Annotated in this window: 45 protein-coding genes and 1 tRNA gene (2 of these 46 cut by a window edge); 28 read left to right on the top strand and 18 right to left on the bottom strand. The window is 66.9% G+C overall.

The window, feature by feature from the left end:
• Positions 1–1,228, top strand: the 3' portion of a protein-coding gene (locus EV666_RS09110) for an acyltransferase family protein (RefSeq protein ID WP_132006388.1). It extends 38 nt beyond the left edge of the window; the window shows 1,228 of its 1,266 coding nt (coding positions 39–1,266); its start codon lies beyond the left edge, outside the window; the stop codon is at positions 1,226–1,228.
• A 15-nt stretch (positions 1,229–1,243) separates the two neighbouring features.
• Here the strand turns inward: EV666_RS09110 and EV666_RS09105 are convergent, their stop codons facing one another.
• The gene (locus EV666_RS09105; RefSeq protein ID WP_132006385.1) at positions 1,244–2,164 is read right to left on the bottom strand and encodes a metallophosphoesterase family protein; all 921 of its coding nucleotides are present in this window, start codon (positions 2,162–2,164) and stop codon (positions 1,244–1,246) included.
• Between the two features lie 328 nt (positions 2,165–2,492).
• Here EV666_RS09105 and EV666_RS09100 point away from each other — a divergent pair, with 328 nt between their 5' ends.
• From EV666_RS09100 to EV666_RS09085, 4 genes are all read left to right on the top strand, one after another.
• Positions 2,493–2,957 (top strand): NUDIX domain-containing protein, encoded by a 465-nt coding sequence (locus tag EV666_RS09100; RefSeq protein WP_245514317.1) that lies wholly within the window; start codon positions 2,493–2,495, stop codon positions 2,955–2,957.
• A gap of 175 nt (positions 2,958–3,132) precedes the next feature.
• Complete coding sequence (locus EV666_RS09095) at positions 3,133–3,630, top strand: GNAT family N-acetyltransferase (protein ID WP_132006382.1); 498 nt, start codon at positions 3,133–3,135, stop codon at positions 3,628–3,630.
• 260 nt (positions 3,631–3,890) lie between these two features.
• Complete coding sequence (locus EV666_RS09090; RefSeq protein WP_132006379.1) at positions 3,891–4,142, top strand: hypothetical protein; 252 nt, start codon at positions 3,891–3,893, stop codon at positions 4,140–4,142.
• Between the two features lie 225 nt (positions 4,143–4,367).
• The gene (locus EV666_RS09085; protein WP_132006376.1) at positions 4,368–5,954 is read left to right on the top strand and encodes a fatty acid--CoA ligase; all 1,587 of its coding nucleotides are present in this window, start codon (positions 4,368–4,370) and stop codon (positions 5,952–5,954) included.
• 156 nt (positions 5,955–6,110) lie between these two features.
• Here the strand turns inward: EV666_RS09085 and EV666_RS09080 are convergent, their stop codons facing one another.
• Positions 6,111–6,908 (bottom strand): enoyl-CoA hydratase/isomerase family protein, encoded by a 798-nt coding sequence (locus EV666_RS09080; protein WP_132006373.1) that lies wholly within the window; start codon positions 6,906–6,908, stop codon positions 6,111–6,113.
• A gap of 405 nt (positions 6,909–7,313) precedes the next feature.
• Between EV666_RS09080 and EV666_RS09075 the strand changes: the two genes are divergently transcribed.
• The 6 genes from EV666_RS09075 (at position 7,314) to EV666_RS09050 (ending at position 14,240) form a co-directional block, all read left to right on the top strand.
• Positions 7,314–8,435: an acyl-CoA dehydrogenase family protein gene (locus tag EV666_RS09075; RefSeq protein ID WP_132006370.1), complete on the top strand. Its 1,122-nt coding sequence runs from the start codon at positions 7,314–7,316 to the stop codon at positions 8,433–8,435.
• A 61-nt stretch (positions 8,436–8,496) separates the two neighbouring features.
• The gene (locus EV666_RS09070) at positions 8,497–9,741 is read left to right on the top strand and encodes an acyl-CoA dehydrogenase (protein ID WP_132006367.1); all 1,245 of its coding nucleotides are present in this window, start codon (positions 8,497–8,499) and stop codon (positions 9,739–9,741) included.
• A gap of 109 nt (positions 9,742–9,850) precedes the next feature.
• The gene (locus EV666_RS09065) at positions 9,851–11,092 is read left to right on the top strand and encodes an acyl-CoA dehydrogenase family protein (protein ID WP_132006364.1); all 1,242 of its coding nucleotides are present in this window, start codon (positions 9,851–9,853) and stop codon (positions 11,090–11,092) included.
• Positions 11,093–11,226: 134 nt separating this feature from the next.
• The gene (locus tag EV666_RS09060) at positions 11,227–12,198 is read left to right on the top strand and encodes an NAD(P)H-dependent flavin oxidoreductase (RefSeq protein WP_132006362.1); all 972 of its coding nucleotides are present in this window, start codon (positions 11,227–11,229) and stop codon (positions 12,196–12,198) included.
• 195 nt (positions 12,199–12,393) lie between these two features.
• Positions 12,394–13,149 (top strand): enoyl-CoA hydratase/isomerase family protein, encoded by a 756-nt coding sequence (locus EV666_RS09055; RefSeq protein ID WP_132006359.1) that lies wholly within the window; start codon positions 12,394–12,396, stop codon positions 13,147–13,149.
• A 344-nt stretch (positions 13,150–13,493) separates the two neighbouring features.
• On the top strand, positions 13,494–14,240 hold the full coding sequence (locus tag EV666_RS09050) for an outer membrane protein (protein ID WP_132006356.1): 747 nt from the start codon (positions 13,494–13,496) through the stop codon (positions 14,238–14,240).
• Between the two features lie 457 nt (positions 14,241–14,697).
• On the opposite strand, the gene uvrB is transcribed toward EV666_RS09050, so the two are convergent.
• Both uvrB and EV666_RS09040 read right to left on the bottom strand, forming a co-directional pair.
• Entirely contained in the window at positions 14,698–17,514 is a 2,817-nt protein-coding gene (gene uvrB, locus EV666_RS09045) for an excinuclease ABC subunit UvrB (protein WP_132006353.1), read from the bottom strand.
• 203 nt (positions 17,515–17,717) lie between these two features.
• On the bottom strand, positions 17,718–18,335 hold the full coding sequence (locus tag EV666_RS09040) for a type ISP restriction/modification enzyme C-terminal domain-containing protein (protein WP_132006350.1): 618 nt from the start codon (positions 18,333–18,335) through the stop codon (positions 17,718–17,720).
• Positions 18,336–18,553: 218 nt separating this feature from the next.
• Here EV666_RS09040 and EV666_RS09035 point away from each other — a divergent pair, with 218 nt between their 5' ends.
• Complete coding sequence (locus EV666_RS09035) at positions 18,554–19,267, top strand: class I SAM-dependent methyltransferase (protein ID WP_132006347.1); 714 nt, start codon at positions 18,554–18,556, stop codon at positions 19,265–19,267.
• Between the two features lie 24 nt (positions 19,268–19,291).
• On the opposite strand, the gene EV666_RS09030 is transcribed toward EV666_RS09035, so the two are convergent.
• Complete coding sequence (locus EV666_RS09030) at positions 19,292–19,543, bottom strand: hypothetical protein (protein ID WP_132006344.1); 252 nt, start codon at positions 19,541–19,543, stop codon at positions 19,292–19,294.
• Positions 19,544–19,556: 13 nt separating this feature from the next.
• The gene (locus EV666_RS18785) at positions 19,557–19,679 is read right to left on the bottom strand and encodes a hypothetical protein (RefSeq protein WP_280990831.1); all 123 of its coding nucleotides are present in this window, start codon (positions 19,677–19,679) and stop codon (positions 19,557–19,559) included.
• Between the two features lie 381 nt (positions 19,680–20,060).
• On the opposite strand from EV666_RS18785, the gene EV666_RS09025 reads away from it, so the two are divergent.
• On the top strand, positions 20,061–21,263 hold the full coding sequence (locus EV666_RS09025) for a pyridoxal phosphate-dependent aminotransferase (protein ID WP_132006341.1): 1,203 nt from the start codon (positions 20,061–20,063) through the stop codon (positions 21,261–21,263).
• Between the two features lie 246 nt (positions 21,264–21,509).
• The gene (locus EV666_RS09020) at positions 21,510–23,207 is read left to right on the top strand and encodes an AMP-binding protein (protein ID WP_376885097.1); all 1,698 of its coding nucleotides are present in this window, start codon (positions 21,510–21,512) and stop codon (positions 23,205–23,207) included.
• Between the two features lie 594 nt (positions 23,208–23,801).
• On the opposite strand, the gene EV666_RS09015 is transcribed toward EV666_RS09020, so the two are convergent.
• The 6 genes from EV666_RS09015 to carB form a co-directional block, all read right to left on the bottom strand.
• Positions 23,802–24,692, bottom strand: a complete 891-nt coding sequence (locus EV666_RS09015; protein WP_132006338.1) for a LysR family transcriptional regulator — start codon at positions 24,690–24,692, stop codon at positions 23,802–23,804.
• Positions 24,693–24,831: 139 nt separating this feature from the next.
• Positions 24,832–25,797 (bottom strand): thioredoxin-disulfide reductase, encoded by a 966-nt coding sequence (gene trxB, locus EV666_RS09010; protein WP_132006335.1) that lies wholly within the window; start codon positions 25,795–25,797, stop codon positions 24,832–24,834.
• Between the two features lie 115 nt (positions 25,798–25,912).
• On the bottom strand, positions 25,913–26,959 hold the full coding sequence (locus EV666_RS09005; RefSeq protein WP_132006332.1) for a mitochondrial fission ELM1 family protein: 1,047 nt from the start codon (positions 26,957–26,959) through the stop codon (positions 25,913–25,915).
• Between the two features lie 182 nt (positions 26,960–27,141).
• Positions 27,142–27,684: a hypothetical protein gene (locus EV666_RS09000; protein ID WP_132006329.1), complete on the bottom strand. Its 543-nt coding sequence runs from the start codon at positions 27,682–27,684 to the stop codon at positions 27,142–27,144.
• A 341-nt stretch (positions 27,685–28,025) separates the two neighbouring features.
• Positions 28,026–28,499: a transcription elongation factor GreA gene (gene greA, locus EV666_RS08995; RefSeq protein WP_132006326.1), complete on the bottom strand. Its 474-nt coding sequence runs from the start codon at positions 28,497–28,499 to the stop codon at positions 28,026–28,028.
• A gap of 476 nt (positions 28,500–28,975) precedes the next feature.
• Positions 28,976–32,299, bottom strand: coding sequence for a carbamoyl-phosphate synthase large subunit (gene carB / locus EV666_RS08990; protein ID WP_132006323.1), 3,324 nt, complete (start codon positions 32,297–32,299; stop codon positions 28,976–28,978).
• Positions 32,300–32,859: 560 nt separating this feature from the next.
• On the opposite strand from carB, the gene EV666_RS08985 reads away from it, so the two are divergent.
• Positions 32,860–33,465: an HdeD family acid-resistance protein gene (locus EV666_RS08985; protein ID WP_132006320.1), complete on the top strand. Its 606-nt coding sequence runs from the start codon at positions 32,860–32,862 to the stop codon at positions 33,463–33,465.
• A 118-nt stretch (positions 33,466–33,583) separates the two neighbouring features.
• Here the strand turns inward: EV666_RS08985 and carA are convergent, their stop codons facing one another.
• Positions 33,584–34,777: a glutamine-hydrolyzing carbamoyl-phosphate synthase small subunit gene (gene carA / locus EV666_RS08980; protein ID WP_132006317.1), complete on the bottom strand. Its 1,194-nt coding sequence runs from the start codon at positions 34,775–34,777 to the stop codon at positions 33,584–33,586.
• Positions 34,778–34,968: 191 nt separating this feature from the next.
• Between carA and EV666_RS08975 the strand changes: the two genes are divergently transcribed.
• The 4 genes from EV666_RS08975 (at position 34,969) to EV666_RS08960 (ending at position 41,670) form a co-directional block, all read left to right on the top strand.
• Positions 34,969–35,424 carry a GatB/YqeY domain-containing protein gene (locus EV666_RS08975; RefSeq protein WP_132006314.1) on the top strand — a complete coding sequence of 152 codons (456 nt, stop codon included), beginning with the start codon at positions 34,969–34,971 and terminating at the stop codon, positions 35,422–35,424.
• A gap of 224 nt (positions 35,425–35,648) precedes the next feature.
• Positions 35,649–37,589 (top strand): DNA primase, encoded by a 1,941-nt coding sequence (gene dnaG, locus EV666_RS08970; protein ID WP_132006311.1) that lies wholly within the window; start codon positions 35,649–35,651, stop codon positions 37,587–37,589.
• Between the two features lie 850 nt (positions 37,590–38,439).
• Positions 38,440–40,413 (top strand): RNA polymerase sigma factor RpoD, encoded by a 1,974-nt coding sequence (gene rpoD / locus EV666_RS08965; protein WP_132006308.1) that lies wholly within the window; start codon positions 38,440–38,442, stop codon positions 40,411–40,413.
• Positions 40,414–40,755: 342 nt separating this feature from the next.
• Positions 40,756–41,670: an aldose 1-epimerase family protein gene (locus tag EV666_RS08960; RefSeq protein WP_165909945.1), complete on the top strand. Its 915-nt coding sequence runs from the start codon at positions 40,756–40,758 to the stop codon at positions 41,668–41,670.
• Positions 41,671–41,752: 82 nt separating this feature from the next.
• On the opposite strand, the gene EV666_RS08955 is transcribed toward EV666_RS08960, so the two are convergent.
• Together EV666_RS08955 and EV666_RS08950 are read right to left on the bottom strand one after the other, a co-directional pair.
• The gene (locus EV666_RS08955) at positions 41,753–42,373 is read right to left on the bottom strand and encodes a TIGR02466 family protein (protein ID WP_132006302.1); all 621 of its coding nucleotides are present in this window, start codon (positions 42,371–42,373) and stop codon (positions 41,753–41,755) included.
• 99 nt (positions 42,374–42,472) lie between these two features.
• On the bottom strand, positions 42,473–43,573 hold the full coding sequence (locus EV666_RS08950; protein ID WP_376885106.1) for a linear amide C-N hydrolase: 1,101 nt from the start codon (positions 43,571–43,573) through the stop codon (positions 42,473–42,475).
• 277 nt (positions 43,574–43,850) lie between these two features.
• On the opposite strand from EV666_RS08950, the gene EV666_RS08945 reads away from it, so the two are divergent.
• The 3 genes from EV666_RS08945 (at position 43,851) to EV666_RS08935 (ending at position 46,248) form a co-directional block, all read left to right on the top strand.
• A complete protein-coding gene (locus EV666_RS08945; RefSeq protein ID WP_132006296.1) occupies positions 43,851–44,048 on the top strand; it encodes a hypothetical protein in 198 nt (65 codons plus the stop codon).
• A gap of 250 nt (positions 44,049–44,298) precedes the next feature.
• Positions 44,299–44,616 (top strand): hypothetical protein, encoded by a 318-nt coding sequence (locus EV666_RS08940; RefSeq protein ID WP_132006293.1) that lies wholly within the window; start codon positions 44,299–44,301, stop codon positions 44,614–44,616.
• Positions 44,617–45,105: 489 nt separating this feature from the next.
• Positions 45,106–46,248: an ABC transporter substrate-binding protein gene (locus EV666_RS08935; protein WP_245514316.1), complete on the top strand. Its 1,143-nt coding sequence runs from the start codon at positions 45,106–45,108 to the stop codon at positions 46,246–46,248.
• Between the two features lie 96 nt (positions 46,249–46,344).
• Here the strand turns inward: EV666_RS08935 and EV666_RS08930 are convergent, their stop codons facing one another.
• Positions 46,345–49,377, bottom strand: a complete 3,033-nt coding sequence (locus EV666_RS08930) for an autotransporter family protein (protein ID WP_165909944.1) — start codon at positions 49,375–49,377, stop codon at positions 46,345–46,347.
• A 1,012-nt stretch (positions 49,378–50,389) separates the two neighbouring features.
• On the opposite strand from EV666_RS08930, the gene EV666_RS08925 reads away from it, so the two are divergent.
• A tRNA-Ile gene (locus EV666_RS08925) sits at positions 50,390–50,465 on the top strand.
• 37 nt (positions 50,466–50,502) lie between these two features.
• On the opposite strand, the gene EV666_RS08920 is transcribed toward EV666_RS08925, so the two are convergent.
• Complete coding sequence (locus EV666_RS08920; RefSeq protein ID WP_245514315.1) at positions 50,503–51,729, bottom strand: adenylate/guanylate cyclase domain-containing protein; 1,227 nt, start codon at positions 51,727–51,729, stop codon at positions 50,503–50,505.
• A 183-nt stretch (positions 51,730–51,912) separates the two neighbouring features.
• Complete coding sequence (locus tag EV666_RS08915; protein WP_132006284.1) at positions 51,913–53,142, bottom strand: MFS transporter; 1,230 nt, start codon at positions 53,140–53,142, stop codon at positions 51,913–51,915.
• A 255-nt stretch (positions 53,143–53,397) separates the two neighbouring features.
• On the opposite strand from EV666_RS08915, the gene EV666_RS08910 reads away from it, so the two are divergent.
• From EV666_RS08910 to EV666_RS08890, 5 genes are all read left to right on the top strand, one after another.
• On the top strand, positions 53,398–53,652 hold the full coding sequence (locus EV666_RS08910) for a hypothetical protein (protein WP_132006281.1): 255 nt from the start codon (positions 53,398–53,400) through the stop codon (positions 53,650–53,652).
• 87 nt (positions 53,653–53,739) lie between these two features.
• Positions 53,740–54,543 carry a meso-2,3-butanediol dehydrogenase gene (gene budC / locus EV666_RS08905; RefSeq protein ID WP_132006278.1) on the top strand — a complete coding sequence of 268 codons (804 nt, stop codon included), beginning with the start codon at positions 53,740–53,742 and terminating at the stop codon, positions 54,541–54,543.
• Between the two features lie 129 nt (positions 54,544–54,672).
• On the top strand, positions 54,673–54,984 hold the full coding sequence (locus EV666_RS08900; RefSeq protein ID WP_132006275.1) for a helix-turn-helix domain-containing protein: 312 nt from the start codon (positions 54,673–54,675) through the stop codon (positions 54,982–54,984).
• A gap of 547 nt (positions 54,985–55,531) precedes the next feature.
• Positions 55,532–56,263: a hypothetical protein gene (locus tag EV666_RS08895; protein WP_132006271.1), complete on the top strand. Its 732-nt coding sequence runs from the start codon at positions 55,532–55,534 to the stop codon at positions 56,261–56,263.
• A 569-nt stretch (positions 56,264–56,832) separates the two neighbouring features.
• A protein-coding gene (locus tag EV666_RS08890; RefSeq protein ID WP_132006268.1) for a DUF6662 family protein crosses the window boundary here: on the top strand, positions 56,833–57,671 show its 5' portion. The gene runs 67 nt beyond the window's last position; only the first 839 of its 906 coding nucleotides appear in the window; its start codon is at positions 56,833–56,835; the stop codon falls past the right edge of the window.

Below are 57,671 nucleotides of genomic sequence, written 5' to 3'. Positions count from 1 at the left end.
CGTTCAGGGGCAGGGCTCGCATCTGGGGCACGACGCGCATCCGGGGCAGGCTGCGCGTGCGGAGAAGGACCCCCATGGCGCCCATGACGGGGGAGCGGCTGTTCCTGCGACCCACCCCAGGGCTGACGGTCGCACCCTGGCGCTGTTGCAGGCGCTGCGCGCCTTCGCCGCCATCGCCGTTATCATCTATCACTGCCACAGCGAGGCGCTGAACTGGTTGTATCCCGGCCAGCCGCGTCCCCCGGAAATCTTTCCGTGGATGGCGGGCGTCGACGTCTTCTTCGTCATCTCCGGCTTCATCATCGTCCTCAGCTCCCGCAAGCTGTTCGGCGCCCCTGGCGGTTTCCGCCTGTTCGTCATGCGCCGGCTTATTCGCGTGCTGCCGCTCTACTGGGCGATGACCTCGCTGTTCCTGCTGGTTGTCCTGCTGGCGCCGGGCGTGCTCAATAGCGGCGTCCCGGACTGGCGGCAGATCCTGGCGTCATACCTGTTTTTTCCGTGGCCCCGGGCTGATGGCCTCGCCCTGCCGGTGTATTCGCTGGGCTGGACGCTCAACTATGAAATGATGTTCTACACCCTGTGCGCCGGGGCCGTGTTGCTGCCGCGTCGCCTGGCGGTGATGGCCGTGGCGCTCGTGCTGGGGCTGGGCGTGCTGATCGGCGCTTTGGCGGGGCCGTTGCCGGAGCCGTTCCAGTTCTGGACGCGGCCGCTGGTGCTGGATTTCATTTTTGGCCTGTTCCTCGGGCTGCTGTACGGCCGCGGCGTCGCCATTTCCCCCCTGCTGGCGTGGCCTGGGGCGCTCGTCGCCGTGGCGTTGCTGGCGATGGATCTGCCCACCCGCCCGCCGTTGAGCGACTGGCCGACCCTGGGCCCCATCGCCGGATATGGTCTGCCGGCGACGCTGCTGGTGGCGATGGCGGCGTTTGGCGAAACCCAGAAACTCTCGGCCCGCGTCGTTGGCCGGATCGATTTTTTCCGCCGGCCCTTCGCCAGCGTGGTGCGGGTTTTCGCGGAGCTGGGCGATGCGTCCTACGCGCTCTACCTGCTGCACCCGTTCATCATCCGCGCCATGCGTCAGGTCTTCGTCATGTTGGGTTTCGGGACGTGGATGACCTCCACCCTGTTTGCCCTCGCGGGGGTGATCGCCTCGTCGATTGGCGGCTGGTTGCTATACCGCCTGGTTGAAGCGCCGGTGCTGCGCTGGTTGCGCCGGCGGGCCGGGGTCTGAACCGTCGCGGCGCTTTCAGGGCAGGGGGTCGAGCCGCCCGCCATCGGCGACCGGCGGCAGATTCTGGACCATCTCCCGCTGCCCATCCCGGAAACCCCGCGTTTCCGCCGTCAGGCGCGAGCGCACGCCGTCGGGCGTGACGCGGATCAGGTGATAACCAGCCAGGTGATTGTGCATGCCGGCCATGGCCGACGCCGATGGCGCGCCAAGGATGGGGACCGCGCCATCCGGCCCGGGGATCCGCGCCAGCGAAATGACATGATTGTGGCCGTGCAACACCAGCTCGGCGCCGACGCGGGCAATCATACGCGCGAAGGCTCCGGCGTCGGTAAGTCCCCGCCCGGGCCCCGCCCCCCCTACATGGGGCGGGTGGTGAATGAGCACCACCCGGCAGAGGCGCTCCGCCCGCAACTGCGCCAGCATGGCCTCCGCCGCCGCCAGTTGCCGCGCGCCCAGCCGCCCGCTGGCGAGAAAGGGCAGGGTCGGCACGCCGGAGCACAGACCAACAAACGCCACGCCCGCGCGCCGGCGCAGAAACGGGAAGCCATCGACCGGGCCTGGCGCCTCGCCGGCGTCGCTGCTCATCCAGGGGCCGAGGTACTGGCGCAGCGGCGCCAGCGCGCTGCGCACATAGGCGTCATGATTGCCCGGCGTGAAGCTGACCTGATCTGGCGGTCCGAGGGTTTCGACGAAGGCGCGCGCCGCGGGAAACTCCGCCGTCAGCCCGATATTGACCACGTCCCCGGTCAGGGCGATGTGATCCGGCGCATGGGCGTGGATGTCGGCGCGAATACGCGCCAGCGCCTCCATGTCATGGGTCTGCGCCCGGCCGCGCCGCCAGTTCATCCAGCCGGTGACCCGCTTGCCGGCAAGCTCGCGCAGGCGCGGCGCCGGCAGGGGGCCAATGTGCGCGTCGGACAGGTGGGCTATCAGCATGGAGACGGTCTGATCCTGGAAAAATGGCCTGAAGCCCTGGCGGAAGCGGCTTGCCGCGGCGTTGCGCCATCTGACCGGATCAGGCGCGCCCGATCAACAGTGTTCGGCCGCCGCCCCGGCGCGGTATGGGGATGACGCGGCAAGACGCCAGTCCGGGAAGACCGGCCGCGCAGGCGCCCGGGGAGGAACCGGCCGCCGGCCTGACGCCCCGCGCCCATCTGGCGTATGCTGCGCCCGCCCGCGTGCGTCATGCAAGATGGGCGGCGGCCTGTTTCATCGGCGCCATGGCGCAGGCGACGAAAAATGCGGTGACCAATGGATGCACGCCATGACCTTTGCCGCCAGGCTGACGCAGAAAGCCCTGCACCAGTATTTCCGTTTCGCGCGCGGCATGACCATGGGCGTTCGGGCGGCGGTTTTTGATGCGGAAGGCCGGGTTTTCCTGGTGCGTCACACCTATGTGCCGGGCTGGTATCTGCCCGGCGGCGGCGTCGAGGTTGGCGAGGACGCCGTGACCTCCCTGCGTCGCGAACTGGAGGAAGAGGGCAACATCGTGCTGGAGGAGCCGCCGCGCCTGCACGGCCTGTATTTCAACCGGCGCGCCTCGCGCCGTGACCACGTGGCGCTGTATGTGGCGCGCCGCCACCGGCAGACCGCGCCGCGCGCGCCGGATCGGGAGATCGCCGGAACCGGTTATTTCGCGCCCGACGCCTTGCCGGAGGACGCCACCGCCGCCACCAGGGCGCGTCTTGCCGAAATTTTGCACGGCGCCCCGGTTTTGCCCTTCTGGTAAGGGCGCAAGACGCGGCCTCGCCGCGTTTCTTTCATGGAACGGCGCGGCGGCGCCGCGTTTCCCTCAGGGTGGCCACGCGGTTTCGCCGCGCGCCTGTCATGGACGGCGGCGCGAGGCGGTGATAAGGCGCGGAGAGCGGGCGCCGGACGCGGCGCCTGTTTTTCCGGAGTCGCCCATGGCCGAGCTTGCACTGACAACGCGTCCCGAAAGCCCTGATGACGCCGTGCAGATCGAGCGCCTGCACGACCGCGCCTTTGGTCCGGGCCGCTACGCCCGCACCGCCTACCGGCTGCGCGAGGGGCGGCCGCACCGGCCGGATCTGTCCTTCACCACGCTGGTGGGCACGTTGCTGGTGGGCTCGGTGCGGTTGTCCGCCGTGCGCTCCGGCTCCATCAACGCGGTGATGCTGGGTCCGCTGGCCGTCGAGCCGGCGTTCGAGGGCCGGGGCATTGCCGGGGCGCTGATCCGCGAAGCCCTTGACGCCTGCCGCGCCGCGGGCGAGGAACTGGTGATGCTGGTGGGGGATCCGCCCTATTACAACCGGTTTGGTTTCCAGGTCGCGCCGCCGGGGTCGCTGGTGTTGCCGGGCCCCGTTGACCCGGCGCGCATCCTTTATGTCGAACTGGCCGCCGGCGCGTTTGAACGGGCGAAAGGCGCCGTGTCGCCCCTGTAGGGGGCCGTTCCGGCTCCCGCGGGCGGGATGGCGCCGATTGTGACATGACGCGCAGATGACGTATTTTGTCTTGACGTATTTTGTCTTGCGGCCATCGCGCCGCATGATGGCGGCGGGGCGATGACGCCGGACTGGAGGCGCCATTGGCTCAGTCTGCTTCCGGGCATGATCTGCTGTAGGCAACGGACGCTTTCAGCGGCGCGTGCTTCCACATCGCCAGGCGCCGGGCGACCACGCGCCGGCCAGAACAGGACAGCACAATGACAGGTGTTTCCCAAACGCGGGTTTTCCGGACTGCGGCGCTGATCGCCCTGGCGGCGGCGTCAACGCTCACCCTGGCGGCTTGCAACGGCAAGGTCCGGCCCACGGGCGTCCTGCCGCGGGAATACGTGCCGCCGCCGCCGTCCGAGCGCAACGCCGGCATTACGCCCAAGCAGGGCGAACTGACCGCGCCGCCGGTTCAGGAGCAGGCGCCGCCGTTGAAGCATGGCCTGTCTGTCCCGTCCCGCTGACCGGGCGGGCGCGCCGGGGTCGCGCCGGCGCCGGTTCTCGTGAGGAAGCGGCGGGCCTGGCCTCTGTCCCGGACTGTTGTTTCCGGCGGTCGGCGCGCTTGACAATCGTCGTTCGTCCGCTGTTAGGGTCTGCCGGATCACGGGCGCGGGGATTTATCCTGGCGCCCTGACAAAAGCGGGCCGGCAAGGCGATACGCCGCCGGCGACCCAGGGGGACATACGTCCATGAAGTTGAGCCTTGACGCCAACCTGAAAACGCTTGCGGACGTGCCGCGCGCGCACGCCGCCAGCAAGGGTGACCAGATCGCGACCTCGTTCGAGGGGCGCCTGACCACCCACGCGGAATTTAACCGGCACGCCAGCCAGATCGCCAACGCCCTGATCGCGGCGGGTCTGAAGCCGGGCGACCGCGTCGCCCATGTGGGCAAGAACACCGATTCCTATTTTGAGCTGATTTTCGGCTGCATGAAGGCTGGCGTCATCATCGTGCCGGTGGTCTGGCGCCTTGCTCCGCCGGAGGTGTCCTACATCGTGCAGGACTCCGGCGCGAAGCTGCTGTTCATTGGCCCCGAGTTCATCGACCTTGGCCGCCAGGTCGCCGCTGAATGCCCCGGCCTGCAGGGCGTCATCGCCATGGAAGGCGGCGCGCCGGAATGGCCGGATTTCGTGAAGTGGCGCGACGCCCAGCCGGATATCGATCCGCGCCTGGAATGCGGGTCCGACGAGCCCTTCCTCCAGCTCTATACCTCCGGCACCACCGGACGCCCGAAGGGCGCCATGCTGACCCACAACAATTTCCTCGCCATGCGCCGGCTTCAGGACGCGGCGGACGAGGACTGGCTGCACTGGTACGCGGATGATATCGGCCTCGTCGCCATGCCCAACGGCCACATTGGCGGCACCGGCTTCGGCATCTGGGTGATGTATTACGGCGTGAAGGCCATCATCACCCGCGAGTTCGATCCCATGCAGGTGCTCGACATGATCGAGCACGAGGGCGTCAACAAGTTCTTCATGGTGCCGGCGGCGTTGCAGTTCGTCGTGCGCCAGCCGCGCGCCCGCCAGATCGACTACTCCCGCTTGCGCTCCATCTCCTACGGCGCCAGCCCGATTCCGCACGCCCTGCTCGTTGAATGCATGGACGTCTTCAAATGCGGCTTCGTGCAGATGTACGGCCTCACCGAAACCACCGGCACGGTGGTGGCGCTGCCGCCGGAAGACCACGCCATGGAGGAGACGCCGCGCATGCGCTCCGCCGGCAGGGCCCTGCCGGGCGTCGAAATCGCCATCCTCGACGACAATGGCAAGCCGTTGCCGCCAGGTGAAATCGGCGAGATCGCCATCAGGTCGCCGTCCAACATGATCGGCTATTACAACCTGCCGGAGGCGACCGCCGCCGCCATGCCCGGCGACGGCTGGTTCAAGTCCGGCGACGCCGGTTATATGGACGAGGACGGCTATCTCTACGTCCACGACCGGATGAAGGACATGATCATCTCCGGCGGCGAGAACATCTACCCCGCCGAGGTCGAGAACGCCCTGTGCAGCCACCCGGCGGTGGCCGAGGCGGCGGTGATCGGCATTCCGTCGCAGAAGTGGGGCGAGGAGGTGAAGGCCATCGTCGCCCTGCGGCCGGACAAGGAGGTGACGGAGGAGGATCTGATCGGCTTCGTGCGCACCCGCATCGCCGCGTTCAAGGCGCCGAAGTCCGTCGATTTCATCGAGCTGCTGCCGCGCAACGCCTCGGGCAAGATCCTGCGCCGCACCCTGCGCGAGCCCTATTGGGCCGGCTATACCCGCCAGATCAACTGAGCCGCGGCGGAACAATGGTTATGCGACGGGCGGGTGGAAACATCGCCCGTTGTCGTTTGCGCGCGCCATCCGGGCTCGGGACCCATGGACGACAAAGCCTCCGGCGCGGCGCCGGAGGCTTTGTCGTCCATGGCGGTCGCGTCACACCGCGCCGGATCAGGAATCCGTGTACGACGGCTTGCGCTTCTCCAGGAACGCCGCGATGCCCTCCCGGAAATCGTTGGAGCGCGACGACAGGATCTGGTTGCGGTCTTCCATGGCGATGACCGCTTCCAGGCCGCCAGCGTCGATGGCGTGGTTCAGCGCTTCCTTGGTCAGGCGCAGGCCGAGCGGCGTGGCGTGCAGCAGATCGTCCACATAGCTCTGGCCGGCGGCCTGCAGACCGGCTTCCTCAACCACCTCCGCCACCAGGCCCAGTTGCAGCGCCTTCGGCGCGTCGATGAAGCGGCCGGTCAGCATGTACTGCGAGGCGATCGACGCATTGGTGAGGCGCGGCAGGAAATAGCTGACGCCGATGTCGCAGGCAGACAGGCCGATGCGGATGAAGGCGGCGTTCATCTTCAGGTTGGGCGTGGCGATGCGGATGTCGGACGCCAGCGCCAGGGCGAAGCCGCCGCCGGAAGCGGCGCCGTTGACCAGCGAAACAATCGGCTGCGGGCAGCGGCGCATGGCGACGACGATCTCGGCGATGCGGCGCTGGAAGCGCATCGACGACCAGGTGGTCGGCTGGTCGTTTTCGCCGCCGCGATCCTTCAGGTCGAGGCCGGCGCAGAAGCCGCGGCCGGCGCCGGTCAGCACCACCACACGCACGTCGTCACGCCAGTACAGATCGGTGAAGAAGTGGCGCAACTCTTCCACAAGCCGGCGGTTGAGCGCGTTCAGGCGGTCTGGCCGGTTCATGGTGACGCGAGCCACCGGGCCATCCTGTTCAACGAGAAGATGCTGGTATTCCATGGCGTTTTCCTTGAACCTTTCCGTGGCGATTTTTTTGGGGGGCGATGCGCGCGCCGCCGCTGGTTCCCCGCTGTGCGGGCTTGAGTCAGGCGGCGCCCGCTTCTATTTTGTTGACCAAACGATCGTTAGGTGCTGCAACAGCATCATGCAAGCCGTCATGATCAAAATCCGCCGGGCGCCGCCAAACGCCGCCAGGTGGGGTCTGGTCAGGCCCCGATAATGCGGCGGCGTCCCTGGAGTGTTCCCATGCGCATGGAGACGGCTCCGGGGAATGTCCCGCGATAAATTGGGCGGGGCGTGGATGCGTCCGCATCCTGGCCCTGGCGCCATGGCGGCGGCGAGAGCCGTCGGGCAGACGGTCGCAATCAGTCGCATGGGAACGCGCGGGCGTTCCGGGGAGGACACATGAACTTCGATTTCTCTGACGAGCAGAAGCAGCTGCGCGATTCGGCGCGCCGGTTCCTGGAGAAGCAGAGCTCCGTGGCGGTGGTGCGCCGCGTGCTTGAGGGCGACGAAGGCTACGACAGGGAGCTGTGGCAGGGCCTCGCGGAGATGGGCTTCACCGGCGCGGCGATTCCCGAAGAGTTCGGCGGCGCCGGCCTCGGTTATCTGGAGCTGTGCGTGATCGCCGAGGAACTCGGCCGCGCTGTGGCTCCGGTTCCGTTCTCCTCCACCGTCTACCTTGCGGCTGAATTCCTGCTCGCCGCCGGCAACGACGCCCAGAAGAAGAACTACCTGCCGAAGATCGCCGCTGGCGAAGTCATCGGAACCTTCGCATACGCCGAGACCGCGGGCGAAGTGACGGCGGAGCGCATCAAGGCGACCGTTTCGGGCGGAAAGCTGTCGGGAACCAAGATTCCGGTCGCCGACGGCGCCATCGCCGATTTCGCCGTTGTCGCGGCCCAGGGTGGTTCGGGTCTTGGCCTGTATCTGGTCGACCTGACCGGCCCCGGCGTCACCCGCACGGTGGTCGACACCATTGACCCCAGCCGCAAGCACGCCCGCATCGTCTTCGACGGCGCCCCGGTCGAGCAGCTCGGCGCCGGAAACGCCGAAGCCGTCATCGAGGCGGTGTATGACCGCGCCGCCGTGCTCACCGCCTTCGAGCAGGTCGGCGGCTCCGACCGCGCCCTGGAAATGGCCCGCGATTACGCCCTGGAGCGCATCGCTTTCGGCCGCCAGATCGGCTCGTTCCAGGCCATCAAGCACATCCTCGCCGACATGTATGTCTCGGCGACCCTGGCCCGCTCCAACTGCTATTGGGGCGCCTACGCCCTGTCCACCGGCTCGGCGGAGCTGCCGGAAGCCGCCGCGTCCTGCCGCGTCAGCGCCACCAGGGCGTTCCAGCACTGCTCCACCAACAACATCCAGGTGCACGGCGGCATGGGCTTCACCTGGCAGTTCGATTGCCACCTCTACTACAAGCGCTCCAACCTTCTGGCGCTCAATCTCGGCAGCCTCTCCGTGTGGGAGAACCGGCTGATCGCCCGCATGCGCGCCCGCAATTCCGCCCGCGACGCGGCCTGACGTTTTCGCCGGCCGCGCCGGAGCGTGCGGCCCGTCCCTTGCCTGAGGAAGGAACAGGGCGATGAATTTTGATGATACGCCAGAAGAAGCGAAGTTCCGGGCTGAAGTTCGTGAATGGATCAGCGCCAATGCGCCGCACGACCTGGACGAGGACCTGAAAAAATCCGGCCTCGCCGGCCTGCGTTTGCCAGGTCGCGACATCATGGCCGAATCCAAGGCCTGGCAGAAGAAGAAAGCCGACGCCGGCTGGGCCGTGCCCCACTGGCCGAAGGAGTACGGCGGTCGCGGCGCCACGCCGATCGAGCGCGTGATCTGGCAGCAGGAGGAGGGGCTCTACAACCAGCTGGCCCAGCCTTTCGCCATTGGCCAGGGCATGTGCGGCCCGACCGTGATGGCCTACGCCTCCGAGGATCTGAAGCGGAAGTATCTGCCGAAGCTGGCCTCGGGCGAGGAGATCTGGTGCCAGCTGTTCTCCGAGCCGGCGGGCGGCTCCGACGTCGCCGCCCTGCGCACCCGCGCGGAGAAAGCGGATGGTTCGGACGAGTGGGTCATCAACGGCCAGAAAATCTGGACCAGCGGCGCCCAGTATTCCGACTACGGCATCCTGCTCACCCGCACCGATCCGAACGTGCCCAAGCACGCTGGCCTCACCATGTTCATCGTTGACATGAAGGCGCCGGGCGTTGAGGTGCGGCCAATTCATCAGATGAACGGCGGCCGTGGCTTCAACGAAGTGTTCTTCGAGAATGTCCGCATCCACGACAGCCACCGCCTCGGCGCGGTCAACGACGGCTGGAACGTGGCGCTGACCACGCTGATGAACGAGCGCATGTCGATCGGCTCACGCCTCGCCACCGGCTTCCCGGAAATCTTCGGCTTCGTGGCGGACTTCCAGCTTCCCGACGGCCCGGCCATCGACAACGCCGCGGTGCGCGCGAAGCTGGCCGACTGGGCGGTGAAGTCCAGCGGTCTGCGTTACACCGCGTTCCGCGCCATCTCCAGCCTGTCGAAGGGCGAGCGGCCTGGCCCGGAAAACTCCATCGGCAAGCTGGTGGCTGGCGTCATGACCCAGGACATCGCCAAATACGCCATGGAGCTTCAGGCCGAGGCTGGCGTGCTGACCTCGCAGGAGGACGCGCCGGCGGCGGCGCTGTTCCAGAACATGGTGCTGAACTCCCCCGGCATGCGCATTGCCGGCGGCACCGACGAGATCCTGCGCAACATCATCGCCGAGCGCGTGCTGGGGCTGCCGGGCGACGTGCGCGTCGACAAGAACGTGCCGTTCAACCAGGCGCCTGGTCGCTGAGGCTGCTGTCGCGAAGCGGCTGGGGCCGCTTCGCCTCCCATTCGCGCGGACAGGAGCGCCGCGTGGCCCGCGCGCCGGCGGCGTCTGCCTGTCCTGAGGAAACGAACCGATGAATTTTGACGATACTCCGGAAGAAGCCGCATTCCGTCAGGAAGCGCGCGCCTGGATCGCCGCCAACGCGCCGAAGCACCTGAAGGAAGAGCTGGAGCTCTCCGGCTTCGGCGGCCTTTACCTCAAGAGCGAGGACCCGATGCAGGCCGGCAAGGCCTGGCAGAAGAAGAAGGCCGAGGCCGGCTGGGCCTGTCTGCACTGGCCAAAGGAATACGGCGGCCGCGGCGCCACGCCGATCGAACGGGTGATCTGGGGCCAGGAGGAGGGCGTCTACGCCAAGCTCTCCGGCCTGTTCACCATCGGCCACGGCATGTGCGGCCCCACCGTGATGGCCTGGGGCTCCGAGGAAGCCAAACGCGAGCGCCTGCCAACCCTGGCTTCGGGTGAGGAAATCTGGTGCCAGCTGTTCTCCGAGCCGGCCGCCGGCTCGGACCTCGCCGGCCTGCGCACCCGCGCCGAGCAGGCGACGGATGGCTCCGGCGACTGGATCATCAACGGCCAGAAAATCTGGACCTCGGGCGCCCAGCACTCCCAGTGGGGCCTGCTGCTGACCCGCACCGATCCGAATGTGCCCAAGCACAAGGGCCTGACCATGTTCTTCCTGGACATGCGTTCGCCGGGGGTCGAGGTGCGGCCGATCCGCCAGATGAACGACCAGCGCACCTTCAACGAGGTGTTCTTCGAGAATGTCCGCATTCCGGACAGCCAGCGCCTCGGCCCGGTTGGCGCCGGCTGGAACGTCTCGCTGACCACGCTGATGAACGAGCGCCTGTCGATTGGCTCGGGCATGCCCACCGGCTTCCCGGACCTGCTCGACTTCGCCATTGCAACCGGCGACGTCGACAATCCGGCCGTGCGCGCGAAGCTGGCGGACTGGTCCGTGAAAGCCTCCGGCCTCAAGTTCACCGCCTTCCGCGCCCTGTCGGCCCTGTCGAAGGGCGAGACGCCCGGCCCGGAGAACTCCATTGGCAAGCTGGTCGCCGGCGCCATGATGCAGGACATCGCCAAATACGCCATGGACCTGCAGGGCGAGGCGGGCATCCTCACCAATGCGGCGGACGCTGAGGCGCGCGGCAAGTTCCAGGCGATGGCGCTGCGCTCGCCGGCCACCCGCATCGAGGGCGGCTCGGACGAGATCCTGCGCAACATCATCGCCGAGCGCGTGCTCAACCTGCCGGCTGACGTGCGCGTGGACAAGGACGTGCCGTTCAACGCCATTCCCACCAGCGGGCGCAAATAATCGCGGCGACTTTCGCCGGATGTCCGGCCGGCCCGGCGCCGGCTGGCGTCGCCTGGCAGCGGGCGATGTTCGCGGCGCCCGCGTGATCTGATGTTTGCGGCGTCGTCGCCGATCGCGTTTCCAGAGGATTTCAGATGATCAAAACCCGTTTCACCGAGATGTTCGGCGTCGAGCACCCGATTGCCCAGGGCGGCATGCAGTGGGTCGGCAAGGCCGAACTCGTGTCGGCTGTCGCCAATGGCGGCGGCCTCGGCTTCATCACCGCGCTGACCCAGCCGACGCCGGAAGACCTGGCGAAGGAGATCAGGCGCACCCGCGAGATGACCGACAAGCCGTTTGGCGTGAACCTCACCATTTTGCCGGCGATCAACCCGCCGCCTTACGCCGAATACCGCGCCGCCATTATCGAATCCGGCGTCAAGGCGGTCGAGACCGCCGGCTACAAGCCGGAAGAGCACATCGCCGAGTTCAAGAAGCACGGCGTCAAGGTCATCCACAAATGCACCGCCGTCCGCCACGCCATGTCGGCCCAGCGCATGGGCGCCGACGCCATCTCCATCGACGGCTTCGAGTGCGCCGGTCACCCCGGTGAAGACGACATTCCGGGCCTGATCCTGATTCCGGCCGCCGCCGAGAAGATCACCATCCCGATGATCGCCTCGGGCGGCTTCGGCGATGGCCGCGGCCTCGCCGCCGCCCTGGCGCTGGGCGCCGAGGGCATCAACATGGGCACCCGCTTCATGGCGACGAAGGAAGCCCCGATCCACCAGAAGATCAAGGAGCAGCTGGTCGCCAACGACGAGCGCGCCACCGAGCTGATCTTCCGCACCATGCGCAACACCGCCCGCGTCGCCCGCAACGCCGTCAGCCTTGAGGTTGTCGGCAAGGAGAAGGAAGGCGTGCAGTTCGAGGACATCCGCCACCTCGTGGCGGGCGCCCGCGGCAAGGTCGTTTACGAGAACGGCGACCCGGATCACGGCATCTGGACCGCCGGCATGATCCAGGGCCTGATCCACGACATCCCGAGCTGCGCCGAACTGATCTCGCGCATCGTCGATGACGCCCAGAAGATCATTCAGGGCCGTCTCGCCAGCTTCGTTCGCTGATCCTGGGTCAGTCAACGGCGCGGCCGGCGCGTTTCCCGGAAAAAGTGGACGCCACTTTGGCCCGGGAAGCGGCCGGCAGCTGAACGCCGGAGTGGAAACCTGTTCAACGCCGAATGGATTTTCGCTCCGGCCGCGCCGCCAGTTTGCCGGCCAGGTAATGCTGTGGCCGGCTTTTTTGCATAAAGGGGAAACGCCATGACCGCGCTGGTGCTGAGGGAAGACAGGGACGGCTGCGCCATCCTGACGCTCAACCGTCCGGACAAGCTGAATTCGCTCAACGTGGAGCTGTTCGCCGAGCTGGAAAAGCATGTGGACGCCATCGCTGGCCAGACTGACAGCGTCGGCCTCGTCGTGGTGCGCGGCGCCGGCAAGTGCTTTTCCGCCGGCCACGACCTCAACGACATCGCTGCCGGCGAAAAGCCGCCGCGCCCGCACTTCCAGGCCAGCGTTATCGAGAAGCTCGCCAACCTGCCGCAGCCGGTGATCACCGCCGTGCACGGACACTGCTACACGGGCGCCCTCGAACTCGCCCTGGCCGGCGATCTGCTGTTCTGCTCCGAGAACGCCAAATTCGCCGACACCCATGCCCGCTGGGCCCTGTCGCCCGTGTGGGGCATGAGCCAGCGCCTGCCGCGCCGCGTCGGCCTGCCCAAGGCGCGCGAGATGATGTTCACCTGCCGCACCTATACGGGGCGCCAGGCCGAGACCATGGGCCTCGCCAACATCTGCGTGGCGGACGCCGACTTCGAGGCCGAACTGGCGGCGCTGGTGAAAACCATCCTCGCCAACTCCTGGTACAGCCACCGGGCCAACAAGGCGTTGCTGGTGGAAACCGACGGCCTGCCCCTGGCCGCTGGCCTCAGCTATGAAATCGCCCGCAGCCGTGGCGTGGGCCCGGACATGGCCGGTCGCATCGCCGCCTTCCAGAACAAGACCGCGAAGATTTCCTGAAGCCGGCCCCCCTCACACGCTGGCGCATGAGCGCCGCCGGGGGCATGGACCGTGCTCCTGCCTGAGCATGGACCTGTAGCGATACGAGGTTTCCGGCGGGCCGCGGTTCGCCGGAAACGGCGGCGCCCTGAGGGGCGCGCCGCCCCAGGGCCAGACAATCGCGCCAATTGAGACGAGGCGCGGAGAAGTCTTCAGGAATTGTTGTAATTGCTTCATAATTGTTGCAGATTCACATCGATATCTTTCGGTTTCTGACCATTGTCCTCAAATGGTATTAGGGCGGTGGTCTTTTTTTCTATATCCAGCCCCAGCACATCTTGACGTGTCTGTATGGAGTTCTGGATATGAAGTTGTTTCTGACCTCGGTTGCGGTTGCGGTTGCGGCTGCGTCGCTTGCTGCATCCTCCGCCATCGCAGCTGATCTGCCCTCGCGGAAGATTGCGCCTGTTGCGCCGGTGATGACCGTGGCGCCGGTATTCTCGTGGACTGGCCTCTACGCCGGTGTAAACGGCGGTTATGGCTTTTCAGCCAATGGATCGAAGGTGAAGTCCAGCGTGTACGCCGCCAGGCCGGGCCGGCCGGGCCGGTCGGTCCGGTCTGACCGGAAGGGCGGTTTCGTGGGCGGCGGTCAGCTCGGTTACAATTATCAGATCGGCTCGGTGGTTGTCGGCCTTGAGACTGACATCAATTACGCGGACCTCCGCCAGCGCGTGAATGCGGGCCGCTACGACGCCCGGACCCGCGTGAACTGGTTCGGCACGGTGCGTCCGCGCATCGGCTTCCTCCCCACCGAGCGCCTGATGGTGTTCGGCACGGGTGGTCTGGCCTATGGCGACGTCAGCACGAAGGCCGGGCGCGGCGCGGTCAACTTCGTCCATTCCGGCAAGGATTCGAAGGTTCGCGTTGGCTGGACGCTCGGCGGCGGTCTGGAATACGCCCTGACCGACAATGTCAGCCTGAAGGGCGAGTACGACTACGTCGACCTCGGTTCGAAGAAGCTTCGTCTGGCGGGCGTTGGCGGCGTCAACGACGGAGCCTCCAGGAAGACGCAGTTCCACGTCATCCGGGCTGGCCTGAACTACCGCTTCTGACGGCCCTTTCCCCGGAGAGGGGCCGGCCTGCCGGGCTACCGGCAGGTCGGTAGGGCATGGCGGCCAGAACCCGATGGGGCGCGCGTCCTGTCGGGTCTGGCGCCCGCCCGGGACACGTGGCGCCACTTCCGTCACGGGCGTGTCATATGCGTCCTGGACTGTACAGGTTGCGGGGGATGCCCCGGCCGCCTGGTTTTGACGCGTTTCCAGGAGCGCGGGTGCATGCGCCTTTGCAGCGCTCCTGTTCTTTTTCTCACTCCAAGGACTTGCGCCCGGCTTCGTCCGGGCGCTTTTTTCTGTCGCCGGCGCCCGGCTCGCCTGAACAGCCAGGCTGCGGGCCCCGTGATGCCATGCGCGGCGCCGCGCCCCAGGCAAACCTCCGCAGCGCGCTCCGGCGAACGGCGGGGTGCAAAAGCGCCTTCGCCGGGCCCGGATCCCTGTTTCCCCGCACGGGCTGTTACCGGCGTTTGCGCCCGCGCGGGCTTTTCTGCCGCGCGCCCGGGTCGGGACGCAGCGGCGCCACATAGCTGTCGGCCCCCAGCGGCAATTCGCGATTGTGCGGACCCATTTCGTCCAGGGTCGGCTTGCGCGCCCGGGTCGGCGGCTGGTTGGCGGCGCGGCCATAGCGCCGCTCCCCCGCATAACCGCCGGCTTTTTCCTCCACCGCAGCCTGCCGCGCCAGCGGATCGTCGGCGATGGCCAGCTCCGTCGCCTGCAACCGCTTGATTTCGTCGCGCAGTCGGGCGGCGGTTTCGAAGTCCAGATCGGCGGCGGCGGCGCGCATGCGCTTTTCGAGGTCGGCGATCACCGCCTGCATGTTGTGACCGACGGGCGCCGCTTCGCCGGTGAGGCCGGCGTCGATGGTGACGCGGTCGCGTTCGTAGACGCTGTCCAGAATGTCGGCGATGTTCTTGCGCACGCTCTGCGGCGTGATGCCGTTGGCCGCGTTCCAGGCCATCTGCTTGTCGCGGCGCCGGCGCGTCTCGTCCAGCGCCCGCTCCATCGATCCGGTCACCTGGTCGGCGTAGAGGATCACCCGCCCGTCAACGTTACGGGCGGCGCGGCCGATGGTCTGGATCAGAGACGTCTCCGAGCGCAGGAAGCCCTCCTTGTCGGCGTCGAGGATCGCCACCAGGCCGCATTCGGGAATGTCGAGACCCTCGCGCAGCAGGTTGATGCCCACCAGCACGTCGAAGGCGCCAAGGCGCAGGTCGCGAATGATCTCGATGCGTTCCAGCGTGTCGATGTCCGAGTGCATGTAACGCACCCGCACGCCGTTCTCGTGCAGGTATTCGGTCAGGTCCTCGGCCATGCGCTTGGTCAGCACGGTCAGCAGCGAGCGGTAGCCCTGGGCCGCCGTGGCGCGGATTTCGCCAAGCACGTCGTCCACCTGGGCGCGCGCCGGGCGCACATCCACCGGGGGATCGACCAGGCCCGTGGGGCGGATCACCTGCTCGACGAACACGCCGCCGGTCTGCTCCATCTCCCAGGCGCCGGGGGTGGCCGAGACGTGCACGGTCTGCGGCCGCATCGCCTCCCATTCCTCGAAGCGCAGCGGCCGGTTATCGAGGCAGGAGGGCAGGCGGAAGCCGTATTCGGCCAGCGTCGCCTTGCGGCGGAAGTCGCCGCGATACATGGCGCCGATCTGCGGCACGGTGACGTGGCTTTCGTCAACGAACACCAGGGCGTTGTCGGGCAGATATTCGAACAGGGTTGGCGGCGGCTCGCCGGGGCGGCGGCCGGTGAGGTAGCGCGAATAGTTTTCGATGCCGGCGCAGGAGCCGGTCGCTTCCAGCATCTCCATGTCGAAGGTGGTGCGCTGCTCCAGCCGCTGCGCCTCCAGATAGCGGCCGCTGCGGTTGAGCTGGTCGAGCCGCTGCCGCAGTTCATCCTTGATGCTCTTGATCGCCTGCCCCAGCGTCGGCTTGGGCGTGACGTAGTGCGAATTGGCGTAGACCTTGACGAAGGACAGGTCCGCCGTCTTGTGACCGGTGAGGGGATCGAACTCGGCGATGCTGTCGATCTCGTCGCCGAACAGGCTGATGCGCCAGGCGCGGTCCTCCATGTGGGCCGGAAACAGCTCCACCACGTCGCCGCGCACCCGGAACGTGCCGCGGGCGAAATCCGCCTGGATGCGCTTGTATTGCAGGGCCACCAGATCGGCCAGCAACTGCCGCTGCTCGATGCGCTCGCCCACCTTCAGCGAGAAGGTCATGGCGGTGTAGGTTTCGACCGAGCCGATACCGTAGATGCACGACACCGAGGCGACGATGATGACGTCGTCGCGCTCCAGCAGCGCGCGGGTGGCGGAGTGGCGCATCCGGTCGATCTGCTCGTTGACCGAGCTTTCTTTCTCGATGTAGGTGTCCGAGCGCGGCACATAGGCTTCTGGTTGATAGTAATCGTAATACGATACGAAGTATTCAACCGCGTTATCTGGAAAGAATGACCTGAACTCGCCGTAAAGCTGCGCCGCCAGCGTCTTGTTGTGCGCCAGGATCAGCGCCGGGCGCTGGGTCTTCTGGATCACCTGCGCCATGGTGAAGGTCTTGCCGGAGCCGGTGACGCCGAGCAGCACCTGGTCACGCTCCCGCGCTTCGACGCCGGCGGTGAGGGCGGCGATGGCCTGGGGCTGGTCGCCGGCCGGCTCGAAATCCGAAGCGAGCTGGAATGATACGCCGCCTTCGGATTTTTCCGGGCGCGGCGGGCGGTGCGGCGTCCACGGCCTGGCGTCGAGGCGCGGGTCGCCGCTTGCCAGCAACTCCTCCAGCGCCGTGCGCGTCGCCTGGGCGCCGGGCGTGGCCGAGGGGTCGTCATCGTCCGGCATGGCGGCGACATTGCCCTCGCGCACGCGCCTGGGCGCCGCCTTCAGGATGTCGTCGCGGCTCAGCGCGCCGTCAGCCTCGCCCCATTTGCGGGCGCGCTTGCCAGATTCAGGCGCGCCGTCCGGCAGCGGCGTCGCGCCGGACAGGGCGTCATAGCCCGCCTGCGGCGCCTCGCCGAACCCCTCAGGGGGCGCTGTCTCCTGCGGCGCCGCCTTCGCGCGATTCCTGGCCTTCAGGTCAGCGCGGTCGCTGGCGGCGGTTCCCGGCCCGGCCCTGCCCTTGTTCAGCGCCGGGTTGAGCAACTCCGCCAGATGGACGTCGAGCGGAACCAGCTCGGGGCGGGCGGCGCGTGAGCGCGGCGTTGCCACCTTTCCAGCCCGCTTGCGCGGCGTGGTCGCACGGTCAGCCGTAGCGTCGGTGGGGTCCGGGTTTTGAGGCTTCTTCGGCATGCCTGACAATATGGGACCAACAGCCCGCCAACGCCAATCATCGCCGCGATATTTTCGTCAGATGCGGACGTGGTCCCGCCCGTAATTCTTCCCCCGCGCCACCTTCCGCAGGGAAAATGGCGCCGCCGCTGGAACGCGACGCGCGCCTGCGCGCCGGACGGGCCGGGCGACGCCGATATTGTCACGGACCGCTGACGCGCCGGTCAGCCGCCCAGCAGCCGCACGGTTTGCTGGCTGATGCGGCACAGCCAGGCGATGCGCCGGGTCAACGCCTCCTTGTCGATGGCGATGTCCTGGCCGTTCGCGGTCGCCCTTGCGCGCCAGGCGGCGAATTCCAGCTCCATCACCGCGTCCTCGCCCACCGTGTGCTCCCAGACGTCGGGCGGCACGTTGCAGAGCGTGGTGAGCGCGTCGATGCGGATGGTTCCGAACGCCTTTTGCGGCCGCAGCAACAGGCGCGGAACCCCTCGCATGCCGGCGCCGGCGGCGTCCATGTCGACGCGCAGCACCGGCCAGGGGGCGCTGGCGCCGCCGTGCAGCTGCAGCAATCGCGCCCCGGTTTCCCGCGCGTCTTCAGCCCGATGGCCGATCGCCGCTTGCAAGTCATCGGCCGTGCGCAGGCCGTCGAGGACGCCGGCCAGGCCATGCAGCGCCCCGTAGGCGGCGGCCAGATCAATGCTGTCGCCGGTGGCGGCGCGCACGGCGCGCGCGATGGCGGCTGGCCGCTCACCCGGTTGCAGGGCGGGGCTGGCGAACGCCACCAGTGCTTCGCGCGCCAGCCGGGCCGGCGCGATGTCGGTCGGGATCGCGGGCGCTGTCATGATGCGCGCGCCGGTTGCTGGTCCATGAAATGCGTTATTGATCTGGGCTTCACGGGCCTGTTTCCTCCTGCCTGGCCAGCCGCGCCTGCCAGTCGAACTTGTGAGTCGAACTTGCCAGCCGCCGCCGCTCTCCGTTACCTGCGAACCATGATTATCTTTCCAGGCAGGCGCCCGCCAGCCTGGCGGCCTGGCGACGGCCGGCGCCATGGAGTGTGGAAATGACGGTGGATGCAACCCGGCTGCGCTGCAATATCTGTGGTGGTGAAAGCTTCGTGGACATGCCGGGGCGCCCGAAGGTGCGCTGCGCCGGCTGCGGCTCGCTGGAGCGCACGCGGGTCTGCGCCCTGCGTCTGCAAGGCGATCTGGCGCCGCGGCCAGGCGCCCATGTGCTGCACTTTGCGCCGGAGCGGGGACTGTCGCGATTTTTGCGGGATCTGTCGCAGGGCAACTACCGCGCGGTGGACATCGCGCCGGAGAACTATCCCGGCCTTGGCGTCGAACCTTTCGACCTGTGCCGCGACGTGTTTTCCCTGCCGGAAGCGACGTACGACGTCATCGTCATGAACCACGTGCTCGAGCACATTGAGTGCAACTATTCGGCCGTGCTGCTGCGTCTCGCCCGCGCGCTGACGGATGAAGGCGTGCTGATGTTCTCCGTCCCTGTGGAAGGGGAGGAGTTCCGGGACAATATCGCATTGGGAACCGACGCTGAAAAGGCCGGGCGTTTTGGCGCTTTCCGGCACTACCGCAATTTCGGCCGGGCCTTTATCGGGCAGACCCTCGGCATGCTGTTCGACATGCCAGCGGATTATGATCTGACCCGCTACGCAACGGAGGCGCAATTGCGCGAGGCGGCCATCCGGCCGCACCACTGGCGCAAGGTCACCGGCGCCAGCGTTTTCGCCGTCCGGCGCCGTGACGTCAGGGTGTGAGCGGTTGCGCCGCCAGGGAGCCTTCTATCGCACCACCGTGTAGGTCAGGTCGCCGGCGTCGTCATTGTGGGCGATCTGCGGCCCCTCGACCCGGGCGGAGCCCAGCGGCATGGTGGCCGCCGCCGCGATGGTGCCCACCACCAGCGTCAGCACCAGCGCCAGGGAGAAGCGGAACTGCCGCCCGGCTTCGACGCGGCTCACGCTACCCGTGGTAAAGGCGCCGGAATTGGCGTTGCGGGTGAATTCCTCAATACGAATCGGGTCATTGGCTTGCATGTCGCTGACTCCGTCAGTTCCGGCGCGCTGCGCTGCGGGCTGTTGCGCCGGCGTCCTTCTGGCGATCACCATGCGTCGGATCGTCCAGGGTCGCGGTGCGGTCGCGCACGGCGTGCAGCGGCGTGAAAATGGCCACCGCATCTCCGGCAAGGCTTGAAAGCGCCTGCCTGCAAAATGCGTCAGATCAAAACGGGGCCTGTCCGCGCGCATTGGCGCCAGTTCGCCCCGGGCGCGTCGCCCGCGCCGTGAAATGAAGCCGCAACCGAATTCCTCACGCTGCGGCGTCCATTAACCTTGATGAAATATGAACGTCTGACGCGACGTCAGGTTCCCGGGATTTCCAGATTCACGACAATTAATGTCAGCGTCGGCCGGTTTTTGCGCACGATCGGCGAAATTCGCGCCTTGCATGGCGCATCTTCCCATCCGGCGCTTGCGCGCGCCAGCCGGCGGGCTTACATCAACCCGCCCCCGCAGGACGCGGGACAATTCACCTGACTGTTTAAGGAGATCAGTCGTGGCTTTCCTTTCCGACGCTCTCGGCCGCATGAAGCCTTCCGCCACGATCGTGGTGACGCAAAAAGCGCGCGACCTGAAAGCGCAGGGTCGCGACGTGATCTCGCTCTCGGTTGGCGAGCCGGACTTCGACACTCCGGAGAACATCAAGCGCGCTGGCATCGCCGCCATCGAGCGTGGCGAGACCCGCTATCCGCCGGTCTCCGGCATCCAGCCGCTGCGCGAGGCCATTGCCCGCAAGTTCAAGCGTGAGAACGGCCTCGACTACAAGCCGTCGCAGACCATCGTCGGCACCGGCGGCAAGCAGATACTGTTCAACGCCCTGATGGCCACCATCAACACCGGCGACGAAGTGGTGATTCCGGCCCCGTACTGGGTGAGCTACCCGGAGATGGTCGCCCTGTGCGGCGGTACGCCGGTGTTCGCCGAGACGCGCATCGAGGACAATTTCAAGCTTCAGGCCGCAGAGCTGGACCGGGTCATCACCCCGAAGACAAAATGGGTCATCCTCAACTCGCCGTCGAATCCCTCGGGCGCGGCCTACAGCCACGACGAGATGAAGGCGCTGACCGACGTGCTGTTGCGCCATCCGCACGTCTGGGTGCTGACCGACGACATGTATGAGCATCTGGTCTATGGCGACTTCAAATTCGTCACCCCGGCCCAGGTCGAGCCGAAGCTGTATGACCGCACGCTGACCATGAACGGCGTGTCGAAGTCCTACGCCATGACCGGCTGGCGTATTGGCTACGCCGCCGGCCCCGAGCACCTGATCAAAGCGATGGACACCCTCCAGGGCCAGCAGACCTCCGGCGCCTGCACCATCGCCCAGTGGGCCTCGGTGGAGGCGCTCGACGGCCCGCAGGATCACCTCAAGGTGTTCCGCAAGGCCTTCGAGGAACGCCGCGATCTGGTGGTGTCGATGCTCAACCAGGCCCAGCACCTGAAATGCCCGACCCCGGAAGGCGCGTTCTACGTCTATCCGTCGTGCGCCGGCGCCATCGGCCTGAAGACTCCTGAAGGCAAGGTGATCGGCAATGACGAAGACTTCGTCACGGCCCTGCTTGAGTCGGAAGGCGTGGCGGTTGTGCACGGTTCAGCGTTCGGTCTTGGCCCGAACTTCCGCGTCTCGTACGCCACGTCCACCGCGGTCCTCGAGGACGCCTGCACCCGCATCCAGCGCTTCTGCGCCTCGCTGCGCTGAGACGCCGCCGCGTAAAACGGCGCCGGCGCCGCGGATTCCGGCTCCCACGGGGGCCGGCCTGTCCGGCGCCGGTTCCGGCCGCTTCTGTCAGGGTCGCCTTCGGGCGGCCCTTTTGTTTGATCCGCAGGGGGTTCGTCCTTTCGTCGTGTCGACCGCGGGGTCCGTAACAGCTAGTCTGCGCAGGTACTTATGGCGCGGCGCGGACAACGCCGGCTCTTGCCGTGCGGACGCGTGATAGCGGAGGGCATGATGAACGAGGTTTCGGCGCCGGTCGCGGCTATGCAGGACCGTCCCTGGTTACAGCACTACCCGCCAGGCGTGCCGGCGGATATCGATCCGGCGCAGGTCGGAACGCTTGTCGACCTGTTTCGCAGCAGCGTCGCCGCCTATGCCAGCCGCCCCGCCTATGAAAGCTTCGGCGCCCGCCTGACCTACGCTGATCTGAAGCGTGAAGCGGAGGCGTTCGCCAGCTGGCTGCAGGGCGCCGGCATGAAGAAGGGCGACCGCGTCGCCATCATGATGCCGAACGTGCTGGCTTTCCCGGTCGCCATGTTCGGCGCCCTGATCGCCGGTTGCACCGTGGTCAACGTCAACCCGCTGTACACGCCGCGTGAACTGGAGCACCAGCTCAACGATTCCGGCGCCCGGGTTCTGGTGGCGCTGGAAAATTTCGCCGTCACGGTGCAGCACGCCCTGCCGCGGCTGAACCTGGACCGGGTGCTGGTGGCGGCGCCTGGCGACCTGATGGGGTTCAAGGGTTTCATCGTCACCGCCGTCTCGCGCTACGTCAAAAAGGCGGTTCCGGCCTGGGACATTCCCGGCGCCATCCGTTTCACCGAGGCCCTGTCGCAGGGCAGGGGTAAATCCCCTGCGTCGGTGACGGTGAGCGGCGACGACCTTGCCTTCCTGCAATATACCGGCGGCACCACCGGCGTCTCCAAGGGCGCCATGCTGACCCACGCCAATGTCGCCAGCAACGTGTTGCAGGCCTACCTCTGGTTCAACGCCGGGGGCGAGGGCGAGGCGGATCCGGTGATGGTGACGGCGCTGCCGCTCTATCACATCTTCGCCCTGACGGCCTGCTGCCTGTTCATGCTGAAATCGGGCGGCTGCTCGCTGCTGATCGCCAACCCGCGTGACATCGACGGCTTCGTCAAGACGCTCAAAGGCGCCCGCTTCACCCGCATGTCGGGCGTGAACACCCTCTACAACGCCCTGGCGCATCACCCGCAGATCCGCAGCGTCGACTTCTCGCATCTGGCCTTTTCCGTCGCCGGCGGCATGGCGACCCAGGCGCCGGTGGCGAAGCTGTGGAAGGAGATCACCGGCAAGCCAATCCTGGAGGGCTATGGCCTGTCCGAGACTTCGCCCGTGGTGACCACCAATCCGCCGACCCTGGAGGAGTTCTCGGGCACCATCGGCTATCCGATGCCGTCAACCTGGGTGGTGATCCGCGATGCGGCCAATAACGACCTGCCCACCGGCGAGCCGGGGGAGTTGTGCGTGAAGGGCCCGCAGGTGATGCCAGGCTACTGGAACCGGCCGGACGAGACGGCCAGGGTGATGACGCCGGACGGCTATTTCCGCACCGGCGACGTGGCGGTGATGCAGCCGGACGGGCAGTTCCGCATCGTTGACCGGGCCAAGGACATGATTCTGGTGTCCGGCTTCAATGTGTACCCGAACGAGGTCGAGGAGGTGCTGGCCGGCCATCCTGGCGTGCTTGAAGCGGCTGTCGTCGGCGCCCCGGATGACAATAGCGGCGAGCGCGTCGTCGCCTACGTGGTGAAGCGGGAAGAGAGCCTGACCGAGGAAGATGTGCGGGCTTTCGCCAAAGAGCGTCTCGCCGCTTACAAGGCGCCGAAGCAGGTCATCTTCCGGGCGGAACTGCCCAAGACCAATGTGGGCAAGGTGTTGCGGCGCGCCCTGCGTGACGGTGGCTGAGCCGGCGGCGCGAGCGCCCATCCAGGCTGTCCAATACTGTTCGCGACAGCAAACGGCGACGCAACTGACCTGATCACGCGGTAGTGAAGCGCGCGCAAGACAGAAAAAAGGTCGGGTTCCATTTAAGGGACCCGACCCAGAGTCGTTCCGTGAACAACGGAACACTTCCAGAGGGGAACGGTGAAAACTGGGCTCGACGCCGGGAGGCGGTGCGGAGCACTGCTTTCAACCGTGAGTCATTTTGACTGCGGGACGGAAATTGACAAGCTGCGGGGCGTCATGACTGCCATGCGCGCGCGACATGTAGTCACGGAATTGCGAGGTGATGACGCCGCACACCCGCAGTCAGGGCATATGCGGAAAACAGGCGGTCACTTTTCAAAAAAAAAATCGCCATATCAGCATATCAGGCGGAGGCGCGCCTTTTCCGTGAACTGGTTTCACCGAAAATGCACGGGAAGCGCCCGGTCCGGGCGCCGCATCTGGCTGCAAGCGCGCGCGCCCGTTTTTGCCGGCGCTACAGACTGCCATGGCCCGGCGAAACGCCCGCACGGGCCGTCAGGTCCCGTTGACGCCCGTGGCCATGGTCCCGCGTCAGTAGGCCCAGCGTTGCGCCTTGCTGATGAGGAAGTCGCGAAACACCTGGACGCGGGCGACAGCCTTCATTTCTTCCGGGTAAACCAGGTAGGAATCGAGCGCCGGCAATTCGTTGGCGGGCAGCACCTGGACGAGCCCCGATGTCGGCTCGACCAGATAGTCCGGCAGCACGGCGATGCCGATGCCCACGTCGACGGCGCGTTTGAGGGCCGAGATATTGTTGACGATCATCTGGTAGGGGCGGGGGTCCTTGGGGTCGCGGCCCGCCGTGGCCAGCCATTGCGCCGTGGCCAGGAAAGGCGGCACGGTGCCGCCGTAGCTCATGATGCGGTGGCGGTCGATCTCCTCCAGGGTTTCGGGAAGCCCGTGGCGCTTCACGTAGTCCTGCGAGGCGTAGACGTGGAAATGCACGGCGAACAGCCGGCGCTGGATCAGATCGGCCTGAACCGGCTGGCGCAGGCGCAGGGCGATATCCGCCTCGCGCATCGACAGGTCCAGCTCCTCGTCGGTCAGGATGAGGTCGATCTTCACATCCGGGTACAGGTCAAGGAATTCGCCGAGGCGTGGCGTCAGCCATGCGGCGCCAAGGCCCAGGGTGGTGGTGACGCGCAACTCGCCGGACGGCCGCTCGCGCGAGTCGGTGAGGCGGGCCCGGGTGGCGTCCAGCCGCATGGTCATTTCGCGGGCGGTGCGGAACAGCAGTTCGCCCTGCTCGGTCAGGATGAGGCCGCGGGCGTGGCGGTGAAACAGCGGCGCCTTGAGTTCGCGCTCCAGCGCGCTGACCTGCCGGCTCACCGCCGACTGGCTGAGACCCAGATCATCGCCCGCCCGCGTGAAGCTGCCGGCCTCGGCGACCGTATAAAATATCCTGATCTTGTCCCAATCCATGACGTTCCGTTCCCTCTGATCGCCGGCGCGCTCCGGTTGGTCCCGCCTTGCTGGCTGCGCGTTCCGGCTTCCTTCAATGCTGTCGCGTCGCGGCCGGAGCCTCCCTCCGGTAATCGCGACGCCTGGTGTTCAGCGCGGCCTATTCGGCGGCCTTCGCCGTTTCCGTTTCCCGGGAAGCCAGCCAGCGCTCCGCCTCCAGCGCCGCCATGCAGCCCATGCCGGCGGCGGTCACCGCCTGGCGAAAGATGTCGTCGGTGACGTCGCCGGCGGCGAAAACGCCCGGAACGCTGGTGGCGGTTGAGTCCGCGGCGGTCCAGATATAACCGCCCGCCTTCATTTTCAGGCTGTCGGCGAAGAGCTCGCTCGACGGCTTGTGGCCGATGGCGATGAACACGCCGTCCGTCTCCACCGTCCGCGTTTCCTGGGTGCGCACGTTGCGCAGATTGACGTGGGTGACGCCGGGCGGGTTCTGGCCGCCACAGATTTCATCCACCACGCTGTCCCAGATCACCTCGACCTTCGGGTGGCGGAACAGGCGCTCCTGCAGGATGCGCTCGGCGCGCAGGCTGTCGCGCCGGTGCACCAGGGTCACCTTCGCCGCGAGACCGGCCAGATACAGCGCTTCCTCGACGGCGGTGTTGCCGCCGCCGACCACCACCACGTTTTTGTTGCGGAAGAAGAAGCCGTCGCAGGTGGCGCAGGCCGACACGCCAAAGCCCTGGAACGCCTGCTCGGAGGGCAGCCCCAGCCACTGCGCCTGGGCGCCGGTTGCGATCACCAGCGCGTCGCAGGTGTAAACGTCGCCGCTGTCGCAGGTGACGGTGAACGGCCGGGCGCTGATGTCGACGCCGGTGACGTAGTCGGAGATGAGCTGAGCGCCCACATGCTCAGCCTGGGCGCGCATCTGCTCCATCAGCCACGGCCCCTGGATCGCCTCGGCGAAACCCGGGTAGTTTTCCACATCGGTGGTAATCGTCAGCTGGCCGCCAGCCTGGTAGCCGGAAATCAGCACCGGCTCCATCATGGCGCGCGCCGCGTAGATCGCCGCGGTGTAACCGGCGGGACCGGAGCCGATAATCAGCAGTTTGGTGTGCTTGCTGGCCATTGTGTCGCCTGAAATTCTTGCCTGTCAGGGCATTTCCCCCACTTTCGGTGAAGAAAACGCCCCAGATATGAGGTGGACATCGCCAGGGAGCTACGGCTCCCGGGAAATGCCCTGGTCAGTTACGGGGCGACGCCAACGTCGCGCGGGGCGCACGCGCCTGCGCATACGCCCTCATGATTGCATCAGCGATGATCGGCGTCGAGTTTAGGGGGGGGTATGCGTCTCCTGCAAGCTTTCCTGTGAATTCGTGCACAACCGCGCGTCTTTTCAGGGCCTCAAGCAGGAAGCGGGTTTTGCGGTCGTCCGGGCCTGGCGAAAACGTCAGCACCGGTCGGCCGGTGACGGCGGCCTCGCCGATCATGTTGGTGGAGTCGGTGGTCACGACGACCGCGTCCGCCAGCGCCATCATGGCCGGATAGGGGTTTTCGCCGGCGCCATCCCAAAGATAGCCGCCATGTCGGGCGGCGAGGTCGCGCACGGCGCGCGCCAGCGCCGGCGGCGTCCGCCTTGATGTCGTGATCATGAGGAAGACGCCGGTGGCCGCCAGACTGGCGAGCCGGGCGCAGAAATCGTCGATGGCGGCGGCGGTGAACCGGTGGCGGCGACTGTCGCCGCCCACCAGCACGGCGACGCGTGGACCATGCCCGCCCGGCAGGGCGTCGGCCAGGGGCTGGGGCGGGGCGGAGCGCGCGGCGGCGAGGCGCTGCGGCGACAGCCGGTGGGGACCCGTGAGCGTCGTCAGCACATTGGGACCGCGCAGCGGGTCGTGCTCCGGCGCCCAGATGAAATCGGCGGCGCCTGCGCCGGTGCGGGGATCTTTCAGGATGACGGTGAAGGTGCGCCCACCAGAAAGCCGGCGCACGGCCCGCGCATAGGGAATGGCTCGCCGGCCGGAAGCCACCAGCAAATCGGGAAACGCGCCGCCGATGGGGCTGCCAGGCCGGTCCGGCGCATCGGCCGGATCCACCGGGCCGCGCGGGGCCAGCCACGCCCAGGGCGCGCGCGGCGCTACCCGGCGAATCTCTGGCCTCAGTCCCAGGGCTTCAATGACGGCGACGCATTGCAACTCGTCGCCAGCCTTGCCGTCGCTCAGCGCCCAGGCGCTTGCCGGCCGGGCGGCGGCCGGTGAAAGGTCGGGGGCCGCGCCATGGTCCTGCCTCATCTGCGCCCGCCTCCCTGGCCATGCCGCCCTGCGCCTGTTGATCTCCGCGCCTGTATAAAGCGTTTTTCAACGGGATGGATACTGCCTCCCATGAAGAACAGGCGTAAATTCAGAATGATAGGGCCGCCGGCGCCCCATGATGGCCGCGGCCCGCTCTCTGGCCGGTCCCATGGGCCCCGCCACTACCGGCTGCCCGCGTAACGCGCGCTCCAGCTTGCGAATGACCGGACCAGATCGCCAAGGCGCCGGAAATCGGCTTCGACACCATTTTCGCCCAGCGCCGTTGACGAGGGCGCGGTGACCGTCACCGGGAAGCGCTGCAGGACCTTGCCGTCAGGCGCCACCACCAGCGTCTCGCCATCCATGCGATCCGTGGTTTGCAGCGCCGCGCCGCCGGACTGGTTGTCGAGGCCGAAATTGGCCGGAATGACGATTTCGGTGATGCGAACGACCAGGCGCGGCTGCGTGGCGTCGCCGGTGATCCTGAAGCGGCGTTTCATTTCCGCCTGCATCATGGCGCGCAGGCGCTCGCCGGTCGGGCCGTAAAGCGAGGCGCCCAGTGGCGCCGTATCAACGGTGACGGATGCGTATCCGGTCGCCGCCCGGGCGTCTGAACGGTCCTGACCGCTGAACGCCGGGGCGAGGGCAAGACCGCCCGCGACGACGAGCCCAAGCCCCAGGGCCAGCAGCAGGCGCCGTGAGAGAGAGAAAACGGGAGAAAGCATGTGACGGGCATCGCGTGTTGCGTCCGCGGCGACAGGGTCGGCTGCGCGGAACAGGTCAACGCGGAGATAGTAAGTCGCTCAGGTCAGTCACGTGCGCTAACGCACATGACATCATGCGTTGGTCCCGGGCAGGCGCCCCGTCCGGGGCGGAGCCAGTGGCTGGAGCCTTGCGCCGCAGTCATTTGCACGGTTTCGGGGAGCGAATCATGCGCCCCGCGTGGCGCGCGAATGTGAACGCCGGGCGCAACGGCCGGTCATGGCGCCCACGTATGGAAACGCCCGCCGGGGCCGGCGGGCGTGAAGGCTGGCGCCACTGCTGGGGCGCGGCCAGCGCCGCCGTATCAGACGAAGGCGATGGCGACGATTTCGTAGGACTTGCCGCCGCCGGGGGCGTTCACCTCGACCGAATCGCCGACGCTTTTGCCGATCAGCGCCCGGGCGATCGGCGACTTGATCGACACCTTGCCCTTGCTGACGTCCGCTTCCGGCTCGCCGACGATCTGGTAGATTTTCTCTTCCTCGGTGTCCTCATCGACGAGGGTGACCGTGGCGCCGAATTTCACCGTGGTTCCGCTCATGCGCGCCGTGTCGAAGATTTCGGCGCGGGAGATCAGGCCTTCCAGTTCGAGGATGCGGCCTTCATTCAGGCTCTGCGCTTCCTTGGCGGCGTGATACTCGGCGTTTTCCGAGAGGTCGCCCAGGGCGCGCGCCTCGGCGATCGCGGTGATGATCCGCGGGCGCTCCACCTGCTGGCGATGCTTCAGCTCCTCATTGAGCGCCGCATAGCCGGAAGTCGTGATCGGAACCTTTTCCATACATACACCCGTATCTGTAAATCGGGCCCGCTCCAGGGCTGGCGTTTGAACCAACATGCCCTGGCGGGCCCGGACGGCGCATTTTCAGGCGAAACGGTCGCCTGTCGCCCAGGAGGCGCGCATGCGAACCGCGTGCGAAGGCCGGAGCGGGGACGAAACCTGACGCACCTGACCCGTGGAGAAATCGTGTCCTGACAATACATACGCGCCCCGCCCGTCGCCGGGTCGGGAGCGCGTCATGATTCCAGGACTGTATGTCTGCCGGCAGCTTGCCCCGGACTGGCCCGCGCATCAAGTCCGCGTGGTAGAACGGCCGCACGGGGGCTGTGGCGCTTCCGGCGAACCCTGGGGGCCGCCGGAAGCATTTGGCCGTTTTTGCCTGGGTCTGGGGCGCCTTTGTCGCGAAAAGCGGCGGTCACTTCCCAAAGAAGCCTTGGCGGTTGGCGCGACGCAGGGCCGCGCCCGCGATCAGACCCTCAGAAATATTCCTGCAGGGCCCGCACCTGCAGTTCGCCGCTGCGATAGGCCTTGATGCCCTCGCCGGCGGCGATGGCGCCGGCCAGCGTGGTGTAATAGGGCACCTTGTGCAGCAGGGCGGCGCGGCGCAGCGAGCGCGAATCCTGCAGCGCCTGGGCGCCTTCCGTGGTGTTGATCACCAGCTGGATGCCGCCGTTCTTGATGGCGTCGACCACGTGCGGCCGTCCTTCCAGCACCTTGTTGATGCGGTCGCAGGCCACGCCGTGCTCGGCGAGGAACCGCTGGGTGCCTGAGGTGGCCTTGAGCGCGAAGCCCATCTCCACCAGTGAGCGCATGGTCGGCAGGATGCGCGCCTTGTCGCCGTCGCGCACCGAAACGAACACCGCGCCGGCGGTGGGCACCGCCGCGCCGCTGCCGAGCTGGCTCTTGGCGAAGGCCACGCCAAAGTCCTTGTCGAGGCCCATCACCTCGCCGGTGGAGCGCATCTCCGGGCCGAGCACGATGTCGACGCCGGGGAAGCGGGCGAACGGGAACACCGATTCCTTGACGCCAATGTGGTTCAGCTCGCGCTTCTCAAGGCCGAACGACGCCAGCTTCTCGCCGGCCATCACCCGGGCCGCGATCTTGGCGATCGGCGTGCCGATCACCTTGGCGACGAACGGCACCGTGCGCGAGGCGCGCGGGTTGACCTCGAGCAGATAGATCACGCTATCCTTGATGGCGTATTGCACGTTCATCAGGCCGCCGACCTGCAGGGCCTTCGCCAGCTGGGTCGTCTGGCGCTCCAGTTCGGCGATGATGTCCGGCGTCAGCGAGCGCGGCGGCAGCGAGCAGGCGCTGTCGCCCGAGTGGATGCCCGCTTCCTCGATGTGCTCCATGATGCCGCAGATGAACACGTCCTCGCCGTCGGCCAGCGCGTCCACGTCAACCTCGACCGCATCGGAGAGGTAGCCGTCGAACAGCAGGGCGTTCTTGCCGAGCAGGGTGTTGATCTGCCCCGTCTTGTCGTTGGGGTAACGGATCTTGATGTCCTGCGGCACCAGCGCCGGCAGGGTGTCGAACAGATAGTCGTTGAGCTGCCCCTCGTCGCGCAGGATGGCCATGGCCCGGCCGCCCAGCACGTAGGACGGGCGCACCACCAGCGGGAAGCCAAGCTCGCCGGCCACCAGCCGCGCCTGCTCCACCGAATAGGCGATGCCATTGTTCGGCTGCTTCAGGCCCAGCTTGTCCAGCAGGCGCTTGAAGCGGTCGCGGTCCTCGGCGAGGTCGATCATGTCCGGCGAGGTGCCGAGGATCGGGATGCCGGCTTCTTCCAGCGCGTTGGCGAGCTTCAGCGGCGTCTGGCCGCCGAACTGCACGATGACGCCGTGCAGTTCGCCGCGGCTGCGCTCCAGGTCGAGGATCTCGATGACGTCCTCGGCGGTCAGCGGCTCGAAATACAGCCGGTCCGAGGTGTCGTAGTCGGTGGAGACCGTCTCCGGGTTGCAGTTGACCATGATGGTCTCGTAACCCGCGTCCTCAAGGGCGAAAGCGGCGTGACAGCAGCAATAGTCGAACTCGATGCCCTGGCCGATGCGGTTCGGGCCGCCGCCAAGGATCGCCACTTTCTTGCGGTCGCCCGGTTCGGCCTCGTTCACGGGGCCAGAGGCGCCGAACGGGGCGGCGTAGGTCGAATACATGTAAGCGGTCGGCGAGGCGAACTCGGCGGCGCAGGTGTCGATGCGCTTGAACACCGGGCGCACGTCGAGGGCGCGGCGGCGCTTTGTCACTTCGGCTTCGCTGAGGCCGGTGAGGGTAGCGAGGCGGGCGTCGGAGAAGCCCATGGCCTTCAGGCGGCGAAAGGCGACCGGCGTTTCCGGCAGGCCATGGGCGCGGACTTTCGCCTCGGTGTCGGTGATGCCTTTGATCTGGGCGATGAACCACGGGTCGATCTTGCAGGACTCGTGGATCTGCTGGGCGTCGACGCCGAGGCGTAGCGCCTGGGCCACGGCCAGCAGGCGGTCCGGCGTCGGTGTGCCGAGCGCGGCGCGGATGGCGTTCTTGTCGTCGCCCTGGCCGAGGCCGGGAATCTCGATCTCGTTGAGGCCGTTGAGGCCGGTTTCGAGCGAACGCAGCGCCTTCTGCAGGCTTTCCTGGAAGGTGCGGCCGATGGCCATGGCCTCGCCCACCGACTTCATGGCGGTGGTGAGGGTGGGATCGGCGCCGGGGAACTTCTCGAAGGCGAAGCGCGGGATCTTGGTGACGACGTAGTCGATGGTCGGCTCGAAGGCCGCCGGCGTCGCGCCGCCGGTGATGTCGTTGTCGATCTCGTCCAGTGTGTAGCCGACGGCGAGGCGGGCGGCGACCTTGGCGATCGGGAAGCCGGTGGCCTTGGAGGCCAGCGCCGAGGAGCGCGACACGCGCGGGTTCATCTCGATGACGATCATGCGGCCGTTGGCCGGATCGACGGCGAACTGTACGTTGGAGCCGCCGGTTTCCACGCCGATCTCGCGCAGCACCGCCAGCGAGGCGTCGCGCATGATCTGGTATTCCTTGTCGGTCAGCGTCAGCGCCGGCGCGACGGTGATGGAATCGCCGGTGTGGACGCCCATCGGATCGATGTTCTCGATCGAGCAGACGATGATGCAGTTGTCCGCCCGGTCGCGGACCACCTCCATCTCGTACTCCTTCCAGCCCAGCACGCTTTCCTCCACCAGAACCTCGCTGGTGGGGGAGGCGTCGATGCCGCGCTCGACGATGTCGATGAACTCGGCCTTGTTGTAGGCGATGCCGCCGCCGGTGCCGCCAAGCGTGAACGACGGGCGGATGATCGCCGGCAGGCCGATGTCGTCCAGCGCGTCCAGCGCCGCCGCCAGCGTCTTGACGTGGTGCGACTTGGGGGTGTCGAGGCCAATTTTCGTCATGGCCTCGCGGAAGCGCTCACGGTCTTCCGCCTTGTCGATGGCGTCGGCGGTGGCGCCGATCATCTCGACGTTGAACTTCTCCAGCACGCCCATGCGCTCCAGCGACAGGGCGCAGTTCAGCGCCGTCTGGCCGCCCATGGTCGGCAGCAGGGCGAAGCCGCCGGGAATGACGTTCCGCTCCTTCTCGATGATCTTCGCCACCACTTCGGGCGTGATCGGCTCGATATAGGTGGCGTGCGCCAGATCCGGGTCGGTCATGATCGTCGCCGGATTGGAGTTCACCAGGACGATGCGATAGCCCTCGTCCTTCAGCGCCTTGCACGCCTGGGTTCCCGAATAGTCGAACTCGCAGGCCTGACCGATGACGATGGGGCCGGCGCCGATGATCAGGATCGTGGAGATGTCAGTGCGTTTGGGCATCGGGTCCGCTTTGTCAGCCAGGCGCGTCTCACGGCCTCCCGCCGTGGAGGCGGGAAGCGATGGAACGCCGTTATAGGGCGATCACCGTGGCTTGCAGGCAAGGCGCGGCGCCCGGCGGTGCAAGCGTATGATCCTGTGCATGATCCTGGGCCGTCGCGCATAAAAAAAGGCCGCGACGCGGGCAATGCGCCGCGCTGCGTCCTTCGGACTGGCGTAGGGTCAAGGGCCGCCGGATATGGCGCGCCAGGCCCGGGATCGACGTCGTTTAGACGATATCGGCTCCCGAGGGAAGGCCTGAAGCGTCATCCGCCGGGGCGTTTGTGAAGTGTTTGTCACTTCCGCCTTAACCATGCGGCCGGTTTTTCCCGCTTTCCAGGCTTGCGCGGACCGGAAAGCGGACAAATTCTGGCGAGTCCGTATTTACTTTCCGGCGGGGCGTGGTCCGCTGCGCTGGAAGGCACGTACATGCCGGCGGCAGGGCGGACGCGGCGAAACGCCCCGGGCCCCGCCGCAGGGACGGGCTCCGCATGGGGCGGTTGTCCAGTGAAGTGGAGGGAGCCATGACAGACACATCCAATTCCACCCCGCGCGATCCGGCCCCGGCCACGCCCGGCCTGACGCCCGGCTTCGCGGGATTGCGCAAACGCCTGCGCGACAAATGGGGCTGGCTGCTGGCGCTCGGCGTGCTGCTGTCGGCGCTGGGCGTCATCGGCTTCATCATGCTGCCGTGGTTGACCCTTGTCACCGTGTGGTGGGTTGGCGCGCTGTTGCTGGTGGGCGGCGGCGCCCAGGTGGTTGACGCCTTCTCCGAGAAAAACTGGGGCCCCTTCGCGCTGCATCTGCTGATCGCCGTGCTCTACATGGTCGCCGGCGCCATTGTCATCTGGAACCCGGTGCTGGGCGCCCTGACGCTGACCCTGATGGTGGCCGTGGCGCTGATGGTGATTGGCGTGCTGCGCTGCATCATGGCCTTCCAGGTGCGGCCGGCGGGCAACTGGTGGCTGCTGCTGCTCAGCGGACTGCTGTCGATCGTTCTTGGCGTGATGATTTATGGCCAGTGGCCGACGTCGGCCATCTGGGTGCTTGGCCTGTTCCTGGCCATCGAACTGCTGTCGGAGGGCATCGCCTTCATCGCCCTTGCCCTGGCGGCCCGCAAGGCGGCCTGATTTCAGGGCTGGCAGGCTTCAGAAAGAAAAACGCCGGCGGATAACCGCCGGCGTTTTATTTCTGGCGCGGGATTTTTCAGCCCGGGCTTTCCGGCCCGGGCCGGCGACGCAACCCGTCTCAGGCGGCGCGGGCCTTCTCGGCGTCGATCATCTCCAGGAAGCGGTCGAACAGATAGTGGCTGTCGCGCGGGCCGGGCGAGGCTTCCGGGTGATGCTGCACCGAGAACGCCGGCTTGTCCGTGAGGGCGATGCCGCAATTGCTGCCGTCGAACAGCGAGACGTGCGTCTCCCGGACGTTGGCCGGCAGCGACTCGCGATCCACGGCGAAGCCATGGTTCATCGACACCACCTCGACCTTCTTCGTCGCCAGATCCTGCACCGGATGGTTGGCGCCATGGTGGCCCTGGCGCATCTTCACCGTCTTCGCGCCAACGGCCAGCGCCAGCATCTGGTGGCCAAGGCAGATGCCGAAGGTCGGCACGCGCCGCTCCACCAGTTCCGAGATCAGCGGCAGCGACCACTGACCGGTGGCGGCCGGATCGCCGGGGCCGTTGGAGAGGAACACGCCGTCCGGCTTCAGGGCGAGGATGTCCTCCACCGACGAGTTGCCCGGCGCCACCGTCACCTTGCAGTCGCGCCCGGCGAACAGGCGCAGGATGTTGCGCTTCACGCCGAAGTCGAGGGCGACGATGTGATATTTCGGCGCGCCCGAGACGCCGTAGCCCGTATCGAGGTCCCAGGTCGCTTCGGTCCAGTCGATGCGCTGGGTGGTGCTGACCCCGGGCGTCAGGTCGAGGCCGACCATGGAGGGCAGGGCCGCGGCGTCCCGCTTCAGCGCCTCCACATCGAATTTGCCGTCCGGCGCGTGGGCGATGACGGCGTTCTGCATGCCCTTGTCGCGGATCAGCGCGGTGAGGGCGCGGGTGTCGACGCCGGTGATGCCGACGATGCCGCGCGCCTTCAGCCAGGCGTCCAGGTGGCGGGTGGCGCGCCAGTTGGCCGGCTCGGTGACGTCGGCGTGCAGCACCACGCCTGTGGCGCCGTTGGCCGAAGCGGCGTTGACAGATTCGATGTCCTCGTCATTGACGCCGACATTGCCGATGTGCGGGAACGTGAAGGTGATGATCTGGCCGGCGTAGGAGGGATCGGTCATGATCTCCTCGTAACCGGTCATGGCGGTGTTGAAGCAGACTTCGCCAGCGCGCTGGCCTTCGGCGCCGATGCCGTAGCCTTCGATGACGGTTCCGTCTGCGAGAACCAGCAGGGCGGTGGCCGTCGGTTCGCTCCAGCCGGTGGTGCTGTCTTGAAGCATGGTCGCCATTGTCCTAAGTCCGGGGTTCCGGTCGCGGCGCGCGCCCTGACCGCCGTTCGTCGCCCCGAACGTGGGTTCGTTCGTGGCGGCGCCGGCGATCATGCATGCCCGACTTCATCAGATTTGAGCGGACACTTAGGGTGAGCGTCCGCAGCCGTCAACGACAAGAGCTCAAAGAGCGGAGATTTATCATGCTGCGCGAGGCCTTTGCGACCGCCCAGAAAGAAGCCCTGCGCTCCGGCGACAAGGCGCGGCTCGCCGCCGTGCGCCTCATCACCGCAGCCCTGAAGGACCAGGACATCGCGGCGCGCGGCGACGGCCGCGAGCCCCTGTCCGACGCCGACATCCTGGCGTTGCTGCAAAAAATGGTGAAACAGCGCCGGGAGGCCGCCGACATCTACGCAAAGGCAGGCCGCCAGGAACTCGCCGACCAGGAACTTGGCGAAATCCGCGTCCTGGAAAGTTTCATGCCCGCGCAGATGGACGCCGCCGCCGTCGCCGCCGCCGTTCGTGAGGCGATCGCCGAAACCGGCGCGACATCCATGAAGGATATGGGCAAGGTGGTCGCGGCGCTCAAGGCCAAATATACCGGCCAGATGAATTTCGCCGAGGCCAGCGCGGCGGTGAAAGCGGCCCTGTCGGCGTAATGGCCGGGCGCGGCATGACCGGGCGCCGCGTTGCGTCTGGCCGGTAGCCGTCGCGCGGCGTGACCAGGGGGGCCGGACCAGAGGGTCTGCCCCTCCCATGTCTGCTTTACCCGACCGGACATGAAAGTGGAGCGCCGCCAGCCTTGCTGGTGTGGTAGGGTTCCACGCCAGTTTTTCAGGCGGGGGCGATTGTCGTCTCCGCCGTCGGTTTTTGTGACAGGCTGATGCGTTTTCCACCGTCCATTCTGGATGAAATCAGGGCGCGGCTGCCGGTTTCGGCCGTCGTTGGCCGGCGCGTGCGGTTGATGAAGGCCGGGCGCGAATGGAAGGGGCTGTCGCCGTTCAACGCCGAAAAGACCGCGTCGTTCTTCGTCAACGACGACAAGCAGCGCTATTTCGATTTCTCCTCCGGCCGCAACGGCGACATCTTCAATTTCGTCATGGAGACGGAGGGGCTGAGTTTTGGCGAGGCGGTGGAGCGTCTTGCCGCTGAAGCCGGCGTCAGCCTGCCGCGCGAGACGCCGGAGGACGCCCGACGCGAGGCGAAGCGTCAGGGCCTGCACGAGATCGTCGAGCTGGCGACGCGCTGGTTCGAATACGAGCTGACCACGGAGCGGGGCGCCCGGGCGCGCGACTATCTGGACCGGCGCGGCCTGGGACCGGACGTGCGCCGCCGTTTCCGTCTTGGCTACGCGCCGGCCGGCCGGCATGAATTGCAGAACGCCCTGGCGGCGAAGGGCGTCTCCGTCGAGGCGATGATCGACACCGGCCTGCTGATCGCCGGCCAGGACATTCCCACCCCCTATGACCGGTTTCGCGACCGGGTGATCTTTCCGATCTGCGACGCGCGCGGCCGGCCGGTAGCCTTCGGCGGCCGGGCCATGGCGGCGGACATCCAGCCCAAATATCTGAATTCGCCGGAAACGCCGCTATTTCACAAGGGCGCGCTGCTCTACAATTTTCACAACGCCCGCAAGGCGGCCCAGACCGGCGACCCCCGCGCTCCCTTCCCGATCATCGTGGCGGAGGGCTATGTCGATGTCATCGCCCTCGACATGGCCGGCGCGCCCCAGGCTGTGGCGACGCTCGGCACGGCGATGACGCCGGATCATTTGGCCCTGTTGTGGCGCTCCGTCGACGCGCCGGTGTTGTGCTTCGATGGCGACAGGGCCGGCCGGCGCGCCGCCTTCCGCGCCCTCGATGTGGCGCTGCCGCTGCTGGCGCCGGGCAAGTCCGTGAATTTCGTGCTGCTGCCCGAGGGGCAGGACCCGGACGACCTGTTGCGCGCCGGCGGCCCCGAGGCGGTGCTGGCGGCCCTGGGCGTCCAGGTTCCGCTCATCGACATGTTGTGGACGCGGGAGACTGAAGCGGGCGCGCTCGATACGCCGGACCAGCGCGCGGCGCTGGAGCACCGGCTGCGCGACGTGGTGTTCCGCATCCAGGATGAGACGGTGCGCCGTCACTACCGGGCGGAAATCGACATGCGCGTGGCGGCGCTGATGCCGGGCGCCCAGGGCCGCGATGAACGCGGTCGCCGCGGCGCCTGGCAGGGAAACCAGCAGGGCGGCTGGCGCCAGGGCGGCGGCGGGCGGTTCCAGTCGGGCGGCCGGGGCGGGCGCGGCGCCGGTGGCCAGGTCAGCCCTGGCGCGTCGCTGGCGGCGCATCCCGGTTTCGCCGCCTCGGCGGAATATCCGCGCGAGATGATGATCGTCGCTTTGCTGATCGCCCACCCGGATCTGCTGGCCGATCACGGCGAGGAGCTGGCGGCGCTGGAGTTCCGTGGCCCCGAGGCGCGCCGCGCCGCCGCCGAACTGCTCGACTGCATCGCCGCCCACGGCGCCGATGGCGATGACGGCGGGGCGCTGCGGCGCGCTGTGCAGGAGGCCGGCCTGCCGGCGCGGCTGGATGGTTTGCGCAGGCGCATGGCGGCGGGGGCGGCCTGGGCGCTCGCCCCTGAGGCGGATCGCATGGACGTGGAGGGCATGCTGCGCCAGGCCATGACCTTGCAAAGCCGCTCCGGCGCTCTACATAGCGAACTGGCGGCTGCGGAGCGCGCCTTCGCAGAAGAGGAGTCTGAAGCGAATTTCAGCTGGCTGTGCGACGTGAAAGCCCGCCTGACGACCCTGGAGGGCGCCGAAGCCCAGGCCGACGAAGGCCGCTGGTGAGGCGGCCAGCCTGCGAGCCTCCCGCCATGATGATGATTCGCGTCAAATCAGCGCAAGCGTCCCGGCCCGCCCGGCTGGAAGCGTTTGCCCCGGCGATGGGACCGCCGCGCGGCCTGGGCGGTGAAGGGCGCAACGATTTGTAAGGGACCTCAAGGCAAGCTGGCCGATATGACGCGGTGCGCGCCAGGCGCCGCGGCGCGCGCAGACCAGCCTTTTGCGGTGGGACATTGTGCTGAATCCGCAGCTGTCTGGTAAAATTGGGAGATAGCCGCACATTCAACTGATTCGACTTTTGCCGCCGCCCGGCGCATGACCATCAGCCGCCGGCTTCGGGCGCGCGCTCCTGCGGAGCGGGAAAGGGCCGGAATGGCGTGGCGATCCGGTCAGGTTCTGGCCGGAGCGCTTTGGCGTTTGCTGTCGTCATCGCCACGGCATGGGGACGCAAATGCGGCTGGCTGGAAACTGTTCGCCGATTGTGTCGGCAACGTGATGCGCTGTCACCACACGGTGGACAGACGGTGGTGGAGAAACGCGGGGGCGTTTGCGGGAAGCATTTCCCTTAAGGCCGGCAGGCCCGGAGGGAAATGCTTCAGCGAAAATGGGCCAGTGGAGCGAGTTTCCGGTGGCCTTGCCGAAGGGGCGGCCTGACGTGAACGCACGGGGATTCAGGACAGGAGCCGGGGTGGAGCCGTTGCGGCGGCTCCGGCTGGCATGGGGCTGCGCCCGCAGGCGCTGGTAACGGACAGAACCTCTCACGGGGTTTGAACATTCAGACGGTTTCCTCCGCAAGGGGAAATCCGGTGATGCGCCAGGCCGCCGCGCCTGGCGGCTGACAGTGGAGCTTGAGCGAATGGCGACCAAAGCGACGGAACGGGAAGACGCGCCGGAAGCAGCCGAAACCCAGACCGACGGTCCTCTCCTCGACCTGACCGACGCCGGCGTGCGCCGGATGATCAAGCTCGCCAAGAAGCGGGGCTACGTCACCTACGACGAACTGAACGAAGTGCTGCCGCCGGAGGAGTTCAGCTCCGAGCAGATCGAGGACGTATTGTCCCAGCTTTCCGAGATGGGCATCAACGTCGTCGAGGCCGACGAGAACGACGACAACCAGGAAGGCGAGGCCGAGGAAGAGGAAGCCGAGAGCGGCGAACTCGTCGAGGCCGCCCCGCGCGCTGTCGTCGCGCCCACGACCACCACCCGCGAGCCTTCCGAGCGCACCGATGACCCGGTTCGCATGTACCTGCGCGAAATGGGCTCGGTCGAACTGCTGTCGCGCGAGGGCGAAATCGCCATCGCCAAGCGCATCGAGGCTGGCCGCGAGGCGATGATCGCCGGCCTGTGCGAGAGCCCGCTGACCTTCCAGGCCATCATTATCTGGCGCGATGAGCTGATCGAGGGCCGGGTTCTTCTGCGCGACATCATCGATCTGGAAGCGACCTACGCCGGGCCGGACGCCAAGAACGGCGCGGCGGCTGCGGCCGAGAACGCCGAAGGCGAGGAAGAGGCCGAGGGCGAGGAAGCCGCCAGCGACATGGACGAAGAGGACATGGAGAACAATATCTCCCTGTCCGCCATGGAGGCCGAGATCAAGCCGAAGGTGCTCGAAACCTTCGACAGCATCGCCGACAACTACAAGCGGCTGCGCCGCCTGCAGGATCAGGACATCGAGAACCGCCTGCAGAGCCTGCGCCTGTCGCCGGCCCAGGAGCGCAAGTATAAGAAGCTGAAGGACGAGATCGTCGCCGACGTGAAGTCCCTCTCGCTCAACGCCAACCGCATCGAGGCGCTGGTCGAGCAGCTTTACGACATCAACAAGCGCCTGATCGGCATGGAAAGCCGGCTGCTGCGCCTTGGCGAAAGCCATGGCGTCGGCCGCGAGGACTTCCTGCGCCAGTATCAGGGGGCGGAGCTTGATCCCAAGTGGATCCTGCGCGTTTCCAAGCTGGGCACCAAGGGCTGGAAGAACTTCGTCGCGGCGGAGAAGGACCAGATCCGCGCCATGCGCCAGGATATCCAGACCCTGGCGGCGGAAACCGGCCTTGAGATCGGCGAGTTCCGCAAGATCGTGCTGATGGTGCAGAAGGGCGAGCGCGAGGCCCGCCAGGCGAAGAAGGAAATGATCGAGGCCAACCTGCGCCTCGTCATCTCCATCGCCAAGAAGTACACCAATCGCGGCCTGCAGTTCCTCGACCTGATCCAGGAGGGCAACATTGGCCTGATGAAGGCGGTCGACAAGTTCGAATACCGCCGTGGCTACAAGTTCTCGACCTACGCCACCTGGTGGATCCGTCAGGCGATCACCCGTTCGATCGCCGACCAGGCCCGCACCATCCGCATCCCGGTGCACATGATCGAGACGATCAACAAGATCGTCCGCACCTCGCGCCAGATGCTGCACGAGATCGGCCGCGAGCCGACGCCGGAGGAGCTGGCCGAGAAGCTGGCCATGCCGCTGGAAAAGGTGCGCAAGGTCCTGAAGATCGCCAAGGAGCCGATCTCGCTGGAAACGCCGATTGGCGACGAGGAAGACAGCCACCTCGGCGACTTCATCGAGGACAAGAACGCCATCCTGCCGATCGATGCGGCGATCCAGAGCAACCTGCGTGAAACCACCACGCGGGTGCTGGCCTCGCTGACGCCGCGCGAGGAACGCGTGCTGCGCATGCGTTTCGGCATCGGCATGAACACCGACCACACCCTGGAAGAGGTCGGCCAGCAGTTCTCGGTGACCCGCGAGCGCATCCGCCAGATCGAGGCCAAGGCCCTGCGCAAGCTCAAACACCCGAGCCGCTCACGCAAACTGCGCAGCTTCCTCGACAACTGAGCCAGCAGGCGCCGCGCGACCTGCCAGAGGCCGGCGATCCCGTTCGCCGGCCTTTTTATGGGATGCGCCGGCCGGGAAGCGGCCTGGAGCGCGATGCACGCGCTCCGGCCTGCCGCCGCGCCCACGTCATTTGTCTCCATCCCCTCTTGCCCGCGCCCGTCGCGGGCATTGGCGTCTTGGGCGTACACATTCCCGCGTCTTGCGTCCGTTTCGTGGACGGCGGCAACACAGAAGGCGTGACGGCCTTGTGGCGCCGCCGGGCAGATGAAATGCTTGCATCAGGGAGACACGCCCGATTCCGGCGCATGGCGGTGGGTCAGGCGCAATGCGTTGCGGGGTAACATGCGGGCGGCCAATGATGATCGCATTCACATCAGCGCGGCCGGCGTCGCGGCGGAAATAGACCCCTTTGGCGCGGAGCTGGGCGTGCTGCGTGACGGTGACGGCCGTGACCTGCTGTATGACGGGAACCCGCGCTGGTGGACCGGGCGGGCGCCGCTCCTGTTTCCCGTCGTCGGCGCGCTGGCCGGCGGCGCCTATCGGCTTGGCAGGGAGTTGTGGCGGCTGCCGCAGCATGGCTTCGCCCGTCACAGCCAGTTCAATGTGGAGGCGCGGGAGCCGGCGTCGGTCACCCTGCGGCTGCGCGAGAACGAGGAAACCCGCGGCGTCTACCCGTTTCCCTTCCAGCTCGACGTGACTTACGCCGTGGCGGACGCGGCCCTGTCCGTGCGGGCGCGCGTCACCAATCGCGGCCGCCGGCCAATGCCGGTGGCGCTTGGGTTCCATCCGGCCTTCCGCTGGCCGCTGCCCTATGGCGGCGCCCGCGAGGAGCACGAACTGGAGTTTGGGGCGCCCGAGCCCGGCAAGGTGTTCCGGCCCGATGGCGATGGCCTGCTGATCGGGCCCCGCCGCACGCCCGTGGGCGCCGATGGCCGGTTACCCCTCAACGATGACCTCTTTGTCGACGGCGCCGTTGTCTTCAAGGAACTGGCCAGCCAGCGGGTGACCTATGGCGTCAGGGGACAGCGCCGCATCGTCGTGGATTTCGCCGGCATGCCGAGCCTTGGCGTCTGGAGCAAGCCGGGCGCCCAGGCGCCGTTCGTCTGCGTCGAGCCGTGGCAGGGCTACGCTGACGACGCGCCGCTGCCGGGCGATCCGCCAAAACCCCGTGATCTCTTCGACCGGCCTGGCATGATCGAACTGGCCCCGGGCCAGAGCCACGCCTTTGGCATGCGGGTGTCGCTGGTCGACGCCTGAAGGCGGGCAGGGCCGCGGCTGTCGTCGCGCTCTTGCTGGCAGGCGCTCCGCTAGCGTTTTACCGTCGGAAAGTCCGCGAGGACTACTTCCAGGCGTAATTGAAACTGATGCTGATGCGCTCGTCGTCGGCCTCGTTCATCGGCACCTCGTGGCGCAACCAGCTTTCCCACAGCAGCACCTCGCCGGGCTCCGGCGTCACCTTGACGAAGGGCCGGTTGGCGGGGTTGCGCCGGGTCGGCGCGGCCATCATGAAGGCGAGGCGCGGGTCCTCGAAGCGGATCGCCGCTGAACCTTCCGGCAGCGCCACATAAAACGTGCCGCTGATCACGGAATGTGGGTGCAGGTGGGAAGAATGCATGCCGCCGGTGGGCAGCACGTTCACCCACAGCGAGTCGCATTCCAGCTTGCCGCCCTTCAGGTCGAAATCCAGCGTCCCGGCGAAGCTGGCCACATGCCTGTCGAGTTGTTCGACCAACTGGCCGAACACCGGAAACCGCCATGGCAGGTCATCGAGCGAGGCATAGGAGGTATAGCCGGGATAGCCATTGGCCTCGCACCAGTCGAGCCCCGCGTCGTCGTCCTCGGCGAGGCTGCGGCAGGCGCCGTCCAGCTCCTGCACGAGCGGCGAGGCCGCCGGCGCCAGCGCGGCGCGATAGATCTGCGTGGCGAAGTGAAGCGAAACGTTGGGGGCTTGTGCGCTCATGAGGTTTCCATAGAGCATGTCGCGCTGGCGCGGAACAGGTTTCCGGTCGCGCCGGCGCAGCGACCGGCCAGCGCCTTCACGGGCGAAGCGGACGCCGTCTCACTCTCCGGTGAGAAAGACAAACGGCGGCGCCTTGACGAACTGGCCGGAGACCTCGCCGCTATAAACCTCGCCTCTGTCCAGGCTGAGTTTCAGGCTCGGCGCGCCCGGCTTCAGGTCCAGCTTCTTCAGGTCGAGCCAGAAGGTGTTCGGCCGGGTGGCGGAGTCGAAGAAATAAACCAGATTGGTCTGGTCGGAAGCGGTGCGCCAGATGGTCGAGGAGATGTTGGGCTGGTCGGGGGTGGTGATGCCCAGCGGCACGGACACCGCCCGCATCAGGCTGAGCACCTGGGCCCGCGCCTGGTTGGCGAAGCTCTGCCCCGGCACGCCAGCCATATACTGCGGCGATGGCGCCTTCGGCAGCGACTCCAGCAGGAACGAGGCGCGGGCGAAGCGGTCGGCGGCGCGGTTTGTGCCCGGCAGGAAGGTCAGGCCGCCAATGTCTTTCCAGTAGGCGTTGAGGGCCAGTTGTTTGTCGTAGGCCGGCGAGTTGGTCATCACCGTGTACTGGCGGCCGTGGTGGATGACCAGCTTGCCGCCAATATATTCGAAGATGGCGGAATCGCCGCTGGCGTCCGAAATGGACAGGTGCAGCGTCGCCTTCGCCCCATTGGGCGCGTCGGGCGTCAGTAGCGAGAACTCCTCGCGCGCCAGCGCCGCGACGGTTTCATCAACGGTGGCGAAATTGTCGAGCACATATTGCGCCCAGGCCGCGATCGTCAGCTTCTTGCGGCCCGCTTCCACCGGGCCGTACTCTGACTCCGCCAGATACAGCAGATTGGCGACAAGGCCCTTTTCGTTGAGCCCGTCCGTCGTGCCGATATCATAGCCGGCGGCGATGACGCTGCCGTAACGTGAGGTCCAGGTCAGCGCGTCGACGGCCTGGGCCCCGCGCCGCGCCATGCCGGCGGGGAAAACATGCAGGTTGGTGTGCATGTCTTCCTTCCAGTCCATGTTGCGGCCGGTGATGACGGTTTTGTCGTCGCCCACATAAAGGGCGCGCGTGCAGGCCATCGCCGCTCCAAAGAGGCTGGCGGAGGCGCCGAGGGCAAGGCCGGCGGAGACGGCGGCGGCAAGAAATCGGGAAAAACGCGGCGTCAAATCATATACCCGTGCAGGTTGCCAGGCCCGGAGGACCGGAACGGCAGCATAGCCGGGGCGACGCCCGCCGCAAACACGCGGTCTGTGGCAAAAACCGGCGCCGGGCCTACAGGCGTGCGCCGCAAGGCTGGAGCGGGATGCCGGCGATGTGCAGGCGAAGGCGCCTGCCGCCCGCCCCAACGCCCAATGCTGGCGCCGCCGGCCTGCGCCCCTCAGGCTTGCATCATCGCGCCAGCGGCCACATCTTGAGAGCACTGGCTTCATAGGAGGAGCGCCAATGACTTCCAATGTTGCAGAACGCGGACTCTACAAGACCAGCGACGGTTGGGTGCAGGTGGTGGCGGGCGAACAGTTGCGCCGCATCCGGGCGCAGGCCTACATCGCCAGCGGCGCGCAGCCGCCGCTTGAGTTGCTGCCCCTTCGTAACCCGGAGCCGCAGGACCGCCCCGCTGACAGCCGCGATTACAGGCACTGAGCGGGCGCGCTCGTCTGGAATGGCCAGCGGGCCGCGGCGCGCGGAATATGGGGTTTGGGTCGCCATTTGGGCGGTTGTTCGACCGGATGCAGGTCCGGTCGAACAACGCGCCGGCTGATGGTCGTCCAGCAGGACAAGGCAGCTGCTTGAAGGCTGCCTCCAGTGGTGGGCGCCGGTTCAGCGCCCCCGATGCGCCGGGCGGGCGGCTGCCTTCCTGACCGCCGGCTTTTTGGCCGCCGTGGCGCGGGTGGTGGTCGTGCGCGCCGCTGGCTTGCGGGCGGGCGCCCTGGCGGCGGTGGCGCGGGTTTTGGCGGCTGCGGTTTTTGTCGTGGCGGTTTTCCGCGCCGGCGCCTTTGTGGCAGTGGCCTTGCGGGCCGCTGGCTTCTTGGGCGCGGCGCGCGTGGTTGTGCGACTGGCTGCGCTGGACCGGGCGGCGGGCTTCCGGGCCGCCGCCTTCTGCGGCTTCAAAAGAAAAACCATCGATCGTCTCCCTGTCATCTGGAGTCAATGCCGGCGCATGGGCGCGCCGTGTAGAAAAATATCGCCGCTAATCATAAATATTGTGTAAATTAACTGGGAAATACATTATTCAAGAAAATTAATACAACAGTATGCGCTGGTTTATGCGCTGGGTGTGTAGTGTTATCTGGTGTAAAGCGAAGTGATGATTTGCGATCGCCAGTGGCGGCGAAGGGCAGGCAGACGTGAGTTTGCGCGTCAATGACTGTCGTGTTGTGAGCGCCGCCGCCAGTATCTGGGGCAAAAACGCGTCGTAGCCGCCGCGCCTCGCCGCCTGCTGACCGGCATTTTGGTGATATGCGCCAGGTTTCGCGCGCCATGAATTATGCTGGTGCGTTTCAAATATATTTTTGTGGCGCGGGTCTTTGCTTTCCTGAAATATAGATGGGCGAATTGCAGTGCATCGCAGCATTTATGTAAAGTGCATGTTATAAATTGACGCAAGACGTCGGTCATTGGGGAAGGAAACGGTATGACGTGGGCGACAAGGGGCGCTCTGGCGGCCGCTGTGTTATGCGTGCTGCATGCGGGCGCCGCCATGGCTGGGAAGAAATACAGTCCAGGCGCGACGGATACGGCGATCAAACTGGGGCAGACCATGCCCTACAGCGGGCCGGCGTCCGCCTATGGCACGCAGGGGCGGACGGAAGTCGCCTATTTCAACATGTTGAACGCGGCGGGCGGGATCAACGGCCGCAAGGTGGAGCTGCTGTCGCTGGACGACGCCTACAGCCCGCCCAAGACCGTCGAGCAGACCCGCAAGCTGGTCGAGTCCGAGCAGGTGCTGGCGCTGGTGAATTCCATTGGCACCGCCACCAATGCGGCTGTCCAGCGTTATCTGAATACGAAGAAGGTGCCCCAGTTGCTGGTTTCCACCGGCGCCACGCGATGGAACGACCCCGCCAGATTCCCGTGGACCACGCCGGGCTTCGCATCATACGCGTTTGAGGGCAAGGTGTATGGCCGGCATATCGCCGCCACCACGCCCAACGCGAAAATCGCCATTCTCTGGCAGAATGACGATGCCGGCCGCGACTATGTCAGCGGCTTCAAGGAGGGGCTCGGCGACGCCGTCCGCAATGTGGTGAAGGAGGCGAGCTACGAAGTGACCGACCCCACGGTCGATTCGCAGGTGATCCAGCTGAAGAGCTCCGGCGCCGATACGCTGTTCATGATGGCGACCCCCAAATTCGGCGCCCAGGCCATCCGCAAGATCGCCGAGATTGGCTGGAAGCCCGCCTTTTATGTCGCCTCGGTCGCGTCCTCGCGCGTCCAGACCCTGCAGCCGGCCGGTCTGGAGAACGCCAGAGGCATCGTCACCGCCACGGCGCTGAAGGACCCCAGCGACCCCGTGTGGGCCAATGACCCGGCGGTGCTGGCCTACATGAAGTTCATGCGGGACTGGTACAAGGAGGGCGATCCGCTCAACAGCGGCAACGTGTTCGGTTACACCGTCGCCCAGACGGTTGAGCACATCCTGCGCAACGCCGGCGACGATCTCACCAGTGAGAACGTGCTGAAGCAGGCGACCACCATCAAAAATCTGGCGTTGCCCATGTATCTGCCCGGCGTGGTGATGAATGTATCGCCCACCAACTACACCACGGTGAACGCCCTGCGGCTGCAGCGTTTCGACGGTGATCGCTGGGTGGTGTTCGGCGACCCCATCGTCGTTGAATGAGCCGCGCTCCCTGCGTGGCGCGAGGCCCTGTCGCCAGATGTCAGAAAAAGGCCCCGCACTGTGGCGGGGCCTCCCGGTTGATCGCAGGCCTACGCCTCACCAGTTGACGCGCACGCCAACCTTGCCGTCCCAGGAGCGGCGGTCGCCGCCGTGGCCGATGTTGTAACTGGCGTCGGCATAGAGGGCGACGTTGCCATTGAGCTGGGCGGTGACGCCGCCGCCAAGCTGCGTCCAGGCGCCCTTCATTTCGGAGTGGAACGGCACGAAACCATCCGCGCTGGAGAACCAGGTCTTCGGATTGCCGAGGAACTCGTTCCACAGATTGGCCCGGGCCCAGACATTGATCTGCTTCGGACCATTTTCCGCGTCCAGCGTCCAGGTGCGCGACAGCCGCGCGCCGATGCGGCCGGCCAGCGACTGCACGTCGCTGAAGCGGACCTGGGCCGCGCCGTCATAGCGGGAATCCAGCGAGATGCTCTGGTAGATCAGCTGCGCCTGCGGCTCGACAGTCCAGCCGCCGCCCAGTTGCAGCGGATAGCCGGCTTCCAGCGACAGGCCGACGCCGAAGCCGTCCGGCGAAATCTGCCGCATGCGCACGGAGCTGGACCTGGCGTTGTACCAGGTTCCCTGGGCCACCGCGTCCACATACCAGCCGGTGGCGCCAAAATGGGTCCAGTAGGCGCCGATGGTCTGGGCGTCGAAGCGGTTCTGACCGGCGCGGGCCCCCGTGAAGTGCTTCACACTGCCTTCGGACTGGCCAACGACGAAGTAGACGCCGGCGTGATCACGGCTGCCGTCCGCATGCTCGCGGCGGTAGATGTCGAGGCCGAACTGGAAGGCGGCGATGTCCTGATTATAGGCCGGCCCACGTCCATAGATCCCGCCAGCCGAGGCAGACTGGTCGATGTGCTGGCCGATGATGCGGCCCCAGGCGCCGTTGACGAAGGACGGCCCATTGGCGCTTTGGCGACCCCGCAGCAGCTCCTGCTCGCCGACGCGCTCATGCAGCGTGCCGAGGATCGACTGGCCGTAGCCCAGCGCCATCGACGGCAACGCGGCGTAAAGGGAGGTTTCGTTGCGATAGTTCGGCAGTTGAGCTTCGGGCTGCGGCTGCGGCTGCGGCTGCGGCTGCGGTCCGGGAGCGGGGCGCGGCGCTGGCGGGGTGGGGGGAACCGGCGGGGCAGGGGGCGCCGGTGGCGTGGGGGGAGCCGGGGGCAACTCAGTGCGCAGATACCAGGACTGCGGATCGCTGCCGTCGCGCGTGCCCCGATACAGCTTGTATTCGTGAGGGCCAGCGACAACGGGACCGCCCAGAACGAAAGCGCCCGCCCTTGTGGTTGCCCCGTTGATGGCGCCGACCACCTGAATGCCATTGCCCCAGGTCACCGCGCCGCCGCCGCCCACATTGGTCACCTGGAGGATGGATGCGCCGGTGGCGCCGCCGCCGTCAATCACCAGCCGGTCCGAGCGGGAGCCGTCGCCGCCAAGCACGGTGTTGACGCCAATCGTCCCCATCTGGCCCACGTATGCGCCGACGACCAGAGTGTTGCCGACGGCGCCGCCGCCGATCTGGACGTGGCCGCCATTCGTCAGGACGCCGCCAATGGTGAAGTCGCCCTCCGTTCCGCCGGCAAAGCCAGGGAAGGCGCTGGCCACGGCAATCGCGCCCCTGTTGACGACATCACCGGCGACAGAGCCGTAGCCGCCGAACGTCGCGTCAGCCGCCACATTGACCTGGCCGCCGCCGGAAAGCATCGCGCGGGGATGGGCGGCGTCGCCCGCCGCAAGCGCGCCGCGCTCAACAGACGTTATGCCGGCATAGGTGTTGGTTCCTGTGAGCACGACGGCGCCGTCGCCGCTTTTGGTGAGCGCGCCGGGGCCGGTGATCCCCTGGGTCACCACACCGGTAACGCCAGGGCCTGCATTCAGGCCGCCATTGTTTATGGTGACAATGACGGGGCGTTCGGCGCCCAGGGTAAAGCTGGACGCGAACCCGAAGGAGCCGCCGTCCAGGGTGACGCCGCCCGCTGGCGCGCCAATGGCATTGTCGCCGCTGGCCGCCAGCACGCCACCCCTGATAACGGTTCCGCCGGAATAGGTGTTGCCGTCGGGGGCTTGGGGCGACAGGGTCACCATGCCGCCTCCAGTCTTTTCGACCACGCCGCCGCCAACAATCTGGCCCCCATAGGCCGCATTATCGCCGGTGGGTTGGGCAAGGCGGACAATGCCGTTGTTCCGGATATTATTGAGATTGTCGGCCTGGTCGGCTTGCGTGGGAAGACTTTGCGCCCGCGCCTCAAGTATGCCGTCCGGATCGACCCGGGCGGCGCCCGTATAGCGGGTGTTATCGCCGGTGAGCGTCAGCATGCCTTCTTTGACCGCCACGTCCGTGAAGCCGGTCAGGCTGCCGGAAATTGTCCATTGTCCACGCCCCTCCTTGATCAGGGTGCGGAAATTGCTCAAACGGCCCTGAAGCACATCCCGCGAGCCGGCCGTTCCGCGCAGGGTCAGGTTACTCGCGCCGCGGCCGCCATCGATGCTTCCGGTAACCGTGGAGCCCGGCTCGAAATAAAGATCGTTATTACCGCTGGCGAAGCTTAGACCACCGACCACCGTGGCGTTGGCGCGGTTGTAGAACACGATGCCGTTGCTGCCACTGGAGCCAATGACGCTGCCGCCGCCAACCCGTTCGATCCTGCCGTAGTTGTCAACGACATTGCGGGAGCCGGGTTCCTGGTCCTGAAACCAGACGGCGGCGCTGCTCGTCCCCCGGATCAGGCCGTAATTGATGATCCTGTTGCCGCCCCCCATGACGTTGACGGTTTCAGCCTGTGTGCTGTTTCCGGTTTCGATAATCTGGCCGCCGGCAGCGACCGTCAGCGTCCCGTTACTGTTGAACTCGACCGTATTGGGGCCAGTGGCATGATAGGGGCCGCTTCCGCCAGGCGTCGTGACGTTGGTGACGATCGCGCCATTGCTGACGGTGATTTGGGCTCCGTCATGCAGGCTGATCGCGGGCTCGTCGCCAACCCTGACGGTGGCGCCGCCCTGTACATTGACGGTGACATTGTCATTGCCGGGAGCTGGTCCTGATCCGATACGGCTTGTGGTCGTTCCGGCGCATGTCACGACGGCGCCATCGCTAACAGCCGGCGTGCACGCCGCCCATGACGGTGCGGCAACTACCAGAGTTCCGCCAACTGCCATGATAGCTGGCGAGATGTGCAGGGCCGTTGATCTGATCATGAAACTGTTGATGCGGATCATATTTATAAAATACCCTAAAATATCTAATATTCCGGCATAATAACGTTAGTTCTGTGCGGTGACCATGGAGGCGCCGTGTAGAGATTTTATTAGTTCAGAATTATTGAACGGATATATTTATTATATAAATAATATGTATTTATTCATTATTTGTATCTACCGATGTATAAATCAGTTTATATATTGAATTGAAATTAGGTTGCCGGTTGCGGTTTGTGCTGATTTAAGTAGAAATGTGACATGCTCGCCACATCAGCCGCGCCCGCCGGGTCGGGTTTTCCTTCGGTCGGAAAGGTGATGGAGAGATGTCGCAGGCCGGACGGCGGCCGTCTGTGCGCCAGCATTCACATCAGCAGCGCGACGCGTGGTCACGGTGTGCGCCGGGTAGGGCCCGCATGGCGGTGATGCGCTGGTCTTTTTGCCCATGGTCCCAGGCGAGGCCCGGCCGTCAATGGCTTCGCGGCGACGATTCGCGGTTCTCAGGCCCTGGACGACGCATGTGTCCGCCAGGGCGTCGCGCAGATCCGGATGCGGTTCGCGTCAGCGTTGTCATGGCGGCGTCGTTGCGGCGGCGCGGCGGATGGCGGGCAATGCAACATACCAGCGGACGCTCCCGTCGCCCGTGCATACGCCGGAAAAGCTGACGCCCGTAAAACGGATGACCTCCTGAAGCTGGCGCCTCCGGCTCCATGGAGATTTTGGAACACCGCCGCATCTGCTAGACAGGACGGCAGGTTGGAACGACGGGGCGTCCCGGCGTCAGCCGGGAACCGCCGGGCGAAGGCCCCAAAGCCCTTGATGCGGTGACGGCGCCATGGCATTACCCCGCCAGCAGCTCCCAGCCGCTGCCTTTCCGCGCCGGCTGGCGCGGATCGGGCCTGTAGCTCAATGGTTAGAGCCGACCGCTCATAACGGTCTGGTTGCAGGTTCGAGTCCTGCCGGGCCCACCAACTCCCTGAACGCTTTTCACGGTTTGAAACGCCCCGGTCAGGGGCGGTAGACCTTGATTTCATCCGGTATGCCCTTCAGCGCGAAGGTTCCCACCAGTTCGTACATGCCCCAGAGTTGCTCGGTCAGCGCGCCGGACATGATCAGCGGCTCGCCCAGCGCCTTGTTGAGGCCGGCGAGGCGGCTGGCGACGTTGACGTCGCGGCCGATGATCGTGAAGTCGAGGCGGGCGCCGGAGCCGACATTGCCATAGGCCGCCTCACCGTGGTGCAGCGCGATGCCGGTGGCGATGGCCTGGTCCGGGTGCGAGGCGTTCCACGCCTCCAGCCGCGCCAGCGCCGCGCTGGCGGCGTCGAGCGCGGCCTGGGCGGCGCTGCCGGCGTCGTCGCCGCGGTCACGGAAAATCGCCAGCAGGCCGTCGCCGAGATATTTCAGCACCTCGCCGCCCTCCGCCTCGATTGGCGGAACGATGCAGTCGAAATAGGCGTTGAGCAGATCGACGGTCTGCTCCGGCGTCAGCGATGAGGAGCGTTGGGTATAGTCGCGCATGTCGGCGAACAGGATGGCGGAGCGGATGCGCGTGACGTGACCGCGCCGCACGTCGCCGTCCAGCACCAGGCGGTGCGGCTCGTCGCCGATATAGGTGCGCAGCAGCTGGTGCAACGCTTCATAGCCGGCATAGATTTCCAGCACCGCCTCAATCGTCGGGACAAGGACGCGCAACAGCGTGAGCTCCGCGTCGCTGAATCCGCCAGGCGTGCGGGTGGCGAAGCTGACGCCGTTCCTGTGACCGTTGGCGAACAATAACGGCGCGCAGAAATAGTGCGTGTAACCCTGGGCGCGCAGATCGGCCACGATGCCGAAGCGGTCATCCGGGGTTTCATCAATGCGAAAGTTGATGTCGGCGCGGGCGCGGTGCGCCGCGGCGAAGGGGCTTTCCTCGTATACCTTGTCCGAAAAATCGCTGTAGGCGATGGCCTCGGCCTCCAGCCCCTCGGCGCGTTTCCATTCCATGGCCATGGCGGCCTGCTCGGCGTGCAGCGTCTGCAGCACGAGCATGGCCCGGTCCACGGGAATGTCGGCGCTGGCCAGCTGTTCGCACAGCCCGGCGACAATCAGCTTGAGATCGGAGGCATTGCGCCCCTCGGTCAGCAGCCAGTCACGGATGGCGAGGCCACGGGAGAGCATGGCGTCGTCCATTTCCAGCCAGGTGAGGCCGGTGACGCCTGGCTGCATGGCGGAAACGGGCGGGGACTCAGCGCTCATGACGGCTTCCGGCTCCAGGCCTGGGCGCCGCGCGGCCATGGCGGGCCGGCGGAGCCATATCGCATCCGTCATGGCGCCCCGGCGCCGGTCACGATGACGGGGCCATGACCGGGCCGAGCAAGATACAACCTCGCCGCGCCGCGTCAAACCACCGGCGTCATGGATCGCCGCCGGTCGCGGCATTCACGCCCTGGCCAGCGCCGTGCGCTCTGCGCCGCGCTGCCGCATCAGCAGGAACAGGACGATGGCGCCGTTGAGAATGTTGAACGCCAGCCCGTTGAGGAAGGCGACCTGATACGAGCCGGTCATGTCGAATATCCGGCCAGACATCCAGCCGCCCAGCGCCATGCCGACGACGGTGGCGAGAATCAGCAGGCCAACCCGGCCGCCCGCTTCCTTCACCGGGAAGTATTCGCGCACGATGATGGCGTAGCTGGGCACCAGGCCGCCCTGGAACAGGCCGAACAGGGCCGAGATGACATACAGCGACGTCAGGCTGTCGAACATCAGATACAGCGCCAGCGCCGCGCCCTGGGCGATGGAGCTGAGGAACAGGGCGCCGAGGCCGCCGATCCGGTCGGCGATGTAGCCGCAGCCGATGCGGCTGATGATGCCGCAGGCCAGCATCAGCGACAGCATTTCCGCGCCCCGGGCGACGCCATAACCCAGGTCGCCGCAATAGGCGACGATGTGCACCTGCGGCATGGCCATGGCCACGCAGCAGCCAACGCCGGCCACCGCCAGCAGGGTTTGCAGCCGCCCTGGCGACACGCCCAGCGCCTGTTGCGGCGCGGCGTAGGTCTGCACGGGGGCGCCGGTCGCGGCCGTGGGCGTGTCGGCCGGCGCGCGCCGGCGCAATAGCAGCGTCAGCGGCAGCATGGTCGCGGTGCAGAAAATGGCGATGCCGATATGCGTGGCGCGCCAGCCCCACATGTTGATGGCGCGTTCGACAACCGGCGGCCAGAAGGCGCCCGCCAGATAATTGCCGGAGGCGCAGATGGCGACGGCAAGGCCGCGCCGCTTGAGGAACCAGCAGGAAATGTCCGCCACCAGCGGGCCGAAACAGGCGGATGAACCAACGCCGATCATGGCGCCGAAGATAATGGCGAAACTGACAATGCCTGGCGTTAGGGTGGTGAGCACATAGCCCAGGCCCATGATGAGGGCGCCCAATGCCAGCGGCGGCATGATGCCGACGCGGTCCGCAAGCCGGCCAAACGCCACGCCGCCCACGCCAAAGCCCAGCATGGCCAGCGTGAACGGCAGGGACGCCGCCGCGCGGTCGACGCCAAACTCCGCCTGAACCGACGGCAGGGCGACCACCACGGACCACATGCCGACGCCGCCGACCATGCTCAGCAGAACAGCAGCAAAAAGGCGTCGCCACGCAACGCCGCCGTCTATTTCATTCATCCCCAGCGCGTTCCCGGCTTTCGCGCCTCTGTCCCGCGGGCAAACCAGGCGCCCGCTGGCAGGCGCATTCCCCCAACATGAAAAAATATTCTACCAGGCCGGCCGTTGGGACGCCATTGCTTTCAACGCATGCGGGCCTGCCCGGCATGCTTCCGCGAATTCTGTGATCCAGGCGAGGGGATATCTTCCCGAACGCCATCGCCTGTGGTCCAGTTGCGTGGTCCGGCGGTGGAAGCCGGGGGAGGGGAACAACGCATGGCGCGCATGTGGGTCATCTGGGTTGTCGCCAGCACGGTGATTGGCGTGGCCATCGGCTTGCGCGCCGGGGCGCGGATCGCCGTGATCGCGGGTGTCGTCATTGGCCTGTGCGCCTTCGCCATCAACGCGTTCCAGGGCGATGCGCTGGTCTCGGCCTTCTGGTCCATGGCGGCGGCTGGCGGCGGCCTTGTCGCTGGCGGTTTGCTGGGCGCCGCCGTCATCGCCATGCTGGGCGGGCGCGACGGCGCATGAGCGCCAGGACGCCAGAAATCACAGATCCGGGAATGCCCGACCCCGGGAATGACAGATCCCGGAAATCCGGGGCAGGAGGGTGGAAACATGCAGACGGATCAGGGCCGCGTTATCATTGTTACTGGTGCGGGCTCCGGCATCGGCGCGGCCACGGCGGCGCGTTTCATCGCCGCCGGCGACCGCGTGGCGCTGCTTGACCGGGACGGGGATGCGCTGGCGCGCCAGCTCGGGCGCCACGCTGCGGCCGCGGACCGCGTGATGACCCACCGCGTCGACATGGCGGTTTCCGCCGATGTGGACGCCGCCATCGACGCCGTGGTCGGCCGCTTCGGCGGCGTGGACGTGCTGGTCAACAACGCGGGCGTTGGCGGCTTTGGCCATGTCGACCGTCTGGCCGATGAAAAGTGGCGGCAGGTGTTCGCCGTCAATGTGGACGGCGTGTTTTACGCTTGCCGTCGCGCCCTGCCGCACATCATCGCCCGGCGCGGCAATATCGTGAACATCGCCTCCATCTCGGGCACGGGCGGTGACCATGGTTTCGCCGCCTACAACGCCTCGAAAGCGGCGGTCATCAACCTGACCCGGGCCATGGCGCTGGACCATGGCGGCGAAGGCGTGCGCGTCAACGCCGTGTGTCCCGGTCTGGTGCAGACGCCCCTGTCGCAGCAGTTGTGTGAAACGCCGGAGGTGGCGGCGCGCTACATGGAGGCGATTGCCCTCGGGCGCCTGGCCCAGCCGGAGGAAATCGCCGAAACCATCTTTTTCCTGGCTTCTCCGGCGGCGTCTTATGTGACTGGCGCGGCGCTTGTCGTCGATGGCGGCCTCACCTGCGCGACCGGCCAGCCCAATTTCACGCGTCTGCTGACCGGGGAGACGCGCACGGGGACATGAGGCGGTGGCTGCGCGCGCAGCCACGTTCCGGTTGTGTCGGCAGGCGGCGGGCGGAGCCGGTTGGCCATGCTGGCCTGCCTGGCGGCCAGCGGCTATGCTGCCGCAGGTTACAGCAGGGGGAGGACAGCCGTGGAGGTCGAAACCATCACCAGCGGACAATGCGCCGCCGCCAGGGCGTTGACCCAGATATCGGTCGAGGTTCTGGCCGTGCGTAGCGGCCTGGGCGCCGACGTCATCAGACGTTTCGAGGCCGGCTCGACGCCGCCCGATGTTCCTGGACTGCGCGCCCTGCAGGCGGCGCTTGAGAGTTTTGGCGCCCACTTCATTCCCGAGGACGACATGGGCGCCGGCGTGCGGCTGCGTTTCACCAGCAGCGTCTCGCGCAAGGTCGCCGGCTGGGAGAACGAGGGCGGCGCGGTTGGTGACGACGACGTGCCCTGAGCGGAGCCGCGCCGGCTAACGATCGCTGTCGGCCGATCAGTGTCGGCATGGTTGTCGCGCATGAAAGATACGCACAGGTTGCAGCGGACGCCTTCAGCCAGCCGGTGTGTTTTGCGCGATCGCGGGCCTGGATTCGTAGGCCTGGATCGGGGGCTGGCATGAGGCGCGGCCTACCGCGCCATGGCCGGACCCGTCCCGGTCGTCCGCGCCAGCGCCTGCTGCGAGGCGCGCGCCATGACGGGCGGGCCCGTGACGCTTTTCAACCCCCCTGACGCATGCTCCCCTGGCCACGTCGCTTCCTGGCGAGCGAAACACAGCCCGTTCGCAAGGGCGTCGATTGACAAAATCCGGTCGCAAACAAATAAAGAACATCTGGCGATATCCAGACGGAATCAGGCGCATGGAAATGGCGATGGCGGTGTCCCCGGGAGGAGATATGCCCCCAGGAAAGGCGCTTGGGCGGAGGCGGTCTGCGGGCGCCCGTCACGCTGCTTCGGGAGAAGCCGCCACGGGGTCGTGCATGGCGTCCGGGGGCAGGGCGGGCGCGATGGTGGCGCAGGTCGGCCATGGCCAGCCGGAAGCTCCTGATGTCTCCGCCCAGGGACCGGTTCCGATCCACGTCGCGCCGCGCCCGTCGCTGTTTGGCGTCGCCGAACTGGACAATGCGGTGGCGGACGGGGGGCTGGCGCCCGGGGCGCTTCATGTGGTGGAGGCGATCCATGGCGGCCCGGCGGAAGAGGCAGCCCTGCATGCGGCGGCGGCCGCCGCCTTCGCGGCGGGTTTCTGCGCCCGCGCCAGCGGCGGAGCCTGCTGGTTGGGGCCGCCGGCGGATTTGCTGGGCGGCGGCGCGCCGCCGCTGCCGGAGGCGGGCCAGGCCCTGCCCATCATCGAAACCTGCTGGGAAGCGCGGTCCGGGCTCCGCGCGGCGACGGTTCCGGCGCGGGTGCTTGTGCTGGATGCGCGGCGGGCGCACCGGCTGTCGTCGCCGGCGCGCTTCGCCCGGGCGGCCCTGAAACAGGGGCGGGTCGTGGTCTTCCTGGCGCCGGAAGCCGACTGCAGCGTCGCGCGGCCTGGCGCCTCGCCAACCTGCTGGCGCGTCGGCCACGCCAGCGCGGGCTCCCAGGGGGCGCCAGACATCTGGCGGGTGGAGCTGACTCGTGGTGAAGCCGTGCGGCGTGTGCTGGTCAGCGCCTGCGACAGGAACGGCCGCATGGCCGCCGCGCCGCGCCTCTCCGCGAATGACGGCAAGGAAATGATGCGCCGGTTTGCCCGGTCCTGACAGGAGGGGCAGGCGCCGCCCCGGTGGACCGTGACGCCGCGCCGTGGCGCGCAGGTGGGTCGCGCGGGCGCCGTCAACCGTCCGGTCGGTTGCGGTTGATGACGAGAGGCCATCTGCGCCTGCCGCGCAGATGTCGCGCCATGCCAGCGCCCGCGGTTCCGGCATAAACAGCGCACGGTAGCCTCAGGCAAGACCGGATTGAGGAATCCCTCATGCGCCCCGCGACGGCTGCGTGCGCGCGCCTGTCACGATCTGGCCCATGCGCGGTCGGATCAGCTTCATACGCACGGGCGAGCCTTACGCGCCGGGGCTTTCCTGCCCACGCGCTTCGCGCGCGAGCACGCGAGCATGGTCGTCATGTCCGCAAGCTTCCCCGTGCACCCGCCATCGCGCCTCCGTGCGCGCGTCCTGGCTACCAGGATGTTCAAATATGCAATTGCAAATGGTTTGCAATTGCATATGATCGCCATCACACCTGTAGCCGCAAGAGGCGCGGGGAAGGGAGGCGAAGCATGCGGGCAGCGGACGTGGGGCGAAAAACCATGGGGCCAAAGAATATGAAGCGGGGAATGGCGCGGTTGCGAAGAGCGGCGTTTGTTTGGGGAGCCCTGGCGGCGACGTCGGCGCTTGGCATGGACGCCGCGCAGGCAGAAGGAGCCAAGCAGGCGGAAGGAGCCACGCAGGCGGAAGGGCTCGACACCGAGCATCTGTTCGGCTTTGCCGAGGGCTCGGACATTGGCCAACCGGGCGAACTGGAACTGGAAACGGAAACCACAGGACGTTTTGGCAAACGTCATGGCCGCTTTTCCGCCGTCGACGCCGCCATTTCCCTTAAGGCGCCGGTCACGCCGAACTTTCGCCTGTCGCCTGGCTTCATCGTATCGCATCATGACATTCATGGCGCGCCGGATCAGGTCGACCGGCGCAGCACGGCGCTGGACGGGGCGTTTCTCGACATGCGCTTCCGGCTGCTGGACCGGGCCGCCGGGCCATTCGGCCTGACCATCGGCGTAACGCCGGGATTTGGCGGCGTCGAGCCGGGCACGGGCCTGCGCTCACGCGAGTACGGCGCCAGTTTCAGGCTGTTGCTCGACCGTGAAATCATCCCCGGCCAGTTCGTCGCCGCCCTTAACGTCAGCTATGACCTGGGCGTCTCCCGGCCGCACGCCAGCGGCGTCGGTCACGCATCTGGCCTCGACGTTACGGGCGGCCTGTCCTGGCGTCTGGCGCCGGATGTGTTTGTCGGCGCCGAGGCGCGCTACGCCAGGGCTTATGAAGGACTGGGCCTCGACCGTTACGCCGGGCAGGCGCTGTTCGCCGGACCAACGCTTTATCTGGCGCTCGGGTCGCATCTGTGGGCGTCTGTGGCGTGGCATGCCCAGATCGCCGGGGGCGTCAGTCGCCACGC

Source organism: Camelimonas lactis (assembly GCF_004342915.1).
In the GTDB taxonomy this organism is placed as follows: Bacteria; Pseudomonadota; Alphaproteobacteria; order Rhizobiales; family Beijerinckiaceae; genus Camelimonas; species Camelimonas lactis.
This window is presented reverse-complemented; position numbering and strand designations above follow the sequence as displayed.

What these genes read in the sequence shown, in the direction of transcription:
- EV666_RS09105 (WP_132006385.1), bottom strand. Translation starts at nt 2,164, where the DNA reads ATGCTGATAGCCCACCTGTCCGACGCGCACATTGGCCCCCTGCCGGCG.
- EV666_RS09100 (WP_245514317.1), top strand. Translation starts at nt 2,493, where the DNA reads ATGACCTTTGCCGCCAGGCTGACGCAGAAAGCCCTGCACCAGTATTTC.
- EV666_RS09095 (WP_132006382.1), top strand. Translation starts at nt 3,133, where the DNA reads ATGGCCGAGCTTGCACTGACAACGCGTCCCGAAAGCCCTGATGACGCC.
- EV666_RS09090 (WP_132006379.1), top strand. Translation starts at nt 3,891, where the DNA reads ATGACAGGTGTTTCCCAAACGCGGGTTTTCCGGACTGCGGCGCTGATC.
- EV666_RS09085 (WP_132006376.1), top strand. Translation starts at nt 4,368, where the DNA reads ATGAAGTTGAGCCTTGACGCCAACCTGAAAACGCTTGCGGACGTGCCG.
- EV666_RS09080 (WP_132006373.1), bottom strand. Translation starts at nt 6,908, where the DNA reads ATGGAATACCAGCATCTTCTCGTTGAACAGGATGGCCCGGTGGCTCGC.
- EV666_RS09075 (WP_132006370.1), top strand. Translation starts at nt 7,314, where the DNA reads ATGAACTTCGATTTCTCTGACGAGCAGAAGCAGCTGCGCGATTCGGCG.
- EV666_RS09070 (WP_132006367.1), top strand. Translation starts at nt 8,497, where the DNA reads ATGAATTTTGATGATACGCCAGAAGAAGCGAAGTTCCGGGCTGAAGTT.
- EV666_RS09065 (WP_132006364.1), top strand. Translation starts at nt 9,851, where the DNA reads ATGAATTTTGACGATACTCCGGAAGAAGCCGCATTCCGTCAGGAAGCG.
- EV666_RS09060 (WP_132006362.1), top strand. Translation starts at nt 11,227, where the DNA reads ATGATCAAAACCCGTTTCACCGAGATGTTCGGCGTCGAGCACCCGATT.
- EV666_RS09055 (WP_132006359.1), top strand. Translation starts at nt 12,394, where the DNA reads ATGACCGCGCTGGTGCTGAGGGAAGACAGGGACGGCTGCGCCATCCTG.
- EV666_RS09050 (WP_132006356.1), top strand. Translation starts at nt 13,494, where the DNA reads ATGAAGTTGTTTCTGACCTCGGTTGCGGTTGCGGTTGCGGCTGCGTCG.
- uvrB (WP_132006353.1), bottom strand. Translation starts at nt 17,514, where the DNA reads ATGCCGAAGAAGCCTCAAAACCCGGACCCCACCGACGCTACGGCTGAC.
- EV666_RS09040 (WP_132006350.1), bottom strand. Translation starts at nt 18,335, where the DNA reads ATGACAGCGCCCGCGATCCCGACCGACATCGCGCCGGCCCGGCTGGCG.
- EV666_RS09035 (WP_132006347.1), top strand. Translation starts at nt 18,554, where the DNA reads ATGACGGTGGATGCAACCCGGCTGCGCTGCAATATCTGTGGTGGTGAA.
- EV666_RS09030 (WP_132006344.1), bottom strand. Translation starts at nt 19,543, where the DNA reads ATGCAAGCCAATGACCCGATTCGTATTGAGGAATTCACCCGCAACGCC.
- EV666_RS09020 (WP_376885097.1), top strand. Translation starts at nt 21,510, where the DNA reads ATGATGAACGAGGTTTCGGCGCCGGTCGCGGCTATGCAGGACCGTCCC.
- EV666_RS09015 (WP_132006338.1), bottom strand. Translation starts at nt 24,692, where the DNA reads ATGGATTGGGACAAGATCAGGATATTTTATACGGTCGCCGAGGCCGGC.
- trxB (WP_132006335.1), bottom strand. Translation starts at nt 25,797, where the DNA reads ATGGCCAGCAAGCACACCAAACTGCTGATTATCGGCTCCGGTCCCGCC.
- EV666_RS09005 (WP_132006332.1), bottom strand. Translation starts at nt 26,959, where the DNA reads ATGAGGCAGGACCATGGCGCGGCCCCCGACCTTTCACCGGCCGCCGCC.
- EV666_RS09000 (WP_132006329.1), bottom strand. Translation starts at nt 27,684, where the DNA reads ATGCTTTCTCCCGTTTTCTCTCTCTCACGGCGCCTGCTGCTGGCCCTG.
- greA (WP_132006326.1), bottom strand. Translation starts at nt 28,499, where the DNA reads ATGGAAAAGGTTCCGATCACGACTTCCGGCTATGCGGCGCTCAATGAG.
- carB (WP_132006323.1), bottom strand. Translation starts at nt 32,299, where the DNA reads ATGCCCAAACGCACTGACATCTCCACGATCCTGATCATCGGCGCCGGC.
- EV666_RS08985 (WP_132006320.1), top strand. Translation starts at nt 32,860, where the DNA reads ATGACAGACACATCCAATTCCACCCCGCGCGATCCGGCCCCGGCCACG.
- carA (WP_132006317.1), bottom strand. Translation starts at nt 34,777, where the DNA reads ATGCTTCAAGACAGCACCACCGGCTGGAGCGAACCGACGGCCACCGCC.
- EV666_RS08975 (WP_132006314.1), top strand. Translation starts at nt 34,969, where the DNA reads ATGCTGCGCGAGGCCTTTGCGACCGCCCAGAAAGAAGCCCTGCGCTCC.
- dnaG (WP_132006311.1), top strand. Translation starts at nt 35,649, where the DNA reads ATGCGTTTTCCACCGTCCATTCTGGATGAAATCAGGGCGCGGCTGCCG.
- rpoD (WP_132006308.1), top strand. Translation starts at nt 38,440, where the DNA reads ATGGCGACCAAAGCGACGGAACGGGAAGACGCGCCGGAAGCAGCCGAA.
- EV666_RS08960 (WP_165909945.1), top strand. Translation starts at nt 40,756, where the DNA reads ATGCGGGCGGCCAATGATGATCGCATTCACATCAGCGCGGCCGGCGTC.
- EV666_RS08955 (WP_132006302.1), bottom strand. Translation starts at nt 42,373, where the DNA reads ATGAGCGCACAAGCCCCCAACGTTTCGCTTCACTTCGCCACGCAGATC.
- EV666_RS08945 (WP_132006296.1), top strand. Translation starts at nt 43,851, where the DNA reads ATGACTTCCAATGTTGCAGAACGCGGACTCTACAAGACCAGCGACGGT.
- EV666_RS08935 (WP_245514316.1), top strand. Translation starts at nt 45,106, where the DNA reads ATGGCTGGGAAGAAATACAGTCCAGGCGCGACGGATACGGCGATCAAA.
- EV666_RS08920 (WP_245514315.1), bottom strand. Translation starts at nt 51,729, where the DNA reads ATGAGCGCTGAGTCCCCGCCCGTTTCCGCCATGCAGCCAGGCGTCACC.
- EV666_RS08915 (WP_132006284.1), bottom strand. Translation starts at nt 53,142, where the DNA reads ATGAATGAAATAGACGGCGGCGTTGCGTGGCGACGCCTTTTTGCTGCT.
- EV666_RS08910 (WP_132006281.1), top strand. Translation starts at nt 53,398, where the DNA reads ATGGCGCGCATGTGGGTCATCTGGGTTGTCGCCAGCACGGTGATTGGC.
- budC (WP_132006278.1), top strand. Translation starts at nt 53,740, where the DNA reads ATGCAGACGGATCAGGGCCGCGTTATCATTGTTACTGGTGCGGGCTCC.
- EV666_RS08895 (WP_132006271.1), top strand. Translation starts at nt 55,532, where the DNA reads ATGGTGGCGCAGGTCGGCCATGGCCAGCCGGAAGCTCCTGATGTCTCC.